We start from the raw sequence: 57,671 nt of genomic DNA, 5'->3' as shown, positions 1-57,671 counted from the left end.
GTGCGGTGATGCGCAGGATTTCACCCGGCCCCTCGACATCGGTGTTCAGCGGCGAGTTGATCGTGCCCAGCCGGGGGATGACGCCCCGTGCGGTGCTGCGAAAGGCGGCGAAATCGGCCCACAGGCCAGGGTCTTCGCTACCCAGCTGCCAGAAAGCGACATCGTCGATGCCGAGACGCTTCAGCGCCTGGAGCTGGTTCCAGCTCGTCGCGGCGTCCAGCATCCAGACGATATGATGCTCGCCATTCTCGTCATAGGCGAAACCGGCATTGCCGCTGGCCGGATCGAACGTCACCTTTGCCTGGCTGTCGTGCGCCATCAGCCAGGCCTCTTCGATCGACTTGGCCTCGGCGGGTTCGGCCGGGCCGTTGCCCTTGCTGGGCCAGTCATAGGCATAGCTGCCCAGTGCGACGATCAGCTTGTCGCGCCCCACCTCACGCAACGCCTTTTCGGACGATTGCAGGAAGAAGGGCTGCGACGCGATCGGGCCGGGCGTGCCCGATTGCCAATGCTCATCATAGGCCATCAGGATCACCCGATCGACGACGCGCGCGATCGGCCGCAATTGCCACGCCTCATCCTCCGCCGGCACGGTGACGGCGAGCACGGCCCCCTTGGGCAGATGCGCCTTGATCCGCTGCAACAGGCGCGGATAGCGCGCCATCGCGCTGGCGGGCAGATTCTCGAAATCGATGACCAAGCCCGACTGGCGATTGGCCGTCACCGACTGACCGAGTTGCGTCGCCAGCTTCTCGGAGGCGGCGGGGCTGGCGATGATCCGCGCGATCGCCTGACCGTCCCATTCGTCCGCACCCAGATTCTGGACCATCGGCAACAGGCGCGGCGGCTTGGCGGCGCGGGCCAACAGGCTGGCCAGCTTGGCATCGTTGCTGATCTGCAACTGCGCCTTAGGCCCGGCGACGTTCATCAGGCCGGGGACCAGCCAGTCGATCTGGCCCATATGCGCATTGATCGAGGCCAGCGCGGAATCATTGCCCGGCGTGTAGAAGGCGATGGTCAGCGGCGTATGCCCCTGCGCCACCGATTTGCGGGGCAGCCATTCGCCACGCCGCCCCTTCAACTGCGCGGTCGGCTCCAGCGTCATCGCCTGGCGCCGCGCGAAGGGCAAGGGCAGGACGCCCGAATTGGGCACCGCGACCAGCGTCGTGGCAAAGGCGATCGCCGCGATCACCACGGCCAAGATCAGAACCCCGACACCGCGCCGCGCCCATGCGCCCCGGCGCCCGGTGGGGTCGAAAAAGATCGGGTTGGTCACGGACGTCGTTCCTTGCGGCTGGTCATCGACAGGGCGGCCGCCGCCGGCCAACCCATGTCTTCACCGGTTCGCCGATGACAGATCATGCGCATAGAGCGCGTGATCGTAACATTACAGATTTTTCATGACCGCATTCGCCAACACCATGATCGGCTGATGACAGCGGGCGGATGGCGGGATTAGGACGGAGCATGTCCGATCGTCTGGCCCATCTTCGCCGATACCCTGGTCGTTATCTTGCCGCGATCCTGCTCATGATCGTGGGCGGCATATCTATCCTTCTCTATTCAGGTAGTTATTTCGACCGGAACCCATTTACCCGCTATCCGGCGACGGGCCGGGTGCAGCCCGTGCTGGTCCTGTCGTTGTCCGGCGATATGGGGCTTCGCTATGGCATGAGCGGGGCCGTCGCGCGGCAATTGAGCGCGAACGGGATCGCGGTGCTGGGCGTCAATTCGCCGGTTCTGTTTCGACAGCGCCGGACCCGCGAACAGGTCGATGCGCTGATCGCGGACCTGATCCGCCAGGCCGCGCAGGAAGCGGACGGGCGTCGGCTGGTGCTGCTTGGCCAGTCCTATGGCGCGGACATGTTGCAGACCGGGCTGGCACGGCTGCCGGCCGATCTGCGCGCCCGGGTGTCGGCGCTGATCCTGGTGGTGCCGGGCCGGACGGCCTATTTCCGGTCCGATCCCTCGGGTCTCGCCTATATGGGCCGGCCCGACAGCCTGGGCATCACCACCGCACGGACGCTGGACTGGTTGCCGGTCACCTGCATCTATGGTGTCGAGGAGCCGGACAGCCTGTGCCCGCTGCTCAAACTGCCCAACGCCCATGTCGTCGCGATGCCCGGCGGCCATTATATGAACCATGACGACCCCGCGCTGGTCGCCCATGTGCTGGCGGCCATTGCGGGCCAGCCCCTTTCCGCCGCGGCGATGCGCTGACGGAAAAGGGGCTGGCGCGACCCTCAGGCGGTCACGCTTTCGATCGGGGCATTCCCGCCAGATCGCGTCCGCCAGATCGCGGCGCACCCTGGCGCATAGGGCTTGGCCATCACGGTCGAGACGGTCATGTAGCGCGCGGTCGCCATGTCGCGGGTCAGGGTCAGGTGCAGCCAGCCCTTGTCCTCCTGGTCGCAGAAGCGGACGACCTTGGGATTGGCGGCGGCGATTTCCCGGCCGATGCCGGGCATGATGTCGCCCCAGGAAGGGCTGGTGACCGAGGTTCCCGCAAACTCCGCCGCGACCAGCTTTCCGCTTCCGTCATACAGGTCGTTGGCCCAGGCGGCATGGCTGTCACCCGACAGGACGACCGGATGGCTGCCCGCCCGCTGGAACGCGGCATATAGCCGCTCGCGCGCCGCCGGATAACCGTCCCAGCTATCGAAATTGAGCGGCAGGCCCGCACGATAGGAGGCCTGGGCTTTGCCAAGCTGGGTCTTCATCGTCTCCGACAGCCGCGCGGTCAGCCTGGCATAGCCCTCCGCCCCCATCTGCTTTTCCAGGTCGGGACCGTCGATCCGCGCCATCACCACCTGATTGCCGATCACCTGCCACGGCGTGCCCGCCTTGACCGAACGGGTCAGCGTCCGTTCGATCCAGTCGAGCTGCCCGGCGCCCAGCAATTCGCGTTCGGGCCGCGCCCGCTCGGCCATCATCGCGGCATATTCGGACGGATCGGGCGCATCGCCCTTGGCCCGAACCTGCTTCGACCGGGCAAGCAGCCGCGTCTCCACCATCACCAGCGTCGCCAGATCGCCGAAGTCGAAGCTGCGGTTGATCGCCGCCCAGGGCTGGCCAGGGCGCGGGTCGCGGATCGGCATCCATTCGAAATAGGCCTGCATCGCTGCCGCCTTGCGCTTCCCCCAGTTTCCCTCGGTCGCGGGATCATGGTTTTCCGCGCCGCCGATCCAGTCGTCATTGGCGACCTCGTGATCGTCCCAGACGCAGATGAAGGCGGCGCGGGCATGCGCGGCCTGCATGTCGGGATCGCGCTTCACCTGTGCATGACGCTGGCGATAATCGGCGAGCGACAGGATTTCGTGGGCGGGTTCCGGCAGGCGGTTCAGCTTGCGCCCGGTCTCCGCCCCATAGCCGTCGGCGCCATATTCATAGATATAGTCGCCCAGATGCAGCACCGCGTCCAGCCGCTCGGACCGCGCGATCGCGTCATAGGCATTGTACAGCCCGCCGGGATAAAGTTGGCACGACACCACCGCAAGCACCACATCCTCGATGCGCCCGCGCGGCAGGGTGCGGAACCGGCCTTCGGGCGAGCGCTCCCCCTTGGCCGTCTCGAACCAATAGCGATAGTCGCGGCCGGGGCGCAGCCCGGTCACCTCGACCTTGGCGGTAAAATCGCGCGCGGCGCGGGCCGTCACCCGCCCGGTGCGCAGGCCGATCGCCTCGCTCGCATCCATGGGCGCGACATGCCAGGTCAGCGCCACGTCACCCCCCTGCCCCTCCGCCGGGGTCGCGCGGGTCCACAGAATGGCGCCGTCCGCCGAAGGATCGCCGCTGGCGACACCATGGTCGAAACGCGCCAACGGCTCGGCCGCCTCGGCGATCGTGGCCGGCAGGCTGAGCGCTGCGCCACTGCCCATCAGGGTGATCGCGCGGCGTCGGTTCATCATCGTCATCGTCGAAGGTCCTTTCGCCGCGCACGGCTAATGACCCCAGGCGACAATGCGATGGCGGATGGATGACGATTCGACGACATCGAAACGCGATTGTCACAAATCCGCAAGCCGCGGGACACCAACTGGTAATCCGTTTCGTCTATGCGGCCCACAACAGGGGTAATTACCGGGGACCGATATGACTTCGACCGTGCGCCGCATGACGCTGGCCGCGCTATTGACGAGCCTTTCGCCGATCGCCTTCGCGCACGCCGCGCAAGCGCAGGCGATGATCCAGCCGCAGGACGAGGCCGACGGCGCAAACGAGGTGATCGTCACCGCGCAGAAGCGGGAACAGCGGATCGAGGACGTGCCGGTCACCGTCAGCGCTGTCTCCGGCGAGCGCATGGCCAATCTGGGCGTCAACTCGCTGTCGGAAGTGGCGCAATATATTCCGGGCCTGCAAATTCAGGAGCAGAGCGCGAACAATCCCGGCTTCGTCATTCGCGGCATCACGTCCGACTCCGGCTCGGCGCAACAGGGCGCGCGCGTGACGCTCTATTATAACGGCATCGACATCAGCCGGACGCGCGGCGCCTATCAGGACCTGTACGATATCGAGCGGATCGAGGTGGTGAAGGGCCCGCAGGCGACCCTGTTCGGCACCGCCGCCGCGATCGGCGCGATCAGCATCATCTCCGCCCGCCCCCATGCAGGGACCGAAGGCGGCCTAGTCGCCTCCTATGGCAATTTCAACCGGACCCAGCTGTCCGGCTATCTGAACGCGGGCAACGAGACGCTCGCCGCTCGCCTCGCCTTCGCCTATAAATATCGCGACGGCTATGTCCGCAATATTGCGGGCGATCCCGATGTGCCCAATCAGAATCAGGGGCGGGTCGATCAGGACGATCTGAACGGGCAGGATCAACGCGGGGTGCGTGGATCGCTGCGCTGGATCCCCAATGGCTCGGTCACCGCCGATCTCGTCCTGACCTATGACGGTCAGCGCAATCCCGGCACCGCCTTCAAAAGCCGCGTCTTCGCCCCGACGGGTGGACAGACCGGCGACTATGGCTATGCCGAACTGTCGGGATCGCCCTATTCCGCCGAGATATTAGGGCGGCGCAAGCTGGGCCTGACCCGTAATGTCTATGACGCGAACCTGACCCTGGCGGTCGACGTCGCGCCGGGCGTCAGCTTCACCACCGTCAACGGCTATCGCCGGTTCGATGCGTTGGAAATCTTCGACGCGGATGGCGGCCCCGCCTGGTATCTCGAATTCGGCGAGGATGCGCGCGGCGACCAGTGGAGCCATGAAAGCCGCTTCGCATTCGACGGCGACCATTATCGCGCCTCGATCGGGTGGAACGCGTTCTTCGAGAATGGGCAGCAGCGCGTTCCCTTCTCCACCGAGGAAGGGACGTATCTGGCCTGTTCGACCGCAAGTGATTTTGCGCAGGTTCGGCAGATGCTGGGCGCGGCCGGCCTGCCGACCGGCACCGCCTGCGTCGCCGCCAACGGCACAATCCCGGCGACGCGCGCGACGGCGATCCTGTCGCGCGGCACCGCGACAATCGTGCCCTACAGCGCCAGCTTCGCCAATTACGGGCGCAACAACACCTATTCGGTCTTTGCCGACACGACCTGGATTCCTGTTCCCGCGCTGGAACTGACGGCAGGGGCGCGCGTGCTGATCGAGGATCGGCGTTCCAGCTATGGCAGCGTGATGCCCGACAGCCGCCTGCTGGCAGGCGCCGGCGTGTTCACCAGCCTGCTGGGCGCCGCCAATACCAAGGGGCAGTTGTTCACGGCGCAGCGTAGCTATGCCGCGATCCTGCCGCGTTTCAATGCGCTTTACCGGCTGGGCGGTGACGTGAATGTCTATGCGACGATCAGCAAGGGCCGCCGCTCACCGGTCGTACAATTGGACGCGCAGCGGATCGTACCGCTGACTGTCGCCAATTCGGGAGCGATCCCACGGCTTCAGATCGTGCCGCAGGAAGATGTCTGGAATTACGAGGGCGGCATCAAGGGCCGGATCGGCGCGTTCAGCGGCGCGGCGTCGGTCTTCTATCAAAGCTATAAGGGCTTTCAGGTCACCGCGTTCGAAAATGGTCGGACGGTGACGCGCAGCGCGGGGTCGGCGAACAATATCGGCGTGGAAGTAGAGGCGAACTGGGCGGTGCATCGCTGGCTGAGCCTGTTCGGCAGCTTCGCCTATATCGATGGCGGCATCGCGAACGATCCGGCCAATGGCGTGTTCGCGGGCAATCGATTCCGCCTGCAACCCGACACGACGGCGTCGGGCGGCGCGACCCTACGGGTGCCGGTCGGCTCCTCAGCAACTTTCTATGCGACGCCCAGCGCGACCTATCGCTCGAAAGTCTATTTCGAACTGCCCAATCGCGAGGCGATCTCGCAGGGCGGCTATACGCTGGTCAATCTGCGCGCCGGGCTGGAATTCGGCGCGGACAGCCGTTTCCATATCGGCGGCTTTGCCCGCAACCTGACCAACAAGCGCTATCTGATCGACGCGGGCAATACCGGCGGCACGTTCAGCGCACCGACCTATATCGCCGGGGAGCCGCGCTTCTACGGCATCGAACTGGGTGCGCGATTCTGATGCCGGGCGAACGGGCGCGTCCATCCGGATGCGTCCGTTTCCGGTGACTTAACCGCTTCCTAACCCCCACCCGGTACAGCGCCGTCATGGGGCAACGGGTTGGGATAGGGCGAACGTGCTGCGCTGGTTGATGTTGGTCGCGACGCTGGCGATCGCGACGTCGTGCACCCCCACGCGGCACCCGCCCGCTCACCTGACGCTGGACGTTCCGCCGCCGACTGCCAAGACCCTGCTGCGGCAGCTTGCGCTCGACGTGCCCGACAGCGACCTGCCCGAGACGATCAGTGGCAACACCCCGATCGAAATGGCCGCCGCGCCTGCCTTTTCCGGGGTCGCCCGCTCCGCGCAGGATGCCGCACGCGCCGCCGAGTGCCTGACCGCCGCCATCTATTACGAAGCCCGCTCCGAACCGATCGACGGCCAACGCGCCGTCGCGCAGGTCGTACTGAACCGGGTACGCGACCGCGCCTTTCCCAAGAGCATCTGCGGCGTCGTCTATCAGGGGTCGGAACGCTCGACGGGATGCCAGTTCAGCTTCACCTGCGACGGATCGATGCTCCACCCGCGCGAGCCCACCGCCTGGGCGCGCGCCGCCGCCATCGCGCAGGCCGCGCTGGCGGGCATGGTCTATGCGCCCGTCGGGGCCGCGACCTTCTATCACGCCAATTACGTGCTGCCCTGGTGGGCGCCCAGCCTGAACCGGATCGGCGCGATCGGCAGCCATATCTTCTATCGCTGGAAGGGCGCGCTGGAACGCGACCTGTCCTTCCGCCAGCAATATGCCGGGGTGGAGCCGAGCATCCCGGCCCCCGCCCCCGCCATGCTGGCCGACGCGCCGGTCGCCGGCGTGGAGACGATGGCCGGCGTCGTCATCCATCGCGGCGAACAGAATGGTGGCGATCCCGCGGTTTCGACCACGCCCACGCCCCCCGTCGCGGCGGTGGCGGCGAGCGTCCCGGTCACGACGGCGGGCGTCCGCGTCCACCGCAACGGTTTTGCCCATGACGGGCCGGGCGTGGAGCACGGCGTCGTCGTGGGCGCGGAAAGCGATCCGGGCTAAGCCGTTCGGCCGATCGCGTCGATCCAGTCCGGCAAATCGCCCAGCCGCTCCAACTGGCGGAAGCGTGGGTGATCGGTGGGCACCCGGCCTGCCTCATGGCTCCATGCCAATGGTTGCGGGATATAGGCGGCCCAGGCCCCGGCCTCCAATGCGGGCAATATGTCGGAGCGCATCGAATCCCCCGCCATCACCGCCCGCTCCGGCGCGACGCCGTGGCGGTCGAAGATCCGGCGGAAGGTGTCTGGGGTCTTGTCGCTGACGATCGCCACATCGACGAAATGCGCGCCCAGCCCCGATGCGGCCAGCTTGGCCTCCTGATGCAGCAGGTCGCCCTTGGTCACCAGCACCAGCCGCCCGCGCTGGGCCAGCGCGGCCATGGTCTCCGCGATCCCGTCGAGCAGTTCGACCGGGTGTGCCAGCAACTGCCGCCCCGCCTCCAGAAGACGCGATATCAGTTCGGTGGGCAGGGTCGGCCCGGCCAGCTCCACCGCCGTCTCGATCATCGACAGGGTAAAGCCCTTGGCGCCATAGCCATAAAGCCGCAGGTTGCGCGCCTCGCACGATTCCAACGTCGCCCGCGCCACCCGTGCCTCGGCAAAGGGGGCGAGCAGGCCGACCAGCGCCTCCTCCGTCTCCGCGAAGTGACGCATATTGTGCCATAGCGTATCGTCCGCATCGAGGCAGATCAGTTCCACGGCCATATCCTGTCTCCCGGTTCGCGGCCGTCCCATCACAGTTCGCGGATGATTCGCAATCCCAGGCGTGGGCGGAACCGCTCGCCCCGCGCCTTTTCCACGCCGGCCCCACCTTGAACACCCAGCTTGCCGACCGCGCGGTGGAGCTGAGGCATCAGCAGCCAATAGGCCCCCTCGCCATTCTGCCGGTTGAGTTCCAGTCCCAGCACGGTGTCGGGATTCACGTCGTAAAAGGTCGAATGGTTGACGATCATCCCGGTCTCATTGCCTTCGCGCAATGTCACGTCACCGACACCCACCATCGTCATCGTGCTCCACCGCTCGCCAAAACGGTTGCCGAGCAGCCAGAGCAGGGTGGAGGTCCATCCCCCGCTTTCGCGGTCGTGCAATCCCAGATACTGGACGCCGTGCACCCCGCGCCCGCCCCGGATCGTGCCCAGCTTTCCCTGCAAACCCATCTTATACTGGACGATGCGCGCGTCGATCAGCGGCAGTTCCAATTCGACGGCAAGGCCATCGGCCACCGCCCATTCGACCTCGGGCGCCCATTCCAGTTCCCCGCGCGGCCCCGTCAGATCGCGCTGCGCCAGGGCGTTCACCTCGACCTCGCCCGCCTTCGCGGTTAGCGGGCGGATCATGTCGAACACCATCGGTTCCGGGATTTCGGGCCCGCTCTGGGCCGCAGCGGGGCTCATGGCGGCGAACAGGCCCCCGCCCAACAGCAAAAGGGCCAAGCGGCTGGTCATCATAGCGTCGAACTCCCGGTCGTCATCGTCATGCGGTGCCGCACATGACCCGAAGCCGGGGACGCTAGGGGATCAGGGAACGTGCGGTTCGTACCGGCGCGCGGTCGCGCCCATGGCGGCCTGTATCCCCGTGACCAGCGCGTCCACGGTGAACGGCTTGGTCAGCAACTGCATCCCCGGCGACAAATGGCCGCTGTTCAACACCGCGCTTTCGGCATAGCCCGTTATGAACATGACATTCAATTCATGTCGCAACTCGCGCGCCGCCTCGGCCAGTTGCCGCCCGTTCATTCCGCCGGGCAGACCGACATCGGTGACCAGCAGATCGATGCGCACCGACGACCGCAAAATGGCCATGCCCTGGGCGCTGTCCGCCGCCTCGATCACCCGATAGCCCATGTCGCGCAGCACATCGACGATCAGCAGGCGCACCGTCGACTCGTCATCGACCACCAGCACCGTCTCACCCGAACCGGCGGGGCCATCGGGAATACCGGTCGAACCCTCTTCGACCGGCTCCGCCGGGCCATCATGGCGCGGCAGATAGAGGAACACGGTGGTGCCCTCCCCCGGTGTCGACTGGATACGGACCTGGCCGCCCGATTGCTTGGCAAAGCCATAGATCATGCTGAGGCCGAGTCCCGTCCCCTGCCCCAATGGCTTGGTGGTGAAGAAGGGGTCGAACGCCTTTTCGATCACCTCCGGGGTCATGCCGATCCCGGTATCGGTGACGCACAGCGCCAGATACTCGCCATCGGGTATGTCACCGAACCGCGCATTGTCGCCGTCCAGCCGCCGGTTCACCATCTCGATCGCGATGCGCCCGCCCTCCGGCATGGCATCGCGCGCATTGATGCACAGGTTGAGCAGCGCATTCTCCAGCTGCGGCGCATCGATCAGGACGGTCCACAGATCGTCCGCCCCCTCCGTCTCGACCGTAATCGCCGGGCCCACGGTCCGACGGATCAGGTCGGTCATTCCGGCGACCAGCGCGCCGATATCGGTCGGTCGCGGCGCCAGCGTCTGCCGCCGCGAAAAGGCGAGCAGCCGGTGGGTCAGCGCCGCCGCGCGCCGCGTCGCGCCCTGCGCCGAGTCCATATAGCGGTCGATATCCGCCATCCGCCCTTGTGACAGCCGCAGCGCCATGAGTTCCAGCGAGCCCGAAATGCCCGCGAGCAGATTGTTGAAGTCATGCGCCAGCCCGCCGGTCAGTTGGCCCACTGCCTCCATCTTCTGCAACTGGCGCAACGCCTCTTCGGCGCGCATCAGTTCGGCGGTGCGCTCCGCCACACGCTGTTCCAGCTGGCTGGTCAGGGCGCGCAGTTCGGCGATGGCGTGGTCGCGCTCGGCCTCCAGCGCCAGGCGACGGCTGACGTCGATCAGCACACCTGGAAAGTGCAACGGCGTGCCGTCGGGCGCGTGATCGACCCGACCATTGGCCTCCAGCCAGTGATAGCTGCCGTCGTGCCGACGAACGCGATATTGATGCGCATAGGGGCCGCCCCGCGCGATGGCCTCCTTGATCGCCTCGGCCAGGCCCGCCTGGTCGTCGGGGTGAACCGTCTCCACCACCTGGGCGAGGCTGAGGCCGTCATGGCCCAGGGCCGGGTCCAACCCGAAACTGCGCGCAAAGGGCTCGTCCACGGTAAAACGGTCGGTGGGCAGATCCCAGAGCCAGGTGCCGATGATCGCCCCCGCCCCCAGCGCTAGTTGCACCCGTTCGGCATTCTGCCGCGCGCGGGCCTCGCTTTCGCGCAATTGATGCTCGATGCGCACCCGGTCGGTGATGTCGAAGCTGACCCCCGGAAAGCGCACGCAACGCCCCGTTTCATCGAGGATGCAGCGCCCGCGGGCGGATACCCAGTGGATCGACCCGTCGGACTGGACCAGCCGATATTCGGAGGCGAAACGCCATGCCTCCTCGCCCTCGCCCTTTCCGGCCATGACGGCGTCGATCTCCGCCTGGACGCGGGCGCGATCGTCGGGATGGATATTCCGGAAGAACTCGGCAATCGGCATCCCGACCTCGGCCGCCGCCGGATTGACGCCATACATCGCCGCGAACCGACGATCGGACCGTACCGAGTCGTTGACCACGTCCCAGTCCCACATGCCGACATGCGCACCCGAACTGAGCGCAAGGGCCAGTCGCTCGTCCGCCTCATGCTGGCGTCGTTCGGCGAGGACGCGCGCGGTCGTCTCCCCGGTGACGCAGATCATGCCCGCCACCGCGCCGTAATCGTCGAAGACCGGCGAGTAGGAGAAGGTCCAGTAGCTTTCCTCGGGTTCGCCATGCCGCGCCAGGTCCAGCCGCATATCGGTGACCCGTGCGACGCCGCCGGACAGCGCCTGATCGACCAGCGGCCCGATCTCATTCCAGATGCTGCCCTAAAGAATGCGGAACGGCATGCCCATCGCGGTCGCCGCCCGATAGCCCAGTATCGGGCGATAGGCGTCGTTGTAGAAGGACACCAGCTCGGGTCCCCAGACCATATACATGGGCGCCGGACAGGCCAGCATCGTCGCCAACTGGCACCGCAGAGCGATCGGCCATTGCTCGGGCCCGCCCAGCGAAGTCGCCGACCAGTCGAAGCCGATGATCTCGTCGACCACCTGCCCGGAAACGCCATTCAGAAAAGCAAATGCGGGGGAGTCCGTCATCGTCCGATACATGATGTAAAGCGCTACTAAGCGCCAATCGTTGCGATAGGAAAAACACAGCCCGGCTAGCACGAAAATTACCGATCATCCTGATCGAGGATAGCATGGTTCATCCGCTGTGCCGATCTGTCCAAGTGACAAGCCTGGCCCCCTTGTCTAGCGCGGAAACGTGACGGCGATTCGCAGCCTCCTCGCGCAACGCCATCTGGCCGTGCTGCTCTGCACGGCGACGCTGCTGCTCAAGCTCATGATGCCGATGGGATATATGGTCGGATCGGTCGAGGGACGGATCACGGTGATCCTGTGCCCCGGTGCCGGGCCGCTGCCCGCACCGCCCCCTGCTCCGCACGAGGGGCAGGGATCGGGAATGGCGATGGCGGGCCATGCCATGACGATGCACGACCGCTCCGACCATCCGGCGGGTCATTCGGATGGCGGACATGGCCGCGACATGCCCTGCGCCTTTGCCGGGCTCGCCACGCCGATGCTGGCGGCGATCGATCCGATCCAGTTGGCGCTGCTCATCGCCTTCGTCATGGCCCTGGGTCTGGTCGTGCGCATCGTGCCACGCCCGGTGGACGCACCCTATCTTCGTCCCCCGCTTCGGGGACCGCCAGCGCTTTCCTGACCCGTTTCATCCGGTGCCGTTTGCGGCGCCTCCATGATCCTCGTCCGCCATATGCGTGGCGGACCGGTCGAAAGCCTGTCGATGTTCCTACCCCTTATGATGCCGGACGCCGTCGCGTCCGGCCAGCAATCCGTGCCCGCGCCCCCCACGGTCGTGGTCACCGCCAAGCGGCAATCGGACGCCCCGGTCGCCGCTGCCAGCCGCCTGCCGCTGACGATCCGGGAGACCCCCGCCACCGTCGAACTGCTGACGCAGCAGGATCTGCAACAGCGCGGCGTCCGCACCGCGCGCGAAGCGTTCGACCAGGTGGTCGGCGCGATGTCGGGCAATGTGCCGGGCAACCCCGCCGTCGTGTCGATGCGCGGCTTTGCGGGCAACACCGTCTCGATCCTGCAGGACGGAGTGCGCCTCGCCGCCTCCACGGTGGCGCAGCGCGATGCCAATATCTGGCATTACGACCGGATCGAGATACTCAAGGGCCCCGCCTCCGTCCTCTATGGCGAGGGCGCGCTGGCCGGCGTCATCAACAAGGTGACCCGCAAGCCCGTGCCGGGCGAGCGGCATCTGGACATGCTGCTATCGGGGGGCAGCTTCGGCACCGTCTTCGCGGCGGCCGGTGTCAATCTGCCCGTTGCGTCCACCGTCTCGGTCCGCGCCGACGCCAGCTATCAGCGATCCGACAGCCTCTACGATGTCGAGCGCAATGCCAGTTTCTCCGCCGGGCTGACCGCCAGTGCCCTGTACCGGCCCAGCGACCGCCTGTCGTTGCTGATCGCGGTCGATCATTTCGAGGATCGCTACGACTCGACCTATCAGGGCCTGCCGCTGATCCCCGCGCGCTATGCACTGGACCCCAGCGATGCGGTGCGGACCGCGAACGGGCTGGTCGCCGATCGCGCCCTGCGGCGGAACAACTATAATCCGCGCGGGGCCTGGTCGGGTGCGGACGAGACGACGATCCGATCGCGGCTGGACTGGGCGATGGGCGATGGCTGGACCTTCGCGCTCGACCTGACCGGTTATACCGCCGACCGCGCCTTTCTGCTGGCCGATACGCAGAGCTTCGTCGCACCTGATGCGCGTTTCCCGAACGGCAGCATCCGTCAAAGCTATCAGGATTTCCGCCACGATCACCGCTTCTGGAATGTGCGGGGGGCTGTCGGACGCGACGGGCGCATCGCGCGTCTGCGCCACCGCTTCACCCTGGGCGTCGAATATAACGACACCGACTTTACCAGCCTGCGCCAGCAGGCGCCGGCGGGCACCCTGCCCGATGTCGATGTCCGCCATCCCGGCGTCATCGCCATTCCCACCTCTGCGGCGGTGTTCACCAGCGGCAACGTCACCTTCCTGTCGCGCCTGAAGCAGAGCGCGGTCTTTGCCGAGGACGCGGTCAACCTCACCGGCAAATGGCTGCTGGTCGGTGGCCTGCGCTGGGACCATATCGCACTCAACCGGACGGCGATCCAGAATCTTGGCGGCGCGACCGATCGCAACGCCCCGCGCTTCGATCCCCTATCCTGGCGCATTGGCAGCAGTTGGGCGGTGACACCCGGCCTGACCGTCTATGCGCAATATACCACCGCCGTTTCGCCGGTATCGTCGATCCTGCTCGCCTCGATCGCCAATAGCCGCTTTCGCCTGACCCATGGTCGCGCAATCGAGGCGGGGTTCAAGGCTGAGGGCTGGGCCGGCCGGGCCAGCGTCACGGGCGCAATCTATCACATCCGGCAATCCGACATAGTGACCCGCGACCCCATAAACCCCTCGCTCAGCGTCCAGGGCGGGCGGCAATCGTCGCGCGGCGCGGAAGTGTCGGGACAGATCACCCTCTTGCCGCCGTTGAGCCTGTCGGTCGGGGCATCCTATACCGACGCGCGCTACGACGCGCTGGCCGAGACGATTGGCGGCATAAGGCTGGATCGCAGCGGCAACCGCCCGATCAACATCCCGGACACGACGCTCTATGCCGCTGCGTCCTACACGATCACTCCGGGCGTGACGCTGGGCGGCACGCTACGCCAGACCGGGGGTTTCTACACCGACACCGCCAACAGCATCCATGTCGCGGGGCGCATGCTGCTCGACGCCAGCCTGTCGCTGCCGATCGCCAAGGCAATGACGCTGAGATTGCGCGGACGGAACCTGACCAACCGTTTTTATGGCGAATATTCGGGTTATCCGACGACCAACATCTATATCGGCGCGTCGCGATCCTTCGAAATCGCGCTGGCGGCCCGGCTATGAAGGGGAACGCCATGACGCGAGGCTTGCACCGCGCGGCCTTTCACCGGACCATCTGGCGCTGGCATTTCTGGGCCGGGCTGCTGGTCGCGCCGATCCTGCTGATGCTCAGCGCGACGGGCGCGATTTATCTGTTCAACGACGAGTTGAACGATGCGCTTTACCCGCAACTCCGCTTCGTCGCGCCGCATCGCGAGAATGTGCCGTTGTCGCGAATGATCCGCGCGGCCCTCCACGCCTATCCGGGGACCGCGTCGCGGGTCGACATGCCGGCGACGGCCGATCGATCGGCGGTGGTGTTCGTGACACCCGATAGCGGCGAACCGCGCCGCGTCGCGGTCGATCCCGGAACGGCGCGCGTGCTGGGCAGCGTGGTCTATGACCGAACGCTGGTCGGCTGGGCGGATGCCATGCACCGGTCGATGCTGATGGGCGTTGCGGGCGAGCGACTGGTCGAACTGGCGGTCAGTTGGGCGCTGGTCCTGCTGGTGACGGGGGCGATCCTATGGTGGCCGCGCCGCGGCTTTCGGGCCGCGGGGACGCTGTGGCCGCACTGGTCGGGACGGGGGCGACGCTTCTGGCGCGATCTCCATGGGCCGGTGGGCGTGTGGACCGTCGCGCTGATCGGATTCCTGATCGTCACCGGCCTGCCCTGGGCAGGCGTGTCGGGCCCGCTACTTCACCGGGCAAGCGCGGCGATGGGGATCGGCTATCCCCCGTCCTTCCGCCAGTATAACGCGCCGCACAGCCAGCCGATGAAGGCCATGTTGGGCGATGCGCCATGGACTTTGGAGGATGCGCCGATGCCGCATTCCGCCATGCCCGCCCTACCCGCAATGCCCAACATGCCGGGCGAGCACGCCGAACACCGTCCCGCCGCGCCGGGCGCGACCCGCGATCCGGCGGTGATCGCGGGCACCGACCGGGTGGCGAAATTGCTGACGGCGCAGGGTTGGTCGGGCAGCTATCGCCTGTTCCTACCTAGCGGCCCGACCGGGGTCTATACCGTCTTCACCTATCCCGACCGCCCCGCCGGACAGCGCACCCTCTATGTCGATCGCTACAGCCTGAAGCCGATCGGGCCCCAAGTCCGCTACGCCCAATATGGCCTGGTCGGTCGCGCGGTGGAATCGGGGGTGCAGCTTCACATGGGCAATTATTTCGGGCGGGCGAACCAATGGCTGATGCTGATCCCGTGCCTCGCCATCTGGATATTGGTGATCAGTGGCGTCGCCATGTGGTGGAAACGGCGCCCGGCCGGTCGCGTGGGCGCTCCACCGCCACTGTCGGGCGCGCGGGTGGGCGGACTGCTCGCGTCGCTGGTCGTGGCGGGCGTGGTCCTGCCATTGTTCGGCGCGTCGCTGCTGGTCATCGCGGCGATCGATCGTCTGGTGGCCGATTTCTGGAGGCAACCGCCCCCGTCAAATCGCGCGACCACTGAACAGGGGTGAAGCCGAACCGTTATCCCGTCGCAATCGAGAGGAACCGCGATGAACGACAGGACGAAAACGGGACTTTCACCATGGATGGCGGGCGGCGTCGCCGTGGCCTTATTGGGTGTCAGCGCCCTGGTCGGACGGCGCAACGCGCCCGATCCGTCGCACCCGCGCATCCGGCATTGGTACAAGCGGCTGGACAAGCCGGGCTTCACGCCGCCGGACAGGCTGTTCGGGGCGGTCTGGCCGGTGCTGGAAAGTCTAGCCGCAGTCGGCGGTTATCGCCTGCTTCGCCAGCCATCGTCGCCGCGACGCGATGCGGCGATCGCCTTGTGGCTGGGCAATAGCGCGATGATCGGGGGGTGGACCGAGCTGTTCTTTCGCGAACGGCGGACCGGCGCCAGCACGGCGGCAGCGGGGGCCATGACGGTCGGCACCGCCGCCTTGGCAGCGACCGCATGGAAAGTCGATCGCCCCGCCGCCGTCAGCGTCCTGCCACTGGCCGCCTGGCTGGGGTTCGCGACGATCCTCGCCGGGGAGGTGTGGCGGCGCAACGACGCGGAATAGGGCGCCCCCGCTCAACATGAATTTAAGATGACGCCAACATGAACCATTTCGCTAGGAAAACGTTTGGTGGCCATGCGGGGGATCAGCATCGCCATCATAGTCGGGACGGCCGCTTTGTTGGCGGGGTGCAACACGCATCAGTCGACCTTGGCCCCATTCGGGGCGGACGCAGCCGATATTCGTCATCTTTTCGTCGTCATGCTGGTCGGCGCGGTGGTGATCGCGGGAACGGTTGCGTTGCTGATGCGCCATGCGGTGCGCTCGCCCGAAGGTGTGATCGGACATGAAAAGGGCATGCGCGTCGTCCTGTGGCTGGGCGGGGTCATTCCGGCAATCCTGTTGCTGGCGCTGCTTGCCTATTCGCTGCCCTATATGCGCCCCCGCCCGGTCGCGCCCGCCGACCTGAAGATCGCGGTCGATGGCGAGCAATTCTGGTGGCGCGTCACCTATCGCCCGCCGGGACGCCCACCCGTTCTAGGCGCCAACGAAATTCGCATCCCCACCGGCCGGACCGTCGCCTTCGCGCTGAGCGCAGGCGATGTGGTGCACAGTTTCTGGATTCCGGGGCTGGCGGGCAAGATGGACATGATCCCCGGCCGCACCAACAGCTTGGTCGTCCGCGCTGAAAAGCCCGGTCGCTATCGCGGGCAGTGCGCGGAGTTTTGCGGTCTTTCCCATGCGCTGATGGCGTTCGACGTCATCGCCATGCCGCCCGCCGCCTTCGACGCCTGGCTGGCGCAACAGGCCCTGCCCGCCCGCACCGACGCTTCGGCCGGGGCGCGGCTGTTCGCGGAAAATGGCTGCGCCGGGTGCCATGCCATTGCCGGGATGACCCCGCCCAGCCGGATCGGCCCCGACCTGACCCATTTCGGATCGCGCCGGACGCTGGCGGCGGGCATCCTGCCGATGACGGAGGCCAATGTCGTCGCCTTCATTCGCCATCCCGAAAAGGCCAAGCCGGGCGTCCGCATGCCCTCCTTTCCCCAATTGTCGGATGACGAGGCCGTGGCCCTCGCCCGCTATCTGCAGGGCCTGAAATGAGCCTCCACGCCCAGGACGATCCCCAGCTTCGCGCCGCGCAGGAAGAACGCCTTCGCGCCGTATGGAAGCCGCCCAGCGGGCTGTTCCTCCGCTGGACCGACGTCAACAACAACCGGGTCGGTGTGTGGTACACGCTGACCGCGTTCGGCTTCATGCTGTTCGCAGGGATATTGGCGTTGATCATGCGCACGCAGCTGGCGGTGCCGGACAATGATCTGGTCTCGGCGAACACCTTCAACCAGCTGTTCACGCTGCACGGCTCGATGATGATGTTCCTGTTCGCCGTGCCGATGTTCGAGGCGGTGTCGATCATCCTCCTGCCCCAGCTTCTGGGCGCGCGCGACCTGCCCTTCCCGCGTCTGTCGGCGTTCGGCTATTGGAGCTTCCTGCTCGGCGGCGTCTTCGTCGGCGGATCGATCTTCTTCAACGCCGCGCCCGATGGCGGCTGGTTCATGTATCCTCCGCTGACCACCCGCACCGATCTGTCGGGACTGGGTGCAGACATCTGGATGCTGGGCCTGTCCTTCATCGAAGTGTCGTCGGTCGCCGCCGCCGTCGAGTTGATCGTCGGTGTGCTCAAGTGTCGCCCGCCGGGGATGCGACTCAACCTGATGCCGCTTTATGCCTGGTATATCCTGGTCGTGGCGGTGATGATCCTGTTCGCCTTCCCGCCGTTGATCGCGGGCGATCTGTTGTTCGAGATGGAGCGGCTGCTCAACTGGCCCTTCTTCGACGCCGCACGCGGAGGCGATCCGCTGCTCTGGCAGCACCTGTTCTGGATCTTCGGCCATCCCGAAGTCTATATCGTCTTCCTGCCCTCCATCGCGCTGTTCGCGATGCTGATCCCGACCTTCGCGCAGCGGCATCTGCTGGGCTATCCGTGGATCGTGCTGGCGGCGGTCGGCACCGCCTTTCTGTCGTTCGGCCTGTGGGTCCACCACATGTTCGCGACCGGCCTGCCGAAGATCAGCCTGGCCTTCTTCTCCGCCGCCTCCGAAGCCGTCGCCATCCCGACCGGCGTACAGATATTCGCCTTCATCGCCACCCTCTGGGCGGGCAAGGTGAAGTGGTCGACGCCCTTGCTCTATGCGTCGGGAAGCCTCGCCATCTTCGTCATCGGTGGTCTGACCGGGGTGATGGTCGCGGTCGCACCGTTCGACTGGCAGGCGCACGACACCTATTTCATCGTCGCGCACCTGCATTACGTGCTGATCGGCGGCACGCTGCTGCCCCTGTTCGGCGGGCTTTATTATTATTGGCCGCTAATCACCGGCAAGAAATTGTCCGACCGGATGGGACGCACCGCCTTCTGGATCATGTTCGTTGGGGTCAACCTCACCTTCTTCCCTATGCATTTGTCGGGTCTGGAAGGCATGCCGCGCCGCGTCTTCACCTATCCCGAGGAACTCGGCATCGGCTGGCTCAATCTCGCCTCGACCGCTGGTTCCTATCTGTTCGCGGCGGGGGTGGCGGTTCTGGTCGTCGACCTGGCCTTGTCCCCCACCCGCGCCAAGGCGCCGCGCAATCCCTGGAATGCCGGGACGCTCGAATGGCTGGCCCACCCCGATGACGAGGATTGGGGCATTCGATCGGTCCCGCTGGTCGAAAGCCGCTATCCGATCTGGGACCAGAAGAATTTCGTCGCCAAGGTCGATGAGGGGCGCTTCTTCCTGCCCGATGCCGAAGAAGGCCGGCGCGAGACGATCATCACCTCGGTCCTCGATGCCAAGCCCGTGTCGGTCATCCGACTGGGCACGCCCAGCGTCAAGCCGATGATGACCGCCGTGGCCTTAGGCGGCGTCTTCATCCTGACCACCTATCATCTGTATCTGGTCTCGGCGTTGTTTGGCGTGGTGACGCTGGCCTGCATCCTCTGGTGGCTGTGGGACACCGCCGAAATCCCCGAAAAGCCCGAAAAGCCGATCGGCCACGGGATGCGCATGCCCCTTTACATCTCCGGGCCCGCCGCACCGGGATGGTGGGCGATGTTCATCACCATGATGGCGGATGCCACCGCCTTTTCCGGCCTCGTCTTCGGCTATTACTTCTATTGGACGATCCATCCCGATTTCGGTGCCGGGTTCGACGGGCCGGGCAGTAGCGGCCCGCTCTTCGCGCTCGCCCTGTCGCTGGCGAGTTGGGCCGCGACGCTGGCGGCGCGCGAGGTCCATCATCGTGGCGGGATCCTGATCGCCCGCGCGCTGCTGATCGTCGGGGCGACCATGGCGATCGCCAGCCTGTTCGCCGGGCTCGCCTGCCTGGAAGGGCTGGACCCGGAGGCGAACGTCTACCCCGCCATCGTCTGGGTGCTGGTCGTCTGGACCATCGTCCATGCCGCGATCGCCGCGATCATGCAGCTTTACACGCTGGCCCGCAGCCTTGCGGGGCGGATGACGCCGACCCATGACGCGGACATTCGCAATATCACCGTCTATGCGCATTTCTTCGCATTGACCGCCATCGTCACCTATCTGACGATCGGCCTGTTTCCGGAGACGGGGCTGTGAGGCGCCTGCTGAAACGCGCGCATCGGCTGCGCGTCACCCTATGGACGCTGATCGTGCCCCCGACCGTCTGGGCGGCGCATTTCCTGCTGTCCTACCTTTGGGCCGCCATATCCTGCGCCAAGATCGGCGAATGGGCCCGGTTCCCGACGGTGTTCGCGATCGCCACCGTCATCGCCCTGCTCGTGATCGTCGCCTCGGGCGTGATCGCGTGGCAGCAGTCGCGCACTCCCGGCGACCCGCCGCCGCACAACGAAGGCACCGATGTCGATCGGCTGCGCTTCATCGCCTATTCGACCCTTCTCCTCGCGGGGCTGAGCTTCGTCGCGGTGCTGTTCACCGCCATGCCTGTCCTGATGCTGAGCGATTGCCGATGACACGGGTCTATCCGGTCGCGGGCCTTGCCCTGCTCGCATTCGGCTGGACGCTGAGCGGGCAGGGCATGACCGGGCATATGGTCGCGCATATGATCGCGGTGGCGATAGCCGCTCCGCTTCTTGCGCTGGGGATACAGGGCAGCCGCTTCGATCCAGCGCGCCGATGGCCGCGCCTTGCCACGCCGCTGGTCGCCGCCCTGGTCGAGGCGGTGATCGTCTGGGGTTGGCATGTCCCGGCACTGCGGCGGCTCGCGGATCACGCCCCCTTATGGCTGATCGCCGAACAGGCCAGCTTCCTGGCGGCCGGACTGCTGCTGTGGTCGGCGGTGCTCGCGCCGCAGCATCGCGCCGCCGGAATCGCCGCCCTGCTGGTCACATCGATGCACATGACCCTGCTGGGTGCGCTGATCGGCCTCGCCCCCCGCCCGCTGTACAGCCATCACGGCGCGGGCGCGATGCAGGACCAGCCGATTGCGGGCGTCGTCATGCTGCTGGTCGGCGGCATCGCCTATCTGTGCGGTGGGCTTGGGATGCTGGGCCGCCTGCTCCAATCCCGACCGGAGGCGCGCGCATGACGATCCGCATCACCTGGAAACGCGTGATCGCGACGATCCTAGGCCTGGCCGCGCTGGGCATGGCGCTCGCCTGGTCGGGCGTCATCAGCCTCGCCGCATCGAGCGGACATTGGGCGATCACCGACTGGTTCCTCCACTGGGCGATGCGCAACTCGGTACGCACCCATGCCGCCCTCACCGCGCCCAAGGACCCCGCCGACGCCAGCGGACTGGTCAGCGCGGCGGGCCATTTCGCCAATAGCTGCGCGGTCTGTCACGGCGCGCCGGGGCAGAAACCTGCCCCCGTGATGCAAGCCGCCACGCCGCCCGCGCCCGACCTGGCGATCAACGCGCGCGAATGGAGCGACAAGCAACTTTTCTGGATCCTCCAGCACGGCGTCAAATATACCGGCATGCCCGCCTGGGCCGTACAGGATCGTCCCGACGAGGTGCGCCGCATGGTCGCGTTCGTCCGTCGCCTGCCAGGCATGACGCCTGCCCAGTATCGCACGCTGGTCGCCGAAGCCTCTCCCGCCGTGGATCCGGACAATTGCACCGGGTGTCACGGCACCGATGGCCGGGGTCGCGGCGCGCCCGACATTCCGATCCTGGGCGGCCAGAGCCCTGAATATCTGCTCGCCGCGCTGAAGGGCTATGCCAACGGCACACGGTCGAGCGCGGTCATGCAGCAGGTTGCGATGCGGATGGAGCCCGCCGCCATGGAGGCCGCGGCACGCCGCTTTGCCGCGATGCCCGGGCTGGGTGCGAAACCGGCAGGTAGTTCGGCGGCGGCACGGATCGTCGAGCGCGGACTGCCCGACAAGCAGCTTCCCGCCTGTGTCAGCTGCCACACGCCCGGCAAGCCCTATCCCATCCTGGCGGGGCAGCGGGCCAGCTATATCGCCGAGCGCTTACGCCATTGGCAGGGTGACAAGAATGTCGTCGACGCGCGCAAGAGCCACGCGACCATGCCCGTCATCGCACGGCGCATTCCGAAGGATATGATCGATCCCATCGCCCGCTATCTGGCGGGGGATATGGGGGCGGACCGCTGATTCAGCCGCCACACGGCGTCCAGAACCGGCTCCGGGCAGGCTGCGAGTGACGGTGTCGCGAAAGAAATTGATCGACAACCGCGCATCGAATGCGAACCGCCCCGCGGCCACGGCGCCCTCGATCGCGGCGACGCGGCATCGCAGGTCGAAATTATAGCGGTCCTTTGGGCTGATCCGCGCAAGGAGTCGCGTGCGCCGTCGCCCTTGCCGCCCCGCACCAGCGCCTGATGGGCGATGGGCCGTTCGGTCTCGCCATCCATGATCGGCTGGAACGCCATGGCAATAGCAAAGGCCGGATGATCGGGACAGAAGGTGCGATGCCCCTGCCGCATGACGACAGTCCCGTTTGACGGTCAGCATAGGGAGAGGCCGCCAAAGGCAAGGCAAATGGTCGGAAATTCGGCAGTGCACTGCCGCATCTTACCGAATAGCCGCCAGAATGAAGAAGAAGCCTGACCGTTCAGGCTGACCGCCATTCTTTCCCGACCGCGAGGTTTGGGGAAAGAATGGTGGGCGCGACAGGGATTGAACCTGTGACCCCACCCGTGTGAAGGGTGTGCTCTACCGCTGAGCTACGCGCCCGTAACCGGGAGACGGGCCTTTAGGCGGCGATCCGCCGCCTGTCCAGCCCAAAAAATCCGGATTAGTTGACCGAGTCCTTCAAGAGCTTGCCCGGCTTGAACTTGGGCTGCGACGACGCCTTGATGGTCATCGGCTCGCCGGTGCGCGGGTTACGCCCGGTCGAGGCCTTGCGCTTGGAAACCGAAAAGGTGCCGAATCCTACCAGGCGGACTTCGTCACCCTTTTTGAGCGCGGCGGTGATCGATTCGAATACGGCATCGACCGCCTTGATCGCATCACCGCGCGCGAGGCCCGAGGAATCGGCGACGGTAGCGATCAGCTCCTGCTTGTTCATTCCATAACCCCCTATGATCTCAATGATTAGTCAGGCGGACTCGGTTGCCGCTCAAACCTTAAAGGATCAATAATGCCGTTGTTGTGCCGGCTGTCAAACTGTTGTCGCAGGCGGCGCGGACGTTCGCCTAAGCGTCGATCCGCGACAATGGCGTGACAAAAGCGAACAGAGCCACCCGCCTTTCGGCGAATGGCCCTGCCCTTGCGATGATCAATGGTGGCGTTCGCCCCCTGCGACCGCCGGGATGGCGGCGGGCGGCAGTGCGGCAAGTTCGTCCGCATCCGTCCAGTCGATCGCCTCCAGCGGCCCCACCAGGGCGAGGCGAAGCACCTCGTCGACATGGGAAACCGGCACGATCTTCAACCCCTCGCGGATATTGGCGGGAATATCCGCCAGATCCTTCTCATTCTCCTGCGGGATGAGGACAGTGGTGATCCCGCCCCGCAACGCCGCGAGCAGCTTTTCCTTCAGGCCGCCGATCGGCAGCACGCGACCGCGCAGCGTGACCTCCCCGGTCATCGCGACATCCTTGCGCACCGCAATCCCGGTCAGCGTCGAGACGATCGAGGTCACTAGGCCGATACCTGCCGACGGACCATCCTTGGGCACCGCGCCCTCGGGCAGGTGGATATGGATGTCCTTGCGGTGGAACAACGACGGCTTGATCCCGAAGCTGGGGCTGCGCGCCTGGACGAAGCTGAAGGCGGCCTGGACCGATTCCTTCATCACGTCGCCCAGCTTGCCGGTAGTCTTCACCTGCCCCTTGCCCGGCACGGTCACCGATTCGATGGTCAGCAGCTCGCCGCCCACCTCGGTCCAGGCGAGGCCCGTGACCGCACCGATCTGGTCCTCCTGTTCGGACAGGCCGTGGCGATACTTCTGCACGCCCGCGAACTCGTGGAGGTTCTCAGGCGTGATCGACACCGACGTCGCCTTGCCCTCCAGGATCTGGCGCAGCGCCTTGCGGGCGAGACGCGCAATCTCACGCTCCAGCGTGCGCACGCCCGCCTCGCGGGTGTAGCGTTGGATGAGCGCCCGCAGCCCTTCCTGGGTCAGCGTGAACTCGCCGTCCTTCAGGCCATGGCTCTCGACCTGCTTGGCAACCAGATGGCGCTCGGCGATCTCGACCTTCTCGTCCTCGGTATAACCCTCCAGACGGATGATCTCCATGCGGTCGAGCAAAGGCTGCGGCAGGTTCAGCGTGTTTGCGGTGCACACGAACATCACGTCCGACAGATCGATGTCGATCTCCAGATAGTGATCGTTGAACTTGGCGTTCTGTTCGGGGTCGAGCACCTCGAGCAGCGCCGAGGCGGGGTCGCCGCGGAAGTCCTGGCCCAGCTTGTCGATCTCGTCGAGCAGGAAAAGCGGGTTGGACGTGCCGGCCTTTTTCAAGTTCGTCACGATCTTGCCCGGCAGTGAGCCAATGTACGTCCGGCGGTGGCCGCGAATCTCGGCCTCGTCGCGCACGCCGCCCAGCGACTGGCGGATGAACTCGCGCCCGCACGCCTTGGCGATCGACTGGCCCAGCGAGGTCTTGCCGACGCCCGGCGGGCCGACGAGGCACAGGATCGGCCCCTTCAGCTTATTGGTGCGCGCCTGCACGCCGAGATATTCGACGATCCGGTCCTTCACCTTCTCCAGCGCATAATGATCCTGGTCGAGGATCGCCTGCGCCGCCGCGATGTCCTTCTTGACCTTGGACTTCTTGCCCCAGGGCAAGCCCAGCAGAACGTCGAGATAGTTGCGCACGACGGTCGCCTCGGCGCTCATCGGCGCCATGGTCTTCAGCTTCTTCAGCTCGGCGGTCGCCTTGGTCCGCGCTTCCTTGGACAGCTTGAGCGTCGCGATCTTCTGGGTCAGCTCGGCGATCTCGTCGCCGTCGCCGTCCTCGCTCTCATTGCCCAGCTCGCGCTGGATCGCCTTGAGCTGTTCGTTGAGATAATATTCGCGCTGCGTCTTCTCCATCTGGCGCTTGACGCGGCTCTTGATCTTCTTCTCGACCTGCAGAACGCCGAGTTCGCCCTCCATCAGGGCGTACGCCATCTCCAGCCGCTTGGCCGGATCGGTTTCCACCAAAAGCGCCTGCTTGTCCGCGACCTTGACCGAGATGTTCGCGGCGACCGCATCGGCCAGTTGCGAGGCATCCTCGATCTCCGCCAGCTGCACCGCCGTCTCGGCGGGCAGCTTGCGGTTGAGCTTGGCGTAATTCTCGAACTGATCGACCACCGAGCGCATCAGCGCGGCGATCTGCGCCTTGACGTCGTGATCCTGCTCTTCGAGCGCGTCGTCATCGCCCTCGACCTGGGCCGCGTCGATCGTCGCGGTCAGGAAGGCACCCGATTCATCGAGCTGGTCGAGACGCCCGCGCGTCTTGCCCTCGACCAGCACGCGAACCGTGCCGTCGGGCAGCTTGAGCAGTTGAAGAACGGTGGCGGTGACGCCGATCTCGTAAAGATCCTCGCGCGAGGGGTCGTCTTCGGCGGGGTCGAGCTGGGCGACCAGGAAAATCTCCTTGTCCGCCGCCATGGCCGCTTCCAGCGCCGCGACCGATTTGTCGCGGCCGACGAACAGGGGCACGATCATGTGCGGGAAGACGACGATGTCACGCAGCGGAAGGACGGGATAGGACTGGTTCATGCAAACTCCGGTCGGCCCCCAACGGGGCCCGTTCGTCACTATATATGGGGAGGGTTGCCGATCCATCAATCGTCCGTGCGATAAGGCGATGTGCGCGCCGCTTGCCAAGCCGGTCCGCTTGGGCGACACCATGTGCCATGGATCGTATACGGAACTGCGCTGCTGCGCTGCTCGCCTCCTCGCTTCTCTCCGCCGCCCCGCTCGCAGCGCAAACCGCGAAGGCCCTTCCGGCCAAGGGGGAGCCCCCGCTGACCGCACAGACCATGGTGTCGGGCGGCGTGCGTCCCCCCGAACAGCTGGCCATGCGCTTCGACAGCGCGGACCTTTCGTTCGAGGTTCTGCCCGATACGGAAGAATTGAACGGCATTGCGGTGCTGGGCTTTACCGCCAAGGCGCCGCTTGCCCGGCTGGTGATCGATCTGGACAAGAATCTGCCGGTCCAGGCGATCGCGATCGACGGCAAATCGTTGAAGCCCGGCCAATGGTCCAATCCGGAAGGACAACTCGTCATCACCCTGCCCCGCGCGCTGCGTGCCGGTCAGAAGGTGAGCGCGAAGATCACCTATGGCGGCACTCCGCATGTCGCGGTGCGCGCGCCCTGGGACACGGGCGTGGTCTGGGCCAAGACACCGGACGGCCGCCCCTGGTTCGCGACGACCGCACAGGGTTATGGCTGCGACCTGTTCTGGCCCTGCCTCGACTATCCGATGGGCGAGCCGGGGGTCGTCACGCTCCACATCACCGTGCCCAAGGGGTTGAAGGCCCCCTCCAACGGCGTGCTGCTGGGCGTCGATACGCTGCCCGACGGACGCACCCGCTGGAACTGGCGGACCAAGCATCCCAACACCTATGCCATCGCGCTGAACGTCGGGCCCTATGAGGTGGTCGAGGGTTCGTACAAGAGCCGCTTCGGCAATACGATCCCGATGTTCTACTGGTATCTGCCCGGCGAGAAGCAGAAGGCCGAAGGCCTGTTCGCCGAGTTCGCGCCGACGCTGGATTTCTTCGAATCGACGGTCGGCCCCTTCCCCTTCGGCGACGAGAAGCTGGGCGTGGTCGAAACCCCGCACAAGGGCATGGAGCACCAGACGATCAACGCGTACGGCAATGAATATGCCAAGGCGCCCGAGGGCTTCGACTGGCTGTTCCAGCATGAGTTCAGCCATGAATGGTTCGGCAACCAGCTGACCAATGTCGACTGGGACGATTTCTGGCTGCACGAGGGCTATGGCAGTTACATGCAGCCCAGCTATGGCCGCTGGCGCGAGGGCAAAGCGCGCTATGCGGTGATGATGGATGCGCAGCGCGGCCAGATCGCGAACAAGTCGCCTATCGTCCATGATCGCAGCATGTCCGAGCAGGACGTCTATGAGGACGCCAAGGGCGGCCCCGGTCTCGACATCTATATGAAGGGGTCGTGGATGCTCCACACCCTGCGCAACCTGATCGGCGACAAGGCCTTTTGGGACGTGACGCGACTTGCCGTCTATGGTCGCACCGATCCGAAGCCGGGGAATTTCACGCCGCGCTATGGCTCGACCAGGGAATATGAGGGCTTTGTCCGGCAGGTGACGGGCAAGGATTATGGCTGGTTCTTCAACGTCTATCTGCGCCAGGCGGCGTTGCCCGAGATCGTCGAGACGCGTAGCGGCGATCAGCTGACCCTGACATGGAAGGTGCCCGGCGGCGGGCCCTTCCCGATCCCGGTCGATGTGCAGGTGGGCGATAGGGTCGAGACGTTGCCGATGACGGACGGCACGGGCACCTTGCCCCTTCCCGAAGGCGCGCACGTCGTGGTCGATCCCTGGGCGAAGGTTCTGAAACGCTCGGTCGCGATCGAACAGTTCCGAGCGTGGAAGGCGGAACGGGCGGCGAAGACCAAGAAGTAAGCCCGCCCTCCGTTCAGCCTGAGCGAAGTCGAAGGCCACGGACCGAACGCGGTTCCAAGCGTGCCCGGTCCCACCGAATTCCCTTGGCCTTCGACTTCGCTCAGGCTGAACGGAGGATGGCGCTCAAAATCACGGCACCACCGTCACGAACAGATAGGCCGCGAAGATCACCAGATGCACCGCGCCGCCCAGCACGGTGGTCCGGCCATTGCCCAGCGTCAGGGTGATGGTGAACAACGACAGCACCAGCAGGATCATCTGCTTGGCCCCGATCCCCAGCGCGAGCGGGAGGCCCAGGATCAGCGACACGATCGCCACCGCCGGAATGGTCAGCCCGATCGTCGCCAACGCCGAGCCCAACGCGAGGTTGAGGCTGGTCTGCAACCGGTTCCGCTTCGCCGCCCGGTACGCCGCCAGGCTTTCGGGCGCGAGGACCAGCGCCGCGATGACCACGCCGACGATGGCGAGCGGCAGTCCGGCGTTCAGGATCGCCGCCTCGACGATCCCCGACAACCCCTTGGCGAGCAGCACCACGCCGACCAACGCGACCAGCAGCATCCCCAATGCCGCCCAGGCAGCCGCATTGGTCGGCGGCTCGGCATGGGCGTCGGCGGGCAGATCCTCACGCCCGGGCAGGAAATAGTCGCGGTGCCGCACCGTCTGCACCATGACGAAGGTGCCGTAGAGGATGACGCTGACGATCGCGACGAAGACCAACTGCGAGGTGGCATAGGTCGGCCCCGGCGCGGACGAGACGTAATTGGGCAGGACCAGCGATAGCACGACCATCGCGGTCAGCACGTTCAGCGACGAACTGGCGCCCCGCAGCGAGAAGCGCTGCTCGCCATGCTGCACGCCCCCCGCCAGCAGGCAGAGGCCGACAATACCGTTGAGGATGATCATGATCGCCGCGAACACGGTATCGCGCGCCAGGCTGGAGGCATCGCCGGCATCGGACAGCATCAGACTGACGATCAGAGATACCTCGATCACCGTCACCGCGACCGCCAGGACGAGCGTGCCGAACGGCTCGCCGACCCGGTGGGCGACGACCTCGGCCTGATGCACCGCCGACAGCACGCAGCCGAACAGAATGATCGCCGCGACGACCACCCCCACCGTCCCCATCTTGTAGAGCGACACGGCGATGGCCAGCAGGCCCAGCAACGGGAACACCAGGGTCCACCAGGGCATCAACAGACGCTGGAGCAATGCGCGCTTTTGTCCGGGGGAGACGATGGCGTCGGGTTCGCTCATGGCTGGTCGGGTCTCCTCGTCATGGCATGATGACATTCCTGTCATGCCAATGCGCCAACCGCCCTGTTGGCTCCCGATCAGGAAGAAAATCATTGCGACGTCGCAACCAAATGCAGGTCGCGCCGCTCGGGGTCGTCATGGGGACAAAGCCCTCAACGGGATGACACAGCTTATCCCGATGAGGCAGGCTTACCGGAGACGAATTTACTTTCCCCCGACCGGCCGCATCATCGACCAGAAGCGTGGGCCGCCTTTCGGGACCGACCATTGCCCCGTCAGCTCGAACCCCAACCGCGCGTAGAGCCCGACATTGCTCTCGGTCGCGGTCTCTAGATAGGCGGGCACGCCGTCCGCGTCGCATCTGGCGAGCCCTGCGCGGATCGACGCGCCGCCCAGCCCCCGTCCCTGCTGCGCCGGATCGACGCCCGCAATGTGCAGATACCAGAAGGGCCCGGCCGGAAAATGCGCTTCGACAGCATCGCCCAGCCGCATCGCGCGGGGCAGCGATGGCCCCAGGGCGTGCAGCACGGGGATCAGCCGGCGGACAAAGGCCATGGTCGGCACATGCGCCTGCCCGGGCGGTCGCCAAAAGGTTCCCGCATCCGCCTCTTCGCTCACCAGCCGCATCCCGACCGCATCGCTGTCGAACAGCAGTGCAAACAGGCGCGGCAGGCGCCTTGCCCGGTCGGTCGGATCCGGAAAGATATAGGACATGGCCGGATCGTCCGCGAAAGCGCGGCCCAGCATCCGCGCCACCGCCACCCGGTCCGCACTCACCGCATCGCGCATCACGGTCATCGCATCGCCCTCATGAAAAACGGGCGCCCCTTTCGGAAGCGCCCGCTTTCTACCATCGGCCGTGCGGCTGGCGATCAGGCCGCCGCATCGTCCTTCTTCTTCGCCTTTTCGGCATAGACGCGGATCGGCTCCTTGCGGCCCTCGACCACGTCCTTGTCGACCATCACTTCATCGACGCCGTCCATGCCGGGCAGGTCGAACATGGTGTCGAGCAAGATGCCCTCCAGGATCGAGCGAAGCCCGCGTGCGCCGGTCTTGCGCTCGATCGCCTTCTTGGCGACCGTGGTCAGCGCATCGTCGGTGAAGTCGAGTTCGACGCTCTCCATCTCGAACAGCTTCTGATACTGCTTGACCAGTGCGTTCTTCGGCTCGGACAGAATCTTGACCAGCGCCGCAATGTCCAAGTCCTCAAGCGTCGCGATGACCGGCAGACGCCCGACGAATTCGGGGATCAGGCCGAACTTCAGCAGATCCTCGGGCTCGGTCTGGCGCAGATATTCGCCGGTCCGCTTCTCCTCGGGAGCCGCGACATAGGCACCGAAGCCGATCGACTTGCCCTGCAGACGGTCGCCGATGATCTTTTCCAGACCCGCGAACGCGCCGCCGCAGATGAACAGGATGTTCGTCGTGTCGACCTGCAGGAATTCCTGCTGCGGATGCTTGCGGCCGCCCTGGGGCGGAACGCTGGCGGTCGTGCCTTCCATCAGCTTGAGCAGCGCCTGCTGGACGCCCTCGCCCGACACGTCGCGAGTGATCGAGGGATTCTCGGCCTTGCGGCTGATCTTGTCGATCTCGTCGATGTACACGATGCCGCGCTGCGCACGCTCGACATTATAGTCCGACGCCTGAAGCAGCTTGAGGATGATGTTCTCGACATCCTCGCCGACATAACCGGCTTCGGTCAGCGTCGTCGCGTCCGCCATGGTGAACGGCACGTCGAGGATGCGCGCCAGCGTCTGCGCGAGCAGCGTCTTGCCGCAGCCGGTCGGGCCGACAAGCAGGATGTTCGACTTGGCGAGTTCGACATCGGCGCCCTTCGCGCCGTGGTTCAGGCGCTTATAATGGTTGTGCACCGCAACCGACAGGACGCGCTTGGCCTGCTTCTGCCCGATGACATAATCGTCGAGCACGTTGCAGATTTCCTGCGGCGTCGGCACGCCACCATCCTTCTTGGACACCAAAGCGGACTTGGTCTCCTCACGGATGATGTCGTTGCACAGCTCCACGCACTCGTCGCAAATGAAGACGGTCGGCCCCGCGATCAGCTTGCGCACCTCGTGCTGCGACTTGCCGCAGAACGAGCAATAGAGGGTGCTTTTCGAGTTGCCACCGCTCACCTTGTCCATCAATCACCTCTCGCACCCATCAAACGGTGCGCTACCGTTGCCGGGGTGCGCATCGTACCGCACCCCGATAAAGTCACAATCGAAATAAACCGTTCATAGTGAACGGCCCGCCTTATGCGGCGGCCGACGCGTCGTCGGCCGGGACCGGACGCTTGTCGAACACCTGATCGATCAAACCGAACTCCTTGGCTTCCTCGGAGCTCATGAACTTGTCGCGATCCATCGCACGCTCGATCTCCTCCAGCGGCTTGCCGGTATATTTGGCGTACAGTGTGTTCAGGAAATGCCGCATGCGCAGGATTTCGCGCGCCTGGATTTCGATATCGGCCGCCATGCCCTGCGCCCCGCCCGAAGGCTGGTGGATCATGATGCGGCTGTTCGTCGTCGCAAAGCGCATGCCCGGTTCGCCGGCGGCCAGCAGAAAGCTGCCCATCGATGCGGCCTGGCCGATGCAGAGGGTGCCGACGCGCGGACGGATATACTGCATCGTGTCATGGATCGCCATGCCCGCCGTGACGACACCGCCCGGCGAGTTGATGTACATATAGATGTCCTTCTTCGGATTTTCCGATTCAAGGAACAGCAGCTGCGCGCAGATCAGCGAGGCCATGCCGTCCTCGACACCGCCGGTGACGAAGATGATGCGCTCGCGGAGCAGGCGGCTGAAAATATCGAACGACCGTTCGCCGCGGTTCGACTGTTCGATGACGATCGGAACCAGACCGGCCTGCGTCTGCCGAAGCCCCACACCGGCATGCGCCAGCGGGCTCGCGAAATCGCCGGTCTCGAACGGATTGTGCATGGAAATCTCTCTTATGCCCAGAAGAGCCCCTATGTCGCGTGATGCCCGCGCATATTCAAGCCCCGGCGACACCCCAACAATGTTGCCGTGCAGCGATTATCTCTTTCAGGAATGAAAATCGGATTAGCGGGCATTCCCCGGCGCGGGCAGCGCCAGATAGGCCAGCCGCCGCACCTCCTGCCGCCCGCGCACCACCGTATCGAGGATCAGCCCGGTGAACAGGTTAAGTCCGGCCAGCAGCATCAGCCCGGTCGACAGGATCGCCGTCGGGAAGCGCGGCACCTGATGCGTTTCCACATAGGTCAGGATCAACGGCACCGCGAGCAGCACCGCCACGCCCGCGAACAGCGCGGCGATCGCGCCGAAGAACCACATGGGCCGCTCGATCCGATAGAGCTTCAGGATGGTGCGCAGGATGCGCCAGCCATCCGAATAGGTGCTCAGCTTCGACGCCGACCCCTCGGGCCGCGCATAATAGGGCGTCGCGATTTCGGCGCAGGGCATTTTGAGTTCGAGCGCATGAACGCTGATTTCGGTCTCGATCTCGAAGCCGACCGACAGGACGGGGAAGCTTTTGACGAAGCGACGCGAAAAGACGCGGTAGCCCGAGAGGATGTCGGTGAAACTCCGCCCAAACAGCTTGGCGAGCATTCCCGTCAGCATCGCATTGCCGAACCGATGTCCGCGACGATAGGCCAGCTCGGCCTCGCTGATCCGCTGTCCGACCACCATGTCGAGCTGTTCCTCGACCACGCGCCGCACCAGATCGGGGGCGGACGCCGCGTCATAGGTCGCGTCGCCATCGGCCATGACATAGATGTCCGCGTCGATATCGGCGAACATGCGGCGCACCACCGCGCCCTTGCCCTGGATACGTTCCGACCGGACGATCGCGCCAGCCGCCCGTGCGACCTCGATCGTGCGGTCCTTGCTGTTATTGTCGTAGACATAGATGGCGGCGTTCGGCAGCGCCTCCCGAAACCCTGCGATGGTCTGCTCAATCGCCGCCTCTTCGTTATAGCAGGGCAGCAGCACCGCGATCCGGGTCTCGTTCACACCTAGTCCTCGTCAAAAGGCGGGCGATCCCGCCCTCCGTCCCTCTGCGCCACCTGACATGGCGAGATGCTCGTATAACATTCCTCCCCTGCAAGGGGAGGGGAACCAGCGAAGCTGGTGGAGGGGTGTCCCCGGTCGCGAAAGTGGTTCGACCTCACCACGCGTGACACCCCTCCGTCAGGCCTGCGGCCTGCCACCTCCCCTTGCAGGGGAGGAAGATCGGTGCGCCCTGATACAGGAAGGGCGACCGCTCGCGCGACCGCCCTTCCCTGTTTCGTTACGAACCGGAGTCCGCAGCGCCTTCCGATTATTCGGTCGGCGCGGCCTTCTTCGCGCGCGGCTTCTTGGCGGGGGCTTCGGCCGCCTCGGCCTCACCGTCCGCCGGAGCGGCTGCCTTCTTCGCACGCGGCTTCTTGGCGGGCGCGGCTTCCTCGGTCGCTTCGGCAGGCGCTTCCGCCTCGGCTTCGGCCTCGGCCTCGGCCGGAGCCTTCTTCGCGCGGGTCGCCTTCTTCGGTGCTTCCTCGCCGGTCGTCTCGCCGGCCGCGTCCTCGGTCACGTCGGCCTTCTTGGCCTTCGCCTTGGCGGGCTTCTTCGCGCCGTGGTCATGACCATGGTCGTGATCATGATTGTGGACATGCGTGCCCGAAGCGAAACCGTCCTCGCTCTCGATCGCGGCTTCCAGTTCCTCACGGGTGGTCTCGCGGTCGGTGATCTCGGCCTTGCCGAACAGGAAGTCGACGACCTTGTCCTCATAGAGCGGGGCGCGCAGCTGGGCGGCGGCCATCGGCTCCTGCTGGATATACTGGATGAAGCGCTGGCGATCCTCGGGGCCGTACTGCTGCGCGGCCTGCGCGATCAGGCGGTTCATTTCCTGCGCGGTCACTTCGACGCCATTGGCCTGGCCGATCTCCGAGAGGAGCAGGCCCAGACGGACGCGGCGCTCGGCGATCTTCTGATAATCGTCGCGCTCCTTCTCCATCTCGGCCTTGGCGGCCTCGGGGTCTTCCTCATGGGTCGCTTCATGCTCGAGCTGCGCCCAGATCTGCGAGAACTCGGCCTCGACCATCGACGGCGGCACTTCGAAGTCGTGACCATCGGCCAGCTGGTCGAGCAGCTTGCGCTTCATATAGGTGCGGGTCAGGCCGTTATGCTCCTGCTCGATCTGCCCCTTCAGCAGGCCGCGCAGCTGCTCCAAGCTTTCGAGGCCCAGATTCTTGGCCATCTCGTCGTCGATCTTGGCTTCGCCGGCGGTCTTCACCGACTTGATCGTCAGGTCGAAGGTCGCGGGCTGACCGGCCAGGTCCTTGGCGGGATAGTCTTCGGGGAAGGTGACCGAGATCTGCTTCTCTTCACCGGCCTTCACGCCGACCAGCTGGTCCTCGAAACCGGGGATCAGGCGACCGCCACCGATCTCGACGGCCATGTCCTCGCCCGAGCCGCCCTCGAAAGCGACGCCGTCCGCGGTCTTGCCGACGAAGTCGACGGTGACCTGGTCGCCCTGCTCCGCGGCCTTCTCGCCCGCATCGTCCCAGCGCTTCTGCTGATCGGCGAACTTCTGGAGCTGCTCGTCCACCGCCTCGTCGGCAACCGGAACGGTCAGACGCTCCAGCTTCAGCGCGTCGATCGCGGGGGTCGGGACCTGCGGCAGCACTTCGAGCGTGACGGTCAGCTTGGCGTCCTGGCCCTGCTCATAGCCCTCGGCCAGTTCGACCTGCGGCTGCATGGCGGGGCGCAGGCCCTGCTCGGCGATCAGCGACTGCACGCCTTCCTGCAGCGCGGTGTTCAGCGCGTCCTGCAGCAGCGCCGGGCCGTGCATCTTGCGAACGAGATTCGCGGGCACCTTGCCGGGGCGGAAGCCGGGCATCTTCATCTGCGGAGCGATGCGCTTCAGTTCGGCATCGACCTTGCCCTCGATATCCTGGGCGGTGATGGTGAGCGTGTAGGCGCGCTTCAGCCCCTCGTTCAGCGTCTCGACAGTCTGCATCTAAAGGCCTTCAATCTGGAGAAATTCCGTGTGGCTGTCGCCCCGTTTTGACCGGGGACTGGTGCGGGCGAAGGGACTCGAACCCCCACATCTTACGATACTGGAACCTAAATCCAGCGCGTCTACCAGTTCCGCCACGCCCGCACGAGGACACCGCCGATGGGCGCGCGTCTATATCACCATGGGCGGCTTCGGCAAGGGACAACAGGCAACATGTGCGGTCGCGATGCGTTTATCCCCTCCCCAGTCCGAATTGGAGAGCGAGAATGGCCACCCAGCCCCCGCCCGAAAGCCCGCAGCCGACCCAGCCCGCGCAGCCCGACGCGCCCCCGCCCGAAATCGTGCCGCCCGGCCCCGATATCGACCAGCCCGCCCCCGGCACCGGCCCCGGCGACCCCGGCACGCAGCAGCCCCCGCAGATTTGAGGAAGACGATGGCGACCAACCCCGAAAACCATCCCGACAGCCCACCCGCCGAGGCGCCGGAGAACAACCCCGACAGCCCGCCGCGCGAGGACGAGCGCAGCGATATCGAGCAGGCGGTCGAGGCGCGCTCCGACGCGGTCAAACGTGGCGAAGGTGGCGAGGAACCGGTGACGTTTACCAGTTCGGGCGAACATGACGGCGTCGGCGGGACCGGCGGTGTGGTGCGCAACCAGGATTTGGACGCGCAGTAAACTTAATCCTCCCCGGCACGGGGAGGTGGCAGGCCGTCAGGCCTGACGGAGGGGGGCTCGCCACGCAGGATACACCTCGTTGCGAGCCCCCTCCACCACCGCTACTCGGCGGTCCCCCTCCCCGTACCGGGGAGGAAATTACAGACCGTCATTGCGGCTGAAGCGAAGCAATCCAGGACCACATATCCGGATAACCGGGGTTGTCCCGCGTCGCTCCGCTCCTCGCAATGATAGGGCTTACCCCGCCAGCGCTTTCTTCAGCAGGTCGTTGACCACCGCCGGGTTGGCCTTGCCGCCCATCGCCTTCATCGTCTGACCGACGAAGAAGCCGAACAGCGCCTCCTTGCCTGCGCGATACTGGCCCAGCTGGTTGGGGTTCTTTTCCAGAACCTCGGCGATCACAGCCTCGATCGCGCCGGTGTCGCTGGTCTGCTTGAGGCCACGCTCCTCAACGATCTTCGAGGGACCGTCACCCGTCTCCAGCATGATCTCGAACACCTGCTTGGACAGGCTGCCCGACAGCGTACCGTCGGCGACCAGCGCCAGCAGTTCGGCAGCCTGCGCAGGCGAGACTGGGCTTTCGGCGATGTCCTTGCCCAGCCGGTTCAGCGCACCGAATAGTTCGGCCGCGACCCAGTTGGCCGCCTGTGCGGGCTTGGCGCTCGTGCCTTCCAGCGCCTCCAGCAGCCCGTCGAACCAGCGCGCCGTCTCGACCTCGGCGGTCAGCACGCCCGCATTATACGGGGTCAGGCCCAGCGCCTCGTAACGGCGACGCTTGGCGTCGGGCAGTTCGGGCAGGCTGGCGCGGCATTCCTCGACGAAGACGTCGGTCAGCTCCAGCGGCAGCAGGTCGGGGTCGGGGAAGTAGCGGTAATCATGCGCATCTTCCTTCGACCGCATCGAGCGCGTCGTGCCGCTCTCAACGTTAAACAGACGGGTTTCCTGGACGATCTTGCCGCCATCCTCCAGCACCGCGACCTGGCGCTTCGCCTCATATTCGATCGCGGCCATGACGAAGCGGACCGAGTTGACGTTCTTCGTCTCGGTACGCGTGCCGAACTCGTCGCCCACTTTGCGGACCGACACGTTCACGTCGGCGCGCATCGAGCCCTCTTCCATATTGCCGTCGCAGCTACCCACGTACCGCAGGATCGCGCGCAGCTTGCGGAGATAAGCCCCTGCTTCGGCGGGCGAGCGCATGTCGGGGCGGCTGACGATCTCCATCAGCGCCACGCCCGAGCGGTTGAGGTCGACATAGGAGCGGGTCGGATGCTGGTCATGCATCAGCTTGCCCGCATCCTGCTCGACATGGATACGCTCGACGCCGATCGACTTGGTCGGGCCGTCGGGGTTCTTCTCGTCCAGGCTGATCTCGATCGCGCCCTCGCCCACCAGCGGGTGGTAGAGCTGGCTAATCTGATAGCCCTGCGGCAGATCAGCGTAGAAGTAATTCTTCCGGTCGAAGCGCGACCATTTGTTGATCTGCGCATCGATCGCCATGCCGGTGCGCACCGCCTGGCGGATGCACTCCATATTGGGCACGGGCAGCATGCCGGGCATCGCGGCATCGACCAGCGAGACCTGGGTATTGGGCTCCGCGCCGAACGCGGTCGCCGCGCCGGAGAACAGCTTGGCGTTGGAGGTGACCTGGGCATGGACTTCCAGGCCGATCACGACCTCCCATTCTCCGCTCGCGCCCTGGATGCGATATTCGCTCATGTTCGATCTCGATGATGAAGATAGTTGATCGCCGTCAGGACGGCGTTGCTGCCCAGCAGGGCGACGATCCAGCAGGTCGACAGGATGCGCAGGATCGCGGTCTCGAAGCCGAGATGCCGCGCCTCCATCAACCCCATATAGGCCGCCCCCGCGCCCAGCATCAAAAACGCGATGCCCAGCCGAAACTCACCGCGCAGGATCACGCTGTTGCCCACGCACAGGCACAGGATGAAGCCCGCCACCCCGAGGAAGAACCGCGCCAGCATGTGGTGGTCGAAGGGGTGGTTGTCGATGTTGGTCAGCGACACGCCGACATAGGCGCTGAGGATCGCCCCGAACGCGACGTTCAGGGCGCCCTGTGCTTCCCGCAACACCGCGATGTTGCGGGCCGTGAAGGCGCGGTCGCTTACCACCAGGCCTGCGGACGGGCGGTGAAGCCCGCGCGCTGTTCGATGGCCAGCCCGGCGTTCAGCACGCCTTGCTCGTCCAGCGGCTTGCCGATGATCTGAAGGCCGAGCGGCAGCCCGTCCTTGTCCAGCCCGCCCGGCACGGACATGGCGGGGAGCCCCGCCAGCGAGGCGGGCACCGTGAACACGTCGTTAAGGTACATGGCCAATGGATCGGCCTGCTTCTCGCCCAGCGCGAACGCCGCCGACGGCGCGGTCGGGGTGAGGAGCACGTCGCACTCACCGAACGCCCGCTCGAAATCGCGCGCGATCAGCGTGCGGACCTTCTGCGCCTGCGTATAGTACGCATCGTAGAAGCCCGCCGACAGGACATAGGTGCCGATCAGGATGCGGCGCTTCACCTCGTCGCCGAAACCGGCGGCGCGGGTCGCGGCGTACATGTCCTGCAACCCCGCCCCTTCGGGCAGGTCGCGCAGGCCGTAGCGCACGCCGTCATAGCGGGCGAGGTTGGACGACGCCTCGGCCGGCGCGATGATGTAGTAAGCAGGCAGCGCGTACTTGGTGTGGGGCAGCGAGACCTCGACGATCTCGGCGCCTGCATCGCGCAGCCAGTCGATGCCCTGCTGCCACAGCGCCTCGATCTCGGCGGGCATGCCGTCGACGCGATATTCCTTCGGCACGCCGACGCGCTTGCCCTTCAGGTCCGCCGACAGTGCGGCTTCCCAGTTCGGCACGTCGAGCTTCAGCGAGGTCGCGTCCTTGGCGTCGAAGCCCGCCATCGCCTCCAGCATGATCGCGCAGTCGCGCACGTCGCGCGCCATCGGGCCCGCCTGGTCGAGCGAGGAGGCAAAGGCGATCGTGCCCCAGCGCGAGCAGCGGCCATAGGTCGGCTTGATGCCCGAAATGCCGGTGAAGGCGGCGGGCTGGCGGATCGAGCCGCCCGTGTCGGTGCCCGTCGCGCCGGGCGCGAGGCCAGCGGACACCGCCGTCGACGACCCGCCCGACGACCCGCCGGGGGCGAGCGCGGCGGTGTCGTTCGGACGCCGCCAAGGCGAGATGACGTTGCCGAAGGCGCTGGTCTCGTTGGACGAGCCCATGGCGAACTGGTCGAGGTTCAGCTTGCCGAGCATGCCTGCGCCCGCATTCCACAGATTCTGCGAAACCGTCGATTCGTAGGGCGGCACGAAGCCTTCCAGGATCTTGCTTGCGGCGGTGGTCGCGACGCCCTTGGTCGCGAACAGGTCCTTCATGCCGATCGGCACGCCCGCCAGCGGCTTGAGCGTCTCGCCCGCCGCGCGCGCCGCGTCGGCCGCATCGGCGGCGGCGAGCGCGTGATCGGGGGTTTCGACCAGAAAGGCGTTGAGCGCCCGCGCGCCCGCGACCTTGGCGTTGAAAGCCTCGGCGACTTCGCGCGCCTTGAACTGGCCGTCGCGCACGCCGTCGCGGATGGCGGCGATGCCGAGTGTGGTGAGATCAGTCATTATTCGATCACCTTGGGCACCGTGAAGAAGCCATGTTCGGCCTGCGGCGCATTCTGCATGAGGAGGTCGCGGATGCCGCCGTCATTGACGACGTCGTCGCGCAGGCGAAGCTGGTTCGGAATCACCGCGGTCATCGGCTCGACCCCTTGGGTGTCGACCTCACCCAGTTGCTCGATCCAGCCCAGGATGTTCCCAAGCTCGGGGGCGAGGCGCGTCGCGTCCTCCTCGGTGATCGCGATGCGGGCTAGGCTCGCGATCTTCTTCACGGTTGCGGTATCTACGGACATGGATTTGCGGCTAGCATCGCCGCGCGGCTTCGCGCAACGCTTTTGCCGTCTCGGCGATTGCAACGGGGACAAGTGGGGCATCATGGATAGCAATTGCAGGCCGTCCAGTTTTGCTGCACCGCACAACGGAGTGACGATTTGGCGCGGAAATTCCTTTATGTCGTGGCGGCGCTCATCGTGCTGACGATCGCGGCCGCCTTCGCCTATCGGCTGTTCGGCAATCAGCTGCTCCGCTGGTCGACGGTCCCGTCCGAATCGTTCAGGGCTCAGGCGGCGCCCCCGGCCGATCTGTACGAGCGCAAGGTCCTGTGGCTGGCGCGGCCCGACATCGCCAACAACCCCGCATCCTGGGTTCCAGCCGGCTATGAGCCAGGCCGCCCCGGCACCGGCGCCGCGATCTTCTTCATCCACCCCACATCGTACATCAACAAGTCGCACTGGAACGCGCCGATCGACGATCCGGAGACCAACGCCCGCGCCGAACTGTTCCTGCGCGGACAGGCCAGCGCGTTCAATGCGGCGGGCGACATCTGGGCCCCGCGCTATCGACAGGCGACCTTCGGGGCGTTTCTGACCAGCGTCCAGGATGCCGAACGCGCGCTCGGCCTCGCTTACCGGGACGTGGACGCCGCCTTCACCGCCTTTCTGGCGCAGGTCGATCCCAAGCGCCCCCTGATCCTGGCAGGGCATAGCCAAGGTGCGCTGCACCTGTCACGCCTGCTGACCGACCGGGTGGCCCAGAATTCTGCGCTCAAGCGGCGGATCGTCGCGGCCTATGTCGTGGGCTGGCCGATCTCGATGACCGCCGACCTGCCCGCCATGGGCCTTCCCGCCTGCGAGCGCGCGGACCAGACCGGTTGCATCCTGAGCTGGCAGAGTTTCGGACAGCCCGCCGACCCGTCGCTGATCCTCGACGTGTTCGACAGGACGAACGGCTATACCGGCGCACCGCGCAAGGACAGCGCGATGCTGTGTACCAATCCGCTGACCGGCACGTCGGGCGCGGAGGCTCCCGCGACCGCCAATCTGGGGACTCTCTTCCCCTCCTCCGACCTCAAGACCGCCGACATCATCGCGGGCCGTGTACCCGCCAAATGCGAGGGGCGCGGCATCCTGACCATCGGCGAAGGGCCCAATGTCGGCCCCTATGTGCTGCCGGGCAACAATTACCACGTCTATGACTATAGCCTGTTCTGGGCGAATGTCCGCGCCGATGCGGAGCGCCGTTTGAAAGCCTTTCGATGAGCCTGATCACCACCGACCGTAGCGAATTCCGTGCCGCCCTCCCCTCGGGCGGGCGGCTGATCGGGCTGGACGTCGGCACCAAGACGATCGGCACCGCGCTGTGCGATGCCGGATGGAGCTTCGCCAGCCCCGCCACCCTGGTCCGCCGGACCAAGTTCACCAAGGACAAGGAACAGCTGATCGCGATGATCGCGCAGCAGGGAGTGATGGGCCTTGTCATCGGGCTGCCACTGAACCTCGATGGGTCGGAGAGCCCACGCTCGCAATCGACCCGCGCCTTCGCCCGCAACTGCGCCGACCTTGGCCCCATCCTGCTGTGGGACGAACGCTGGTCGACGGTCGCGGTCGAGCGGACGATGATCGAACAGGATATGAGCCGCGCCAAGCGCGCCGAGCGGATCGACAACCTCGCCGCCGCGCATATCCTGCAAGCAGCGATCGACGCGCTGGTGATGGCGTAATCCATGCCTTCCTCCCCCTGGAAGGGGAGGAAAGATTACCCTTGAACAAGGGACAGACCGTTGACCGCAAAACGACCAGTTTCGGCAAAAATGTCATATATTGGTCTTTAGCCAGTCGTTAACCTGTCACCGAAGCCCCCTAGCTGCGCCGCTTCTTTCGAAGCCTTTGGGGGGCCTAGCCGTGAAGCGTTTTTCCGTTCTTTCCCGTTCGATGCTGATGATCGGCGCCGCCGTCATCGCCATGCCCGCCTGGGCGCAGCAGCAGTCCGATACGGCGGTGCCCGAGGCCGCGACCAATGGCGACCAGATCGTCGTGACCGCGACCCGCACCACGCGCTCCTCGGTCGAGTTGGGCGCGGCGGAGATCCAGAAGGTGCTGCCCGGTGCCAACCCGGTCAAGGCGATCCAGACGCTGCCCGGCGTGCAGTTCGAGACCGCCGATCCCTGGGGCAATAACGAGCAGAATATTGCGCTGTTCGTTCATGGCTTCAACCAGAACCAGCTCGGCTTCACCATGGACGGCGTGCCGCTGGGCGACCAGTCCTATGGCAATTACAACGGCCTGACGCCGCAGCGCGCGGTCATCAGCGAGAATGTCGCGCGCGTCCGCCTGACCGCCGGCGCCGCCGATCTGGGCACTGCCTCGGCCAGCAATCTGGGCGGCGGCATCGAAACCTATTCGAGCGACCCGGCCGCGACGATGGGCGTCCGCTTCGCGCAGACGCTGGGCAGCTATGACGCCAGCCGCACCTTCCTGCGCATCGACAGCGGCGAGGTCGAGGGGTTGGGCGGCACCAACAGCGGCTATCTCTCGGTCGTCCGGCAAAAGGCGCGCGCCTGGGAATTCAACGCGCGCCAGGGCGGGTGGCAAGGCAATGCCAAGTTCGTCCACAAGGGCGAGAACGGCACGCTGACCGGCTATTTCGACATTTCGGACAAGGCGGAGCCCAATCAGGATTCGGTCGCGCACAATGCGGGCGGGCTGGAGCCCTATTACCGCTCGCTGCTCTATCCGAACTGGCAGGCCGCGCTCGCCTATGTCGATGCCAATGGCGCGCCGCCGTCGAACAACCCCAACAATTACATGAACTATTTCGGCGATGCGCAGCGCACTGACTATCTGGGCTATATCAAATATGAGCGCCGCTTCGGCGATGCGGTGACATGGACCAACCAGGTCTATTACCATCATGACGAGGGTCAGGGACAGATCACCGGCCCGATCGCGGCGGCGGGCCTGCCGGGCCTGTTCCGCATCTATTATCCGGGGCAGGATCTGAAGCAGGTCTTCGGCGGATCGGGCTATGCGCTGCGCACCACCGAATATGGTATTGATCGGAAAGGTGCCATCTCGACGCTGGCGATCCGTGCGGGCGACCATGAGATCGAGCTGGGCGGATGGTATGAGCATAACCGCAACACCATCTTCCGCCGCTGGTATGCGGCCCCCATCGACAATCCGCCCTCGCCCTATGAATGGGCCGATCCCGCCAAGCGCCGCCTGACCCAATATGCCGCGATCACGAAATACGACCTGATCCAGACGCATGTGCAGGATCGCTGGCACGTCACCCCGACGGTGACGGTCGAGGCGGGCTTCAAGTCCAGCCTGCAATTCGCCGATGGCCGCGTACCGACCCAGCCGCTGCCCGGCGCGCTGCCCGGCACCTCGACCGGCTATCCCGAGGGGCAACTGAACACCAAGAAATGGTTCCTGCCCGCGATCGGCGCGATCTGGGACGTTTCGGCCAACGACCAGCTGTTCGGCCATATCCAGAAGAATGTCCGCCAATTCCAGGCCTCGGTCGCGGCGGGCCTGTCGCCCTTCGCGGTGGGCAGCCAGCAGGCGTTCGAGCAGATCAAGGCGAACACCTCGCCCGAAACCTCCTGGACCTATGAGGCGGGCCTGCGCTCGCGCCACGCGCTCGACGTCGGCCCGCTGACCGCGATCGAGGGGCAGATCAGCGCCTATCATGTCGATTTCGACAATCGCCTGCTCCAGATCAGCGCGACGCCGGTCATCGCCTCGGTCATCGGCGGCGTGTCGATCCTGCAGAATGTCGGCCGGGTGCAGACCAATGGCGTGGATGCGGCGGCGACCTTGCGCTTCGGCCCGCACCTGTCGATCTACAACGCGCTATCGTACAACAGCTCGAAATATCGCGACAATTATGTCAGCGGCACAAGCACCGTCCTGACCGCGGGCAAATATGTCCCCAACACCGCCAAGTGGCTGAACAAGACGGTGGTGTCGATCAATGACGGCCCGTTCGAGATCTAGGCGATCGGCGACTATGTCGGCCCGCGCTTCGCCACCTATACCAACGATCAGGGCATTGGCGGACGCTATCTGGTCAACCTCCAGGCGAGCTACAGCCTGCCGCAGATCGACGGGTTCGGGGTCAAGGACCTGAAGCTGTCGGTCAACGTCACCAACGTGACCAACCGCAAGGGCATTTACGAACTGGTCGTGGGGGCCGCGTCCACGACCTGGAACAGCTATGCCCAGCCGCCGCGCATGGGCTTCATCACCCTGTCGGGCGCATTCTGACGCCGATGGTCGCGTCCCGGCCCCGGATTATCGGGGTCGGGACCAACTGCCCGCTTGCCCATCGCGCCGCCGCTCGCTACCCGGCGGCTTTAATGCACACCTCGGATCATCGCCCCGGCACGCTCATTCAGGGTGGCGCCGTTTTCCCGCACCGGCATCTGACCGGAATCGACGGCCTTCAACCGCATGAGATCATGTTCCTGCTCGACGAGGCGGAACATTGGCTCGATCGCGGCGCGACCGACACGCCCGACACAAGGCTGGCGGGCCTCACCCAGATCAACGCCTTTTTCGAGAACTCGACCCGGACGTTGCTGTCCTTCGAGATCGCGGGGAAGCGCCTGGGCGCGGACGTGGTCAACATGCACGCCGCCCAGTCGAGCGTGAAGAAGGGCGAGACGCTGATCGACACGGCGATGACGCTGAACGCGATGCGCGCCGATGTCATCGTCATCCGCCACATGGCGAGCGGAGCCGTCCGCCTGATCGCCGACAAGGTCGACTGCCCGGTGCTGAACGCAGGCGACGGGCGGCACGAGCATCCGACGCAAGCGCTGCTCGACATGCTGACCATCCGTCGCCGCCGGGGCGGCGTCGCCGGACAGAAGGTCGTGATCTGCGGCGACATATTGCACAGCCGGGTCGCGCGCTCGGACATCCTCGCCCTGACCGCGCTGGCGGCCGAGGTGCGGGTGTGTGCGCCCTCCACGCTGATGCCCAAGGGGATCGAACGCATGTTCGTCACTCCCTTCACCGATTTCGACGAAGCCATCGAGGATGCGGACGTGGTCATGATGCTGCGCGTCCAGAACGAGCGGATGGCAGGCGGCTATATCCCCTCCACCCGCGAATATCGCCTGCGCTACGGCCTTACGCCTGAACGCCTCAAGCGCGCCAAGCCCGGCGCACTGGTCATGCACCCCGGCCCGATGAACCGGGGGGTTGAGATCGACTCGGAGGTCGCGGATGGCCCGCAATCGGCGATCACCGAACAGGTGGCAATGGGCGTCGCGGTGCGCATGGCGTGCCTGGACGTGCTGACCCGCCGGGCGCGCAAGCTGGAGGGCTGGGCATGAGCGTCACCGCCTTCACCAACGCTGTGCTGGTCTGCCCGGTCGGCGGCGAAACCCGGGGCCAGGCTTTGCTGGTCGAGGACGGCGTCATCACCGGCACCGGAAACGTGCCCGAGGGCGCGACCGTCATCGACTGCGGCGGCAAGATGCTCGCCCCCGGCATCGTCGATCTGGGCGTGTTCAAGGTCGACAATGCCGCCTTCCGCGCGGGCGGGATCGTGCGCATCGGCCTGATGCCCGACCAGTCGCCGGTGCTCGACGATCCGGGCGTGGTGCAGCGTGCCGCGCTGATCGGGCGGCCGGACCTGTGGATCCACCCCATCGCGGCGGCGACCCGTTCGCTGGCGGGCACCGACCTTGCCGAGATGGCCGTGTGCGTCTCGGCAGGGGCGATGGCCGTCGGCACCGGGCGCGGCTGGATCGCCGATTCGGGCGTGATGCACCGGGTGCTCGCCTATGCGGGCGATCTGGGCCTGACCGTCATCGCCCATGCCGAGGATGGTGGCCTGGCCGCCGACGCAGTCGCGACCGAGGGCGAGACGGCGAGCCGCCTGGGCCTGCCCTCCGCCCCCGCCATCGCCGAGTCGCTCGCCATTGCGCGCGACCTGATGCTGGCCGAGGAGACGGGCGCGAAGCTGCACATCCGGCAGGTGACGACGGCGGCGGGCTTCGACCTGATCCGCGCGGCGAAGCGGCGGGGCGTGAAGGTGACGTGCGGGATCACCCCCGCGCACCTTCACCTGTCCGACATCGCGATCACCGATTTCCGCACCTTCGCCCGCCTCTCGCCACCTTTGCGCGACGAAAGCGACCGGCAGGCGGCGCTGGCGGCGGTCGCGGACGGGACGGTCGACGTCATCGGATCGGGCCACGACCCGCATGGCCCCGAGGCAAAGCGCCTGCCCTTCGTCGATGCCGAGGCAGGCATGGCGGGGGCGGAGACGCTGTTGCCGCTGGCGCTGATGCTGGTGCGCGACGAGCGGATCACCCTGCCCCGGCTGTTCGCGCTGCTGGCCGCCAATCCGGCCAAGGTGCTGGGCCTCGACACCGGCACGCTGGAGCCAGGCAAGCCCGCCGACCTGATGCTGTTCGATGCGGAAACGCCGTGGATGGTGTCGGGCGACGCCTTCGCCTCGGCGGGCAATACGCCGTTCGACGGCTTCCCCGTCCAGGGCCGCGCGCAGCGGCTGTGGAAGGCGGGACGGGAAATCCTCTAAACTTCGCGAGGCCCGTCGCCCGAGCGCAGGCTGGGGCCTCTGGCGAATCTTTCCCGAAAGCCGAGAAGGGCCCCAACCTGCGCTGGGGCGACGTTGAACAAAAAAAGCCCTCCCCGAGACGTCTCGGGGAGGGCTTTTTGCTGAACCGTGCCTGGCTTAGCCGCGACGGGGACCGCGCGGGCCGCCCTGGGTGGGGCGCGGCGAGTAGCGGCGCGGGCCGCCGGGGCCGCCCGCGGGACGGCCGCCCATCGGACGGTTGCCGCCCGGGCCGCGACGCGGACCGCCATGACCCGAACCGCCGGCGGGCGGGCCGTCGGCCTGCTCGATCGCGATATCGTCCTCGGCATGATCCGCCTCGGTCCGCTTCAGCGCGGCGACGAAGCGCGACGCCAGCGCGGCTGGGATCTCGAACAGCGTCTCGTTGGGCTGGATGCGGATCGCGCCGATCTCGTTGCGGGTGATGTGCCCGCGACGGCAGATCAGCGGCAGGAGCCAGCGCGGATCGGCATTCTGGCTGCGCCCGACGCTCATCCGGAACCAGACGGTGTCGTCAAAGCCTTCGCGACGCTCGCGCGGGGCGGGCGCATCGCCCTCGATCAGTTCCTCGGCCTGGGGCAGCGCGGCGCGGTGCGCGCGGACCAGCGCGGCGGCGATGTCCTCGGCCGACTTCTCGGCGAGCAGGCGCGTCGCCAGTTCGCGATCGGCTTCGTCCACCTCGACCGGCGCGAGCAGCGCGGTCAGCAGGCGCTCGCGGTCCTGCGCCCGGATTTCCTCCAGCGTCGGCGCACGCCGCCACTGGGCATCGATCCGCGCGCCGCGCAGCATGCCCTCGACCCGGCGGCGACGCGGATAGGGGACGATCAGGATCGCGGTGCCCTTGCGGCCCGCGCGGCCGGTGCGGCCCGAACGGTGCTGAAGCGCCTCGGCATCGCGGGGAATCTCGACATGGATCACCAGCGTCAGGCCCGGAAGGTCGATGCCGCGCGCCGCGACGTCGGTCGCGACGCAGACACGGGCGCGACCGTCGCGCAGCGCCTGGAGCGCATGGTTGCGCTCGTTCTGCGAATGCTCGCCCGACAGCGCGACCGCCGAGAAACCGCGCTCGACCAGGCTGGAATGCAGGTGGCGGACATTGTCGCGCGTGGCGCAGAACAGGATCGCGACCTCGGCCTCATGCAGGCGCAGCAGGTTGACCACCGCCGCCTCGATATCGGCGGGCGCGACCGTCACCGCCTGATATTCGATGTCGCTATGGCCCTTTTCCTCGCTGATCGTCTCGATCCGCTTGGCGTTGTTCTGATAACGCTTGGCGAGTTGGACGATCGGGCGCGGCATAGTGGCCGAGAACAGCAGCGTGCGACGCTCGGACGGCGTGCCGTCGAGGATCTGCTCCAGATCCTCGCGGAAGCCCATGTCGAGCATCTCGTCCGCCTCGTCGAGCACCACCGCCTTGAGCGAGGACAGGTCGAGCGCCCCACGCTCCAGATGGTCGCGCAGACGGCCGGGGGTGCCGACAACGATATGCGCGCCGTGGTTCAGCGCCCGCCGCTCGCGCGAGGCATCCATGCCGCCGACGCAGGTGGCGATGCGCGCGCGTGCACCGGCATAGAGCCATTCCAGCTCGCGACTGACCTGCAGCGCCAGCTCGCGGGTCGGCGCGATGACCAGCGCCATCGGCGCACCGGCATGGGGCAGGTTCTCGCCATCGACCAGCAGGTCGTTCGCCATCGCCAGGCCGAAAGCGACGGTCTTGCCCGACCCGGTCTGGGCGGAGACGATCAGGTCGCGACCGGCGGCGTCAGCCTCGATGACGGCGGCCTGGACGGGCGTCGGCGCGGTATAGCCACGCGCGGAGAGAGCAGCCGACAATACCGGCGGCAAAGCAGAGAAAGGCATGGGGACTCCAACAGAAAAAGGAGCGCGTACCGCCGAACCAAGGGACCCATCCCACTCGGTTGGCGGATACACCCATGCGGCACGGGTGAATGTTTGCGTTCCGTGAAAGCGGGACCCTATACACCCATTGACGGAAAACTCAACCGGCCATCGCGCGCTTGCGGTAAAGCGATGGGGCCGCCATGGAGCCGCGCCATGCCCTGCTGCGTTGATCCCCGATGAGTGTCGCCTTTCGCCGCGAATCCGATGAAGAGCATCTCGAACCCAAGTTCGAGTTGCCGATCCCGCCCGGCCCCAATCTGGTCACGCCGCGCGGATTGGAACTGACCCGCGCGAAAGTCGCCGAAGTCGAGGCCGCCGTCGCGGCAGCGGCGACGGAGGAGGATCGCACCCGTCTCCAACGCGAATTGCGGTACTGGAACACTCGCGCCGCCACCGCCGAACTCGCCCCCGCGCCTGCCGAAGATGAGGTGGGGATCGGGAGCACAGTGACGATCCGTCTCAACGGCCAGACGAAATCGCTGACCATCGTCGGGCATGACGAGGCCGATCCGGCGCATGACCGCATCGCCTATGCCGCACCGCTGGCCCGTGCGCTGATGGGGGCGATGGCGGGGGAGACAGTGGCATTCGGGGGCAAGGCGGACGCGGTGGAAATCCTGGACGTGGCGACCTCCTGAACCCCTGCTATCCCGGCCTGCCCGCAGGAGGGCAGCCCGGACCATCGGCCCTATCCCCCTTCGCCAAATCGCCCTAAAGCCCGATCATGCAACATTATGACGTGATCATCCTGGGCGCGGGCGCGGCGGGCCTGATGGCGGCGGCGACCGCCGGGCAACGGGGGCGACGGGTGTTGGTGCTCGATCATGCCGACGCGCCGGGCAAGAAGATCCTGATCTCGGGCGGCGGTCGGTGTAACTTCACCAATATCGGCACCGCGCCCGATCGCTTCCTGTCGGCCAATCCGCATTTCGCCAAGTCGGCGCTTGGTCGCTACACCCCGGCCGACTTCCTCGCGCTAGTCGAGGCGCATGGTATCGCCTGGCATGAAAAGACCCTGGGCCAACTCTTCTGCGACGGATCGGCGCGGCAGATCGTCGCGATGCTGCTCGACGAATGCGACAAGGCGGTTCGCAACGGCGGTCTGGTCGACATCGCGCTCGGAAAGAGCGTTGAGGCGGTCGCGCATGACGGCTCCGTCTTTCGCGTCGCCCATGGCGGAAAGACGGACGAGGTCCCAAGGCTGATCGTGGCGACGGGCGGCCCCAGCATCCCGAAAATGGGCGCGACCGGCTATGCCTATGACCTCGCCCGGCAATTCGGGCTGAAGGTCATCGAGCCGCGCCCCGCCCTCGTCCCCCTGACCCTGGGCGGCGAAGAGACGCTGTTCCGCTCGCTGTCGGGCGTCGCATCGGAGGTCGTCGCACGGACCGGCAAGACCCGGTTTCGCGAGGCGGCGCTGTTCACCCATCGCGGGCTGTCAGGTCCCGCGATCCTGCAGATTTCCTCCTATTGGCGTCACGGCGAAGCGATCGGGATCGACTTCCTGCCCGATTGCGCGGCGGACTGGTTGATCTCGACGAAGCGCGCGACGCCGCGCGCATCGCTGCGTCGCGCCTTGGGGCAACATCTGCCCGACCGGCTGGCGGAAACGCTGGCCGAGCGGCTGGCGCTGCCGCCCGAACTGGGCGCTGCGACCGACAAGGCGCTGATGGCGGCGCAGGCCCGGCTGGCGGACTGGCCTTTCCATCCCAATGGCAGCGAAGGCTATGCCAAGGCCGAGGTCACGGTCGGCGGCGTCTCCACGGCCGGGCTGTCATCGCGCACCATGGAGGTCAAGGCGGTGCCCGGCCTTCACTTCGTCGGCGAGGCTGTGGACGTGACCGGCTGGCTGGGCGGCTATAACTTCCAATGGGCCTGGGCCAGCGGACGCGCCGCCGGCGAGGCGGTCTGACCGGTCAGAGCGCGGCCAGCCCCATGCCCGGCCGCGCCCAATGCGCCATGCGATCATCCGCCTGCCGCCGCACGAAGCATGAGCCGCCCGCGTCGCGATAGCGGTGGCACAAGGCATCGGCCTCCGCCCGTACTAGGCCGCCGACCGACAGGCGATAGAGATGCCCCCCGCCGCCCTGCACCGTCCCGGACTGGGGGACATAGTTCGACAGGCCGGTGAAGCGGCGAGTGATCTCCGCCCAGGCCTTTTGCGCGGCATCCTCTTTGCCGAATGCGCCGATCTGGACATTCCAATCGCCCTTGGGACGAGCCATCTCGCGACGCTGCTCCGCGCGCCGCAGCAGCGCGGGCGTGGTGACGAGGCCGGGGGCCATTTGCGCGACCCGCACCGCTTGGGCAGCGTACTCCTTGGCCCCTGCGTCGCGACGGGACGGCACCGTGCCGGACGCCGACGCACGAGCCGGCCGTGCGAGAACCATCGGCAAGGGCTGGACGACTTCCTGCCGGGCCGCGAACAGGATGTGCGCCGCCGGATCGGAGGCGGCGGGCCGATCGGGCTGCCGGGTGACTTCCGTCGGGACGGCGGCTGCAACCGGCTGCGGCAGGGCTTGAACCATGTCCTGCACCATGGCGGCGGATGGCGCGGCGTTCAGCGCCAACACCAGCGGCTGGCCGCCATCGGAGGCCCGCTGGATCCCCAACAGCGATGCGACCTGATCCGCCGGACTGGTGGCGGCGGCGAAACCCGCCCACTCCTGCATCCGCGTCTCGACTTCGGCCGTTGCCATATCGGCGGACGCCGCCATGCGGGCCATGTCCCACTGGCCCGACAGCGCCAGTGACAGCGCCAGATTCTGGCGGGTCTTGACCGTCGCCCCCTGCTCGCGCGCGGCGGCGGTCAGGATGCGCACGCCATCCGCCGGTGCCCCGGCCAGCGCCATGGCCAGCCCCAGATCGGCCGCCGGGATGTGCGCGGCATGATCCGCCAGCAAGGCCCGCGCGCCCGCGCCATTGCCACCCGCGATCATCGCCAGCGCCAGGTTCAGCGCCGACCTGCCATCAGCGGGGTCGAGTTGCAGTGCATTGGTAAAGGCCTGCCGCGCCGAGGCGAAGCGCCCCGCCCGAAGATAGCTTTGCCCCAGCAGCGCGCGATAGGCGGCCTGATGCGGATCGGCGGCCACCAGTCGCTCGGCCAGCGCCACCGCACCGATACCGTCATGCTGCGCCAGCACGCGCCGGGTCCGGTCCGCCAGCGCAGCGGTCGCGCGCGGACCGCCCGTTCCCTCGGTCAGACGCGCGGTGCGGGGTCCGCTTGCCGTACATCCCGCCAGGCCGCCGCCGACGATCAGCGCGCCGACGCTGCAGGTGATGAGGGTGCGGAACGTCGTCATGATGGTCATCCGATAATGGCAGGCAGGAGGAAGCCGAGCGCGCATGACCCCCATCTCCCCAAATTGGGCAGATGCTATCCATTAACCGTCTAAGGAAATGTTAAATGGTCGCGACCGCTTTACCCGCGACCGGGGCCGGGGCATGGATGACAGACAGCATATTCGGGGAAGGACGAAGGATGATGCGCAGATTGCCGATCATCGGCGCAGGCTTGGTCGCCATCGCCGCCTGCCTCACCGCCAGCCCCGCCCTTGCCGATGTAAAGGCCGGGGTCGATGCCTGGGCGCGGGGCGATTATCGCAAGGCCGTGGACGAATGGCGCGGCCCCGCCGTGGCGGGCGAAGCCGATGCGCAGTTCAATCTGGCGCAGGCGTATAAGCTGGGTCGCGGCGTCCCGCTCGACCCGGCACTGGCCGAAAGCTGGTTCCGCAAGGCAGCGACGCAGGGCCATATCCCGGCGGCCGACAATTATGGGCTCGCGCTGTTTCAGGCGGGCAAACGGGCAGAGGCCTTGCCCTGGCTGGAAAAGTCGGTGGCGCGGGGCGAACCGCGTGCCGAACTGGTATTGGGCACGATGTTGTTCAACGGCGACGGCGTCCCGCGCGACTATCCGCGCGCCTATGCGCTGATGACGATGGCATCGCAGGCGGGGTTGCAGGCCGCGTCGGAGACGCTTGCCCAGATGGACCAGTATATCACCCCCGCCGACCGGCAGCAGGGGACCGCGCTCGTCCAGCAATATGGCGCCAGGCTGGCCGCCACCCCCGCCCCGCCCGCTGGCAGTGCGACACGGGTCATGGTCGGTGGCGAGCCCCCGCGTTCAACCGGCACCGCCATGGCCGCCACGGCATCGGCCACCACCCGTCCGGCGATCCAGCCGGTCCCCGTTGCCCCCTCCCGCGCCCCACGCCGGGGGCCAGCTATCCCGCGCCCGGTACGTCCGTGAAGACCACGACCGAAGATCGCGGCCCGGACAGGCTGGAGGCGATCGAACCGACCCCCACCCCACGCGCCGCGCGCGCCGCGCCCCCGCGTGTCGTCGCCAAGGCGCCGGCTAAGGCCGCGCCTGTCCGCACGACCGGGGGCGCATGGCGTATCCAACTCGGCGCGTTCCGGGACCGGGAGAATGCCAATATCCTGTGGCAACGTGTCCGCACCCGCTTAGGCGGAGCGCAGCCCTTCTACGTCACGGCGGGCGGGGTCACGCGGTTGCAGGCGGGCGGCTATGCCAATCGTGGCGAGGCACAGGCGGCGTGCAGCCGTTCGGGCCAGCCCTGCGTCGTGGTCGTTCCGTAAACCAGGGCCGACCGGCATCCGATCCTCCCCATCGCAGGGAAGGAATCCGGGCCCACCCTGATCGTCCGCCGGACGCGGATCAGGCGGCAACCCACTCGGCGCTGGGGATACCCTGCGCATAGAGAAGCGCGGTCAGGTCGCCATAATCGACCCGCGCCGCCGCCGCGCCCGCGACGATCGGCTTGGCGCGATAGGCGATGCCCAGTCCGGCCCGACGGATCATCGCCAGGTCGTTGGCGCCATCGCCCACCGCCATGCTGGCCAATGTATCCAGCCCCAGTTCGGCCAGCGCCTCGACCAGCGTCTTTTCCTTGGTATCCGACCCGACGATCGGCTTGCGCACCGTGCCGGTCAGCTTGCCGTGCGCGATCTCGAGATAATTGGCGATGGCGCGGTCGAAGCCGATCTCGGCGGCGACCGGCTCGGCGAAACGGGTAAAGCCGCCCGACACCAGGATGGCATGGCCGCCGCGAGCCTTCATCGTGCGGATCAGCGTCCGGGCCCCAGCCATCAGCGTCACCCGCTCGGCCAGGCAGCGTTCGATGACCGCCTCGTCCAGGCCCTCCAGCAGCGCAACCCGCGCGTCGAGCGCGGCGGCGAAGTCCAGCTCGCCGCGCATCGCGCGTTCGGTGACCTCGGCGACCTGCTCCTTAATCCCGGCATAATCGGCCAGTTCGTCGATGCACTCGACGGTGATCATGGTCGAGTCCATGTCGGCGACCAGCAGGCGCTTCTCACGACCCTCGGCTGCCTGTACGACCACATCGGTCGCATCGAACCGCCCCTCCAGCGCCTCGCGCGCCGCCAGCGGATCGCCGGTGAAGTCGAGATCCGCGGCCACGCCCGCATCGATCCAGCGGGTGGCGGAGACGATGCAACCCGCCGCTTCCAGTTTCTCCCGCGCGGTCGACAAATCCGGATCGGCCAGTTGGCCCTTGGCTGCTATCAGCGTGGCGATGAACATGGCGAACTCCTCTGACCGACCCAGGGTCGCGCTCATCGCAGGGCCGACCGCCAGCGGCAAGTCCGCATTGGCGCTCGATCTGGCGAAGGTGACCGGCGGCACGATCATCAATGCCGATTCGGCGCAGGTGTACCGCGACCTCTCTATCCTGACCGCCCGCCCCTCCCCCGAAGAGATGGCGCAGGCGCCGCACCGGCTGTTCGGCCATGTCGACGGCGCGGACACCGGCTATTCGGCAGCACGCTGGGCGGCGGAGGCGCGTGGGGCGATCGAAGATTGCGTGGCGGCGGGTTCGCTGCCGATCCTGGTCGGCGGCACCGGCCTTTATATGCGCACGCTGCTCGACGGCATCGCGCCGGTGGCCGAGATCGATCCCGCCATCCGCGCCGAGGTCCGGGCGCTGCCCGTCGCCGACGCCCATGCCGCCCTGTCCCGCGAGGACCCGACCGCCGCCGCCCGGCTCAATGCGGCAGACACCACCCGCGTCGCCCGCGCGCTGGAGGTGGTGCGCTCGACGGGGCGTCCGCTGCACGCATGGCAGGCGCATAAGGAAGGCGGGATCGGCGAGCGCATCGCGCTGTCCGCCGTCATCCTGCTGCCTGACCGGGACTGGCTGAACGCCCGCATCGACCGACGCTTCGGGGAAATGCTGGACGAGGGGCTGGACGAGGCCGCCGCGCTTCTCGCCCGCCCAGACCTGCCCGCCGACGCCCCGATCCGGCGTGCGATCGGCGTGCCGGAGGCCGCCGCGCTCCTCGAAGGCCGCATGACCCGCGCCGAGGCGGAGGCGACGGGCGCGCTGGCGACAAGGCGTTATGCAAAAAGGCAATTTACCTGGTTCCGCCACCAGCCGGGGCCCGACTGGACCGTGATTCCGGACCCTGACACCGATGTGCGTCGCAACATAATAGAAACTTTATTGCGCCGTTGACGGTTGACGCGCACTTTTTAAACTTGTAGCCGCGCCTTTCCCGACAAGCCCCGTCAGTGGGCACGGACGCAGAAGGACAAAGACGATGACCGAGAAGAGCGGAGCCGATATCCTGGTCGAGGCGCTGTGCGATCTCGGCGTGGAGGTCGTCTTCGGCTATCCGGGTGGCGCGGTGCTGCCGATCTATGACGCCATGTTCCGATCGAAGCGCATCCGCCACATTCTGGTCCGCCACGAACAGGCGGCGACGCACGCGGCGGAGGGCTATGCCCGCTCGACCGGCAAGCCCGGCGTGGTGCTCGTCACCTCCGGCCCCGGCGCGACCAATGCGGTCACCGGCATCACCGACGCGCTGCTCGATTCGATCCCGATGGTGGTCATCACCGGCCAGGTGCCGACCGCGCTGATCGGCACCGACGCGTTCCAGGAAGCCGACACCGTCGGCATCACGCGCCATTGCTCCAAGCACAATTATCTGGTGAAGGACCCCGCGCGTCTGGGCGAGGTGGTGCACGAGGCGTTCCACATCGCGACCTCGGGCCGCCCCGGTCCGGTCGTGATCGACATCCCCAAGGACGTGCAGGTCGCCACCGCCCGCTATCAGAAGCCGGGTCCGATCCGTCACAAGACCTATCGCCCGCAGGTGAAGGCCGACCAAGCCCAGGTCGAGCAGCTGGTCGACATGCTGGCGGCGGCCGAGCGTCCGATCCTCTATACCGGCGGCGGCATCATCAATTCGGGTCCGGCCGCGTCGCAGCTGCTGCGCGAACTGGCCCGCATCACCGGCGCGCCCGTCACTTCGACCCTGATGGGCCTGGGGGCCTTCCCGGCGAGCGACCCGCAATGGCTGGGCATGCTGGGCATGCACGGCACCTATGAAGCCAATATGGCGATGAACCAGGCCGATCTGGTGGTCGCGCTGGGCAGCCGGTTCGACGACCGCGTGACGGGCCGTCTGGACGCGTTCAGCCCGAACAGCCGCAAGGTCCATGTCGATATCGACCGGTCGAGCGTGAACAAGAATGTCCGCGTCGACCTGGCGATCATCGCCGATGTCGGCCATGCGCTGGAGGATGCGGTGCGCATCTGGAAGTCGCGCCAGCATCCCAAGCCCGACACCACTGAGTGGCAGCGCCGCATTGCGGGCTGGCGCGCGGTCGGCTGCCTCTCCTTCCCGGAGAATGGCGACGCGATCATGCCGCAGCGGGCGATCCGTGCGCTGTACGAAGCGACCCAGGCCCGCCAGCCGATCATCACCACCGAGGTCGGCCAGCACCAGATGTGGGCCGCGCAGCATTTCGGCTTCGAAAAGCCTAATAAGTGGCTCACCTCGGGCGGTCTGGGCACCATGGGTTACGGCCTGCCCGCCGCGATCGGGGCGCAGCTCGGTAATCCGGGTGCGCTCGTCATCGACATCGCCGGCGAAGCCTCGATCCAGATGAACATTCAGGAACTGGCGACGGCGACGCAATATCGCCTGCCGGTCAAGATCTTCATCCTGAACAACGAATATATGGGCATGGTCCGCCAGTGGCAGGAGCTGACCTATGAGAGCCGCTATGCCGAAAGCTATTCGGACTCGCTGCCCGACTTCGTGAAGCTGGGCGAGGCCTATGGCTGGAAGGGCATCCTCATCGAGCATCGCGACCAGCTAGAGGACGGCATCGCCGCGATGCTGGACCATGACGGGCCGGTGGTCGTCGACTGCCGCGTCGCCAAGCTCGCCAACTGCTTCCCGATGATCCCGAGCGGCGCGGCCCATACCGACATGATCCTGCAGGCCAATGAGGTATCGGGCACCATGGACGACGAGGCCAAGGCGCTCGTCTGATCCGGCATTCGCCGATAGCCTGAACAGCATGATAGGGAAGACCCCGGCCTTGGCCGGGGTGACAGGGTGGAAATGCACATCAAGACCGAGAAGGTGGAACGCCACACGCTGGCGGTGATCGTCGACAACGAACCGGGCATCCTGGCGCGGATCGCGGGTCTGTTCACCGCGCGCGGCTATAATATCGAAAGCCTGACCGTGTCGGAGATCACCGCCGACAAGGCGGTCAGCCGCATCACCATCGTCACCAGCGCCTCGCCGCCGGTGATGGAGCAGATCCTGGCACAGCTCGACCGGCTGGTCCCCGTCCACAAGGTCACCGACCTGACCGTGCAGGGCGACCATGTCGAGCGCGAATTGGCGCTGGTGAAGGTGGCGGGCACCGGCGAACGCCGGATCGAAGCGCTGCGCCTCGCCGAAGTTTACCGCGCCCGCGTGGTCGATGCGACCATCTCCAGCTTCGTATTCGAGGTGACCGGCACGATCAGCAAGATCGACAAGTTCGTCGAGCTGATGGGCGAAGTCGGCCTGGTCGAGGTCGCCCGCACCGGCATCGCCGCCATTTCGCGGGGCAAGGACGCGGCCTAAAATATCATCACAACCACTATCGTCACCCCAGCGAAGGCTGGGGTCTCCTGGCCGGGCGCTGGCCCTGACCGCAAGAGATGCCAGCCTGCGCTGGCATGACGGACCTCATCGAAAGGGAAGAAACCAATGCGTGTGTATTACGATCGCGACGCCGATCTGAACCTGATCTCCGAAAAGAACATCGCCATTCTGGGCTACGGCTCGCAGGGCCATGCCCATGCGCAGAACCTGCGCGATTCGGGCGTCAAGAATGTCGCGATCGCGCTGCGCCCTGGTTCGGCCTCGGCCGCCAAGGCGGAAGCTGCGGGCTTCAAGGTCCTGTCGAACCAGGAAGCGGCGGCCTGGGCCGACATCCTGATGATCCTGGCCCCCGACGAGCATCAGGCCGCGATCTATGACGCCGATATCAAGGGCAAGATGAAGCCCGGCGCCGCGCTCGCCTTCGCGCACGGCCTGAACGTGCATTTCGGCCTGATCGAGCCGCCCGCGGACATCGACGTCATCATGATCGCGCCCAAGGGCCCCGGCCACACGGTGCGCAGCGAATATGTGCGCGGCGGCGGCGTGCCCTGCCTGATCGCGATCCATCAGGACGCCAGCGGCAACGCGCATGACGTCGCGCTCGCTTACGCCTCGGGCGTCGGTGGCGGTCGCTCGGGCATCATCGAAACCAACTTCCGCGAAGAGTGCGAAACCGATCTGTTCGGCGAGCAGGCCGTGCTGTGCGGCGGCGCGACCGCGCTGGTCCAGGCGGGCTTCGAGACGCTGGTCGAGGCGGGCTATGCCCCCGAAATGGCCTATTTCGAGTGCCTGCACGAGCTGAAGCTGATCGTCGACCTGATGTATGAGGGCGGCATCGCCAACATGCGCTACTCGATCTCGAACACCGCCGAGTACGGCGACATCAAGACCGGCCCGCGCATCATCACCG

At 66.4% G+C, this 57,671-nt stretch carries 49 protein-coding genes and 2 tRNA genes (2 of these 51 only partly in view); 28 read left to right on the top strand and 23 right to left on the bottom strand.

The genetic code is table 11. The features are described 5' to 3' along the window. Positions 1–1,276: the start of a glycosyltransferase gene (locus ACWPWT_RS10655; RefSeq protein ID WP_454279607.1), read on the bottom strand. 2,042 nt of this gene lie to the left of the window's left edge; 1,276 of the gene's 3,318 nt are visible here — the first part of the coding sequence; its start codon is at positions 1,274–1,276; the stop codon falls past the left edge of the window. Positions 1,277–1,467: 191 nt separating this feature from the next. Here ACWPWT_RS10655 and ACWPWT_RS10650 point away from each other — a divergent pair, with 191 nt between their 5' ends. Further along, positions 1,468–2,220, top strand: coding sequence for an AcvB/VirJ family lysyl-phosphatidylglycerol hydrolase (locus ACWPWT_RS10650; RefSeq protein WP_454279606.1), 753 nt, complete (start codon positions 1,468–1,470; stop codon positions 2,218–2,220). Between the two features lie 23 nt (positions 2,221–2,243). Here the strand turns inward: ACWPWT_RS10650 and ACWPWT_RS10645 are convergent, their stop codons facing one another. Then, complete coding sequence (locus ACWPWT_RS10645; RefSeq protein ID WP_454279605.1) at positions 2,244–3,914, bottom strand: alkaline phosphatase D family protein; 1,671 nt, start codon at positions 3,912–3,914, stop codon at positions 2,244–2,246. Between the two features lie 178 nt (positions 3,915–4,092). On the opposite strand from ACWPWT_RS10645, the gene ACWPWT_RS10640 reads away from it, so the two are divergent. Further along, positions 4,093–6,516 carry a TonB-dependent receptor gene (locus tag ACWPWT_RS10640; RefSeq protein WP_454279604.1) on the top strand — a complete coding sequence of 808 codons (2,424 nt, stop codon included), beginning with the start codon at positions 4,093–4,095 and terminating at the stop codon, positions 6,514–6,516. Between the two features lie 115 nt (positions 6,517–6,631). Next, the gene (locus ACWPWT_RS10635) at positions 6,632–7,576 is read left to right on the top strand and encodes a cell wall hydrolase (protein ID WP_454279603.1); all 945 of its coding nucleotides are present in this window, start codon (positions 6,632–6,634) and stop codon (positions 7,574–7,576) included. Here the strand turns inward: ACWPWT_RS10635 and ACWPWT_RS10630 are convergent. From ACWPWT_RS10630 to ACWPWT_RS10615, 4 genes are all read right to left on the bottom strand, one after another. After that, positions 7,573–8,277, bottom strand: coding sequence for an HAD family hydrolase (locus ACWPWT_RS10630; RefSeq protein ID WP_454279602.1), 705 nt, complete (start codon positions 8,275–8,277; stop codon positions 7,573–7,575). The genes ACWPWT_RS10635 and ACWPWT_RS10630 overlap by 4 nt on opposite strands. Positions 8,278–8,306: 29 nt before the next feature. After that, entirely contained in the window at positions 8,307–9,020 is a 714-nt protein-coding gene (locus ACWPWT_RS10625; RefSeq protein WP_454279601.1) for a hypothetical protein, read from the bottom strand. Positions 9,021–9,089: 69 nt separating this feature from the next. Next, a complete protein-coding gene (locus tag ACWPWT_RS10620) occupies positions 9,090–11,333 on the bottom strand; it encodes a PAS domain-containing protein (protein ID WP_454279600.1) in 2,244 nt (747 codons plus the stop codon). Positions 11,334–11,405: 72 nt separating this feature from the next. Next, a complete protein-coding gene (locus tag ACWPWT_RS10615) occupies positions 11,406–11,678 on the bottom strand; it encodes a hypothetical protein (RefSeq protein WP_454279599.1) in 273 nt (90 codons plus the stop codon). Between the two features lie 169 nt (positions 11,679–11,847). Here ACWPWT_RS10615 and ACWPWT_RS10610 point away from each other — a divergent pair, with 169 nt between their 5' ends. The 9 genes from ACWPWT_RS10610 (at position 11,848) to ACWPWT_RS10570 (ending at position 22,084) form a co-directional block, all read left to right on the top strand. Then, complete coding sequence (locus tag ACWPWT_RS10610) at positions 11,848–12,306, top strand: hypothetical protein (protein WP_454279598.1); 459 nt, start codon at positions 11,848–11,850, stop codon at positions 12,304–12,306. 33 nt (positions 12,307–12,339) lie between these two features. Beyond that, entirely contained in the window at positions 12,340–14,553 is a 2,214-nt protein-coding gene (locus ACWPWT_RS10605) for a TonB-dependent receptor (RefSeq protein WP_261270809.1), read from the top strand. Positions 14,554–14,564: 11 nt separating this feature from the next. After that, positions 14,565–16,001: a PepSY-associated TM helix domain-containing protein gene (locus ACWPWT_RS10600; RefSeq protein ID WP_454279597.1), complete on the top strand. Its 1,437-nt coding sequence runs from the start codon at positions 14,565–14,567 to the stop codon at positions 15,999–16,001. Between the two features lie 39 nt (positions 16,002–16,040). Then, on the top strand, positions 16,041–16,553 hold the full coding sequence (locus ACWPWT_RS10595; protein WP_454279596.1) for a TspO/MBR family protein: 513 nt from the start codon (positions 16,041–16,043) through the stop codon (positions 16,551–16,553). Between the two features lie 72 nt (positions 16,554–16,625). After that, on the top strand, positions 16,626–17,594 hold the full coding sequence (gene coxB / locus ACWPWT_RS10590) for a cytochrome c oxidase subunit II (RefSeq protein ID WP_454279595.1): 969 nt from the start codon (positions 16,626–16,628) through the stop codon (positions 17,592–17,594). Beyond that, positions 17,591–20,101 (top strand): cytochrome c oxidase subunit I, encoded by a 2,511-nt coding sequence (gene ctaD, locus ACWPWT_RS10585; protein WP_261270993.1) that lies wholly within the window; start codon positions 17,591–17,593, stop codon positions 20,099–20,101. Before coxB ends, ctaD begins: the two co-directional genes overlap by 4 nt. Next, positions 20,098–20,475, top strand: a complete 378-nt coding sequence (locus tag ACWPWT_RS10580; RefSeq protein WP_261270992.1) for a hypothetical protein — start codon at positions 20,098–20,100, stop codon at positions 20,473–20,475. The genes ctaD and ACWPWT_RS10580 overlap by 4 nt, the downstream gene beginning before the upstream one ends. Continuing rightward, entirely contained in the window at positions 20,472–21,050 is a 579-nt protein-coding gene (locus ACWPWT_RS10575; protein WP_454279594.1) for a cytochrome c oxidase assembly protein, read from the top strand. Before ACWPWT_RS10580 ends, ACWPWT_RS10575 begins: the two co-directional genes overlap by 4 nt. Beyond that, complete coding sequence (locus tag ACWPWT_RS10570) at positions 21,047–22,084, top strand: c-type cytochrome (protein WP_454279593.1); 1,038 nt, start codon at positions 21,047–21,049, stop codon at positions 22,082–22,084. Before ACWPWT_RS10575 ends, ACWPWT_RS10570 begins: the two co-directional genes overlap by 4 nt. 507 nt (positions 22,085–22,591) lie before the next feature. Here ACWPWT_RS10570 and ACWPWT_RS10565 read toward each other — a convergent pair. The 3 genes from ACWPWT_RS10565 to lon all read right to left on the bottom strand — a co-directional run bounded on the left by ACWPWT_RS10565 (position 22,592) and on the right by lon (position 25,640). After that, positions 22,592–22,666, bottom strand: a tRNA-Val gene (locus tag ACWPWT_RS10565). Positions 22,667–22,727: 61 nt separating this feature from the next. Next, a complete protein-coding gene (locus tag ACWPWT_RS10560; RefSeq protein WP_261270988.1) occupies positions 22,728–23,000 on the bottom strand; it encodes an HU family DNA-binding protein in 273 nt (90 codons plus the stop codon). 210 nt (positions 23,001–23,210) lie between these two features. After that, the gene (gene lon / locus ACWPWT_RS10555; RefSeq protein WP_454279592.1) at positions 23,211–25,640 is read right to left on the bottom strand and encodes an endopeptidase La; all 2,430 of its coding nucleotides are present in this window, start codon (positions 25,638–25,640) and stop codon (positions 23,211–23,213) included. Between the two features lie 137 nt (positions 25,641–25,777). Here lon and ACWPWT_RS10550 point away from each other — a divergent pair, with 137 nt between their 5' ends. Further along, on the top strand, positions 25,778–27,529 hold the full coding sequence (locus ACWPWT_RS10550) for a M1 family metallopeptidase (protein WP_454279591.1): 1,752 nt from the start codon (positions 25,778–25,780) through the stop codon (positions 27,527–27,529). 129 nt (positions 27,530–27,658) lie between these two features. Here the strand turns inward: ACWPWT_RS10550 and ACWPWT_RS10545 are convergent, their stop codons facing one another. From ACWPWT_RS10545 to ACWPWT_RS10515, 7 genes are all read right to left on the bottom strand, one after another. Beyond that, positions 27,659–28,786 carry a calcium:proton antiporter gene (locus ACWPWT_RS10545; RefSeq protein ID WP_454279590.1) on the bottom strand — a complete coding sequence of 376 codons (1,128 nt, stop codon included), beginning with the start codon at positions 28,784–28,786 and terminating at the stop codon, positions 27,659–27,661. A 204-nt stretch (positions 28,787–28,990) separates the two neighbouring features. Beyond that, positions 28,991–29,584, bottom strand: a complete 594-nt coding sequence (locus ACWPWT_RS10540; RefSeq protein ID WP_454279589.1) for a GNAT family N-acetyltransferase — start codon at positions 29,582–29,584, stop codon at positions 28,991–28,993. Between the two features lie 74 nt (positions 29,585–29,658). Then, positions 29,659–30,930: an ATP-dependent Clp protease ATP-binding subunit ClpX gene (clpX, locus tag ACWPWT_RS10535; protein ID WP_219020393.1), complete on the bottom strand. Its 1,272-nt coding sequence runs from the start codon at positions 30,928–30,930 to the stop codon at positions 29,659–29,661. Positions 30,931–31,042: 112 nt separating this feature from the next. After that, complete coding sequence (clpP, locus tag ACWPWT_RS10530; RefSeq protein ID WP_261270983.1) at positions 31,043–31,732, bottom strand: ATP-dependent Clp endopeptidase proteolytic subunit ClpP; 690 nt, start codon at positions 31,730–31,732, stop codon at positions 31,043–31,045. A gap of 123 nt (positions 31,733–31,855) precedes the next feature. Next, positions 31,856–32,788 (bottom strand): glycosyltransferase family 2 protein, encoded by a 933-nt coding sequence (locus ACWPWT_RS10525; protein ID WP_454279588.1) that lies wholly within the window; start codon positions 32,786–32,788, stop codon positions 31,856–31,858. 307 nt (positions 32,789–33,095) lie between these two features. Continuing rightward, positions 33,096–34,772: a trigger factor gene (gene tig / locus ACWPWT_RS10520; RefSeq protein WP_454279587.1), complete on the bottom strand. Its 1,677-nt coding sequence runs from the start codon at positions 34,770–34,772 to the stop codon at positions 33,096–33,098. Between the two features lie 59 nt (positions 34,773–34,831). Further along, positions 34,832–34,916 (bottom strand) — tRNA-Leu (locus ACWPWT_RS10515). Positions 34,917–35,038: 122 nt separating this feature from the next. On the opposite strand from ACWPWT_RS10515, the gene ACWPWT_RS10510 reads away from it, so the two are divergent. Continuing rightward, the gene (locus tag ACWPWT_RS10510; protein ID WP_307100127.1) at positions 35,039–35,197 is read left to right on the top strand and encodes a hypothetical protein; all 159 of its coding nucleotides are present in this window, start codon (positions 35,039–35,041) and stop codon (positions 35,195–35,197) included. A gap of 8 nt (positions 35,198–35,205) precedes the next feature. After that, on the top strand, positions 35,206–35,448 hold the full coding sequence (locus tag ACWPWT_RS10505; RefSeq protein WP_307100131.1) for a hypothetical protein: 243 nt from the start codon (positions 35,206–35,208) through the stop codon (positions 35,446–35,448). 237 nt (positions 35,449–35,685) lie between these two features. Here the strand turns inward: ACWPWT_RS10505 and gatB are convergent, their stop codons facing one another. From gatB to gatC, 4 genes are read right to left on the bottom strand one after another with little or no spacing between them, the layout of a single operon-like run. Next, a complete protein-coding gene (gene gatB / locus ACWPWT_RS10500) occupies positions 35,686–37,167 on the bottom strand; it encodes an Asp-tRNA(Asn)/Glu-tRNA(Gln) amidotransferase subunit GatB (protein ID WP_454279586.1) in 1,482 nt (493 codons plus the stop codon). Continuing rightward, the gene (locus ACWPWT_RS10495) at positions 37,164–37,580 is read right to left on the bottom strand and encodes a hypothetical protein (protein WP_454279585.1); all 417 of its coding nucleotides are present in this window, start codon (positions 37,578–37,580) and stop codon (positions 37,164–37,166) included. Before ACWPWT_RS10495 ends, gatB begins: the two co-directional genes overlap by 4 nt. Beyond that, a complete protein-coding gene (gatA, locus tag ACWPWT_RS10490; protein ID WP_309696733.1) occupies positions 37,574–39,055 on the bottom strand; it encodes an Asp-tRNA(Asn)/Glu-tRNA(Gln) amidotransferase subunit GatA in 1,482 nt (493 codons plus the stop codon). The genes ACWPWT_RS10495 and gatA overlap by 7 nt, the downstream gene beginning before the upstream one ends. Beyond that, entirely contained in the window at positions 39,055–39,342 is a 288-nt protein-coding gene (gatC, locus tag ACWPWT_RS10485) for an Asp-tRNA(Asn)/Glu-tRNA(Gln) amidotransferase subunit GatC (RefSeq protein ID WP_037568622.1), read from the bottom strand. The genes gatA and gatC overlap by 1 nt, the downstream gene beginning before the upstream one ends. A gap of 138 nt (positions 39,343–39,480) precedes the next feature. On the opposite strand from gatC, the gene ACWPWT_RS10480 reads away from it, so the two are divergent. The 5 genes from ACWPWT_RS10480 to ACWPWT_RS10460 all read left to right on the top strand — a co-directional run bounded on the left by ACWPWT_RS10480 (position 39,481) and on the right by ACWPWT_RS10460 (position 45,889). Further along, complete coding sequence (locus ACWPWT_RS10480; RefSeq protein ID WP_454279584.1) at positions 39,481–40,587, top strand: DUF3089 domain-containing protein; 1,107 nt, start codon at positions 39,481–39,483, stop codon at positions 40,585–40,587. Continuing rightward, a complete protein-coding gene (ruvX, locus tag ACWPWT_RS10475; RefSeq protein WP_454279583.1) occupies positions 40,584–41,048 on the top strand; it encodes a Holliday junction resolvase RuvX in 465 nt (154 codons plus the stop codon). Before ACWPWT_RS10480 ends, ruvX begins: the two co-directional genes overlap by 4 nt. Positions 41,049–41,229: 181 nt before the next feature. Next, entirely contained in the window at positions 41,230–43,329 is a 2,100-nt protein-coding gene (locus ACWPWT_RS10470) for a TonB-dependent receptor (protein WP_454279582.1), read from the top strand. Positions 43,330–43,691: 362 nt separating this feature from the next. Then, positions 43,692–44,675 (top strand): aspartate carbamoyltransferase catalytic subunit, encoded by a 984-nt coding sequence (locus tag ACWPWT_RS10465; RefSeq protein WP_454279581.1) that lies wholly within the window; start codon positions 43,692–43,694, stop codon positions 44,673–44,675. Continuing rightward, the gene (locus ACWPWT_RS10460; protein WP_454279580.1) at positions 44,672–45,889 is read left to right on the top strand and encodes a dihydroorotase; all 1,218 of its coding nucleotides are present in this window, start codon (positions 44,672–44,674) and stop codon (positions 45,887–45,889) included. The genes ACWPWT_RS10465 and ACWPWT_RS10460 overlap by 4 nt, the downstream gene beginning before the upstream one ends. Before the next feature lie 156 nt (positions 45,890–46,045). Here ACWPWT_RS10460 and ACWPWT_RS10455 read toward each other — a convergent pair whose 3' ends face one another. Beyond that, on the bottom strand, positions 46,046–47,785 hold the full coding sequence (locus ACWPWT_RS10455) for a DEAD/DEAH box helicase (protein ID WP_261270970.1): 1,740 nt from the start codon (positions 47,783–47,785) through the stop codon (positions 46,046–46,048). 218 nt (positions 47,786–48,003) lie between these two features. Here ACWPWT_RS10455 and ACWPWT_RS10450 point away from each other — a divergent pair, with 218 nt between their 5' ends. After that, positions 48,004–48,465, top strand: coding sequence for a GreA/GreB family elongation factor (locus ACWPWT_RS10450; protein WP_454279579.1), 462 nt, complete (start codon positions 48,004–48,006; stop codon positions 48,463–48,465). An 86-nt stretch (positions 48,466–48,551) separates the two neighbouring features. Then, positions 48,552–49,739, top strand: a complete 1,188-nt coding sequence (locus tag ACWPWT_RS10445) for an NAD(P)/FAD-dependent oxidoreductase (protein ID WP_454279578.1) — start codon at positions 48,552–48,554, stop codon at positions 49,737–49,739. 4 nt (positions 49,740–49,743) lie between these two features. Here the strand turns inward: ACWPWT_RS10445 and ACWPWT_RS10440 are convergent, their stop codons facing one another. Next, a complete protein-coding gene (locus tag ACWPWT_RS10440) occupies positions 49,744–51,129 on the bottom strand; it encodes an SPOR domain-containing protein (protein ID WP_454279577.1) in 1,386 nt (461 codons plus the stop codon). A gap of 179 nt (positions 51,130–51,308) precedes the next feature. Here ACWPWT_RS10440 and ACWPWT_RS10435 point away from each other — a divergent pair, with 179 nt between their 5' ends. Together ACWPWT_RS10435 and ACWPWT_RS10430 are read left to right on the top strand one after the other, a co-directional pair. Then, the gene (locus ACWPWT_RS10435; RefSeq protein WP_454279576.1) at positions 51,309–52,076 is read left to right on the top strand and encodes a tetratricopeptide repeat protein; all 768 of its coding nucleotides are present in this window, start codon (positions 51,309–51,311) and stop codon (positions 52,074–52,076) included. Then, positions 52,073–52,426: an SPOR domain-containing protein gene (locus ACWPWT_RS10430; protein WP_454279575.1), complete on the top strand. Its 354-nt coding sequence runs from the start codon at positions 52,073–52,075 to the stop codon at positions 52,424–52,426. The genes ACWPWT_RS10435 and ACWPWT_RS10430 overlap by 4 nt, the downstream gene beginning before the upstream one ends. A gap of 79 nt (positions 52,427–52,505) precedes the next feature. Here ACWPWT_RS10430 and serB read toward each other — a convergent pair whose 3' ends face one another. Further along, a complete protein-coding gene (gene serB, locus ACWPWT_RS10425) occupies positions 52,506–53,390 on the bottom strand; it encodes a phosphoserine phosphatase SerB (RefSeq protein ID WP_454279574.1) in 885 nt (294 codons plus the stop codon). Between serB and miaA the strand changes: the two genes are divergently transcribed. The 4 genes from miaA to ilvC form a co-directional block, all read left to right on the top strand. Beyond that, entirely contained in the window at positions 53,389–54,321 is a 933-nt protein-coding gene (gene miaA / locus ACWPWT_RS10420) for a tRNA (adenosine(37)-N6)-dimethylallyltransferase MiaA (RefSeq protein WP_454279573.1), read from the top strand. The genes serB and miaA overlap by 2 nt on opposite strands. Positions 54,322–54,406: 85 nt before the next feature. Next, positions 54,407–56,152 (top strand): acetolactate synthase 3 large subunit, encoded by a 1,746-nt coding sequence (locus ACWPWT_RS10415; protein ID WP_261270963.1) that lies wholly within the window; start codon positions 54,407–54,409, stop codon positions 56,150–56,152. Between the two features lie 72 nt (positions 56,153–56,224). Further along, positions 56,225–56,740 carry an acetolactate synthase small subunit gene (gene ilvN, locus ACWPWT_RS10410; RefSeq protein ID WP_261270962.1) on the top strand — a complete coding sequence of 172 codons (516 nt, stop codon included), beginning with the start codon at positions 56,225–56,227 and terminating at the stop codon, positions 56,738–56,740. Between the two features lie 126 nt (positions 56,741–56,866). Further along, a protein-coding gene (ilvC, locus tag ACWPWT_RS10405; RefSeq protein ID WP_261270961.1) for a ketol-acid reductoisomerase crosses the window boundary here: on the top strand, positions 56,867–57,671 show its 5' portion. Its footprint extends 215 nt past the window's final position; the window shows 805 of its 1,020 coding nt (coding positions 1–805); its start codon is at positions 56,867–56,869; the stop codon falls past the right edge of the window.

The sequence above is a fragment of the Sphingomonas sp. Marseille-Q8236 genome (assembly GCF_965112005.1).
Note: the sequence above shows the minus strand (reverse complement) of the source record. Positions and strands in the feature narration are given on the sequence as shown.

Coding starts and splice junctions, on each gene's coding strand:
- ACWPWT_RS10465 (WP_454279581.1), top strand. CDS start 43,692: ATGCACACCTCGGATCATCGCCCCGGCACGCTCATTCAGGGTGGCGCC.
- ACWPWT_RS10455 (WP_261270970.1), bottom strand. CDS start 47,785: ATGCCTTTCTCTGCTTTGCCGCCGGTATTGTCGGCTGCTCTCTCCGCG.
- ACWPWT_RS10630 (WP_454279602.1), bottom strand. CDS start 8,277: ATGGCCGTGGAACTGATCTGCCTCGATGCGGACGATACGCTATGGCAC.
- clpP (WP_261270983.1), bottom strand. CDS start 31,732: ATGCACAATCCGTTCGAGACCGGCGATTTCGCGAGCCCGCTGGCGCAT.
- ACWPWT_RS10600 (WP_454279597.1), top strand. CDS start 14,565: ATGACGCGAGGCTTGCACCGCGCGGCCTTTCACCGGACCATCTGGCGC.
- tig (WP_454279587.1), bottom strand. CDS start 34,772: ATGCAGACTGTCGAGACGCTGAACGAGGGGCTGAAGCGCGCCTACACG.
- ACWPWT_RS10505 (WP_307100131.1), top strand. CDS start 35,206: ATGGCGACCAACCCCGAAAACCATCCCGACAGCCCACCCGCCGAGGCG.
- ilvN (WP_261270962.1), top strand. CDS start 56,225: ATGCACATCAAGACCGAGAAGGTGGAACGCCACACGCTGGCGGTGATC.
- ctaD (WP_261270993.1), top strand. CDS start 17,591: ATGAGCCTCCACGCCCAGGACGATCCCCAGCTTCGCGCCGCGCAGGAA.
- gatB (WP_454279586.1), bottom strand. CDS start 37,167: ATGAGCGAATATCGCATCCAGGGCGCGAGCGGAGAATGGGAGGTCGTG.
- gatA (WP_309696733.1), bottom strand. CDS start 39,055: ATGACTGATCTCACCACACTCGGCATCGCCGCCATCCGCGACGGCGTG.
- ACWPWT_RS10570 (WP_454279593.1), top strand. CDS start 21,047: ATGACGATCCGCATCACCTGGAAACGCGTGATCGCGACGATCCTAGGC.
- ACWPWT_RS10445 (WP_454279578.1), top strand. CDS start 48,552: ATGCAACATTATGACGTGATCATCCTGGGCGCGGGCGCGGCGGGCCTG.
- lon (WP_454279592.1), bottom strand. CDS start 25,640: ATGAACCAGTCCTATCCCGTCCTTCCGCTGCGTGACATCGTCGTCTTC.
- ACWPWT_RS10540 (WP_454279589.1), bottom strand. CDS start 29,584: ATGACCGTGATGCGCGATGCGGTGAGTGCGGACCGGGTGGCGGTGGCG.
- clpX (WP_219020393.1), bottom strand. CDS start 30,930: ATGGACAAGGTGAGCGGTGGCAACTCGAAAAGCACCCTCTATTGCTCG.
- ACWPWT_RS10510 (WP_307100127.1), top strand. CDS start 35,039: ATGGCCACCCAGCCCCCGCCCGAAAGCCCGCAGCCGACCCAGCCCGCG.
- ACWPWT_RS10620 (WP_454279600.1), bottom strand. CDS start 11,333: ATGCGGCTGGACCTGGCGCGGCATGGCGAACCCGAGGAAAGCTACTGG.
- ACWPWT_RS10440 (WP_454279577.1), bottom strand. CDS start 51,129: ATGACGACGTTCCGCACCCTCATCACCTGCAGCGTCGGCGCGCTGATC.
- ACWPWT_RS10645 (WP_454279605.1), bottom strand. CDS start 3,914: ATGACGATGATGAACCGACGCCGCGCGATCACCCTGATGGGCAGTGGC.
- serB (WP_454279574.1), bottom strand. CDS start 53,390: ATGTTCATCGCCACGCTGATAGCAGCCAAGGGCCAACTGGCCGATCCG.
- ACWPWT_RS10640 (WP_454279604.1), top strand. CDS start 4,093: ATGACTTCGACCGTGCGCCGCATGACGCTGGCCGCGCTATTGACGAGC.
- ACWPWT_RS10615 (WP_454279599.1), bottom strand. CDS start 11,678: ATGACGGACTCCCCCGCATTTGCTTTTCTGAATGGCGTTTCCGGGCAG.
- ACWPWT_RS10605 (WP_261270809.1), top strand. CDS start 12,340: ATGATCCTCGTCCGCCATATGCGTGGCGGACCGGTCGAAAGCCTGTCG.
- ACWPWT_RS10575 (WP_454279594.1), top strand. CDS start 20,472: ATGACACGGGTCTATCCGGTCGCGGGCCTTGCCCTGCTCGCATTCGGC.
- ACWPWT_RS10650 (WP_454279606.1), top strand. CDS start 1,468: ATGTCCGATCGTCTGGCCCATCTTCGCCGATACCCTGGTCGTTATCTT.
- ACWPWT_RS10460 (WP_454279580.1), top strand. CDS start 44,672: ATGAGCGTCACCGCCTTCACCAACGCTGTGCTGGTCTGCCCGGTCGGC.
- coxB (WP_454279595.1), top strand. CDS start 16,626: ATGCGGGGGATCAGCATCGCCATCATAGTCGGGACGGCCGCTTTGTTG.
- ACWPWT_RS10560 (WP_261270988.1), bottom strand. CDS start 23,000: ATGAACAAGCAGGAGCTGATCGCTACCGTCGCCGATTCCTCGGGCCTC.
- ruvX (WP_454279583.1), top strand. CDS start 40,584: ATGAGCCTGATCACCACCGACCGTAGCGAATTCCGTGCCGCCCTCCCC.
- ACWPWT_RS10550 (WP_454279591.1), top strand. CDS start 25,778: ATGGATCGTATACGGAACTGCGCTGCTGCGCTGCTCGCCTCCTCGCTT.
- ACWPWT_RS10415 (WP_261270963.1), top strand. CDS start 54,407: ATGACCGAGAAGAGCGGAGCCGATATCCTGGTCGAGGCGCTGTGCGAT.
- ACWPWT_RS10435 (WP_454279576.1), top strand. CDS start 51,309: ATGATGCGCAGATTGCCGATCATCGGCGCAGGCTTGGTCGCCATCGCC.
- miaA (WP_454279573.1), top strand. CDS start 53,389: ATGGCGAACTCCTCTGACCGACCCAGGGTCGCGCTCATCGCAGGGCCG.
- gatC (WP_037568622.1), bottom strand. CDS start 39,342: ATGTCCGTAGATACCGCAACCGTGAAGAAGATCGCGAGCCTAGCCCGC.
- ACWPWT_RS10545 (WP_454279590.1), bottom strand. CDS start 28,786: ATGAGCGAACCCGACGCCATCGTCTCCCCCGGACAAAAGCGCGCATTG.
- ACWPWT_RS10595 (WP_454279596.1), top strand. CDS start 16,041: ATGAACGACAGGACGAAAACGGGACTTTCACCATGGATGGCGGGCGGC.
- ACWPWT_RS10625 (WP_454279601.1), bottom strand. CDS start 9,020: ATGATGACCAGCCGCTTGGCCCTTTTGCTGTTGGGCGGGGGCCTGTTC.
- ACWPWT_RS10450 (WP_454279579.1), top strand. CDS start 48,004: ATGAGTGTCGCCTTTCGCCGCGAATCCGATGAAGAGCATCTCGAACCC.